This window comes from Actinoplanes sp. NPDC024001, from assembly GCF_040638955.1.
GTDB lineage: Bacteria > Actinomycetota > Actinomycetes > Mycobacteriales > Micromonosporaceae > Actinoplanes.
The window spans coordinates 1-55,995 of record NZ_JBEZZB010000056.1; the positions used below are offsets into that span (position 1 = coordinate 1).

Here is a 55,995-nt window from a genome sequence, read left to right on the forward strand (position 1 = left end):
GGGGCCCGCCCCCCGCGCGGCCCGGCGGCGGCCCACGCGGGAGCGGCCCTCGGGGCCGCGGGCGCCCCCGCGGGCCCGGGGGCGCCAGTGCCGGGGCGCTTCCGCGTCGGTCTGCAGCGACCAGCCCCACGCGGCGAGGGCCGCCTCGCCGGCGTCCGCCACGGACCAGCCGGCGAGCGCGTGCAGCCGTTCGCCGGGCAGGTCGCGGGCGGCCTGGCAGAGGGTGAGCGCGGACGCCTCGCCGGAGTAGCGGCCGATCGTCGGGGTGCGGCCGACGACGCCGACCACCGCGGCGTACCGGGGTGACCACAGTCCGGCGCCGGCGAATCCCTCGCCGGCCATCCGCTGCTCGTCGGAGGCGAGCCGGACCCAGCCGTAGCCGAGCGAGGCCGCGATCACCCCGTACGCGTCGTCGCCGAACGGGGTGGCGGCCGGGAACCCGAAGGCCCACCAGTGCTCGCCGACCAGGTCGGCGCCGTCCGGGCAGAGCAGGGGCGCGGGCAGCACCGCGTCCGGTACGGGCTCGGCGAGAACGAGCACGGCGACGTCACCGTCCTCCTCGGCGCGGACCGCGGCCACCCGGCGGCGTTCCGACCGGGGCACCGCGGCCTTCGGGAAGGCGACCCAGAGCGGGCTGCCGGCGGTGTGCCGCTCGCGCACCACCGAGTACGCGGTGAGCACCCGGGTACGGTCGATGACGATGCCGCTGCCGAGCGGCCGGTCGGCGCCCCGGCCGCGGGGACCGGGCGGGGCGGCGTGGACGGCAACCGTCCATGGGTCGCGGCGCGGCGCCGGCAGCTGGTATGGCCCGGTCATCTGTCCAACCCCCGACGTGATTACTCTCCGTCAACGGCGTCAGATTACGTTCGGACATTCATCATCACAATGTGTGATCATGGACAGATCCTGATGTGGCACATCGACACGCTCCGCTACTTTCCGGCAACCCTCCGTCATTCCACTCCCGGACAGAGAGTGGCACTTCTGTAGTTGCGGAACCCGCTGGTGGACAACAGAAATGCGGGAAGTTTTCGGATGGGAGCGTGACCGGTCTCGCTTTACAGCCTCCGAGGGCTGTGCCACGATACGGCTCGATCATTCCCCGAAAGCGCGTTCCCGCAGGTAGCGGGCTCCCTTCGGGCGCGGTCATCAATATCTGCCGGCGGTGGGGGCCGAGAAGTCGAAAGAGAGAGCGGGACGGTGACGGACAGTCAGACCGCGGTCGTCAACGACGTAGCAAGCCTGGTCCGTGCCGCTCAGGGCGGCAGCACCGGCGCCGTCGATCAACTGATCACCGGGCACCTCTCGTTGATCTACAACATCATCGGCCGGACCCTGGACGGTCACCCGGACGTGGACGACCTGGTGCAGGACACCATGCTCCAGGCCATCCGCGGTCTCGGTTCACTGCGGGAGCCTGACCGGTTTCGTTCATGGCTGATCGCGATCGCGTACCGCCGGGTCCAGATGCACCTGCGCTCCCGGAAGATGACCCTGTCCCGCCGCCACCCGGAGCCGGTCGACGTGCCGGACCCGGTCGGCGACTTCGCCGAGCGCACCACGGCCGAGCTGGTCGTCGCCGAGCAGCGCCGGGAACTGGCCGAGGCCGGCCGCTGGCTGAACGAGGGCGACCGCCGGCTGCTGGCGCTCTGGTGGCAGGAGGCAGCCGGCGACCTGACCCGGGCCGAGCTGGCCGGCGCGCTGGGCGTCAAGCCGAACCACGCCGCGGTCAAGGTGCAGCGGATGAAGGCGCAGCTCGACCTGAGCCGCAGCGTCGTCCGGGCGCTGCGGGCCAAGCCGATCTGCCCGGAGCTGTCGGAGACCGTGCGGTTCTGGGACGGCACCGTCGACTCGGTCTGGCGCAAGCGGCTGGCCCGGCACGTCCGGGACTGCCCGAAGTGCCGGGTCCACCAGCGTGGCCTGATCGCACCGGAACAACTGCTGCTCGGCGTGCTGGCACTGCCGGTGCCGGCCGCGCTGCTCGCCGCGATCCAGTCGGCCGTGCACGGCGGCGCGGCGGCGCCGGCCGCGGTCGCCGGCGGCGCCTCGCTGGTCGCCCACGTGCAGACGCTGGTGCAGCACAAGAGCCTGGCGGCGGCCACCGCGGTCACCGTCGCGGCCGGTGGCGGCTTCGCGTACGCGGTGTTGCACACCCCGGCCCAGCCGGAGACGCCGCGGGCGGTCGCCCCGCCGGCCGCCACGGTCACCGCCCCGCCGCCGGCCTCGGCCCGCCCGTCAGCGGCGGCGAGCCGGAGCGTGAGCGCCGCCCCGTCCGCGCCGAGCCGGGCCACGCCGACGTCGCGGGCGGTCGCCGGGCTCGGGGTGAGCAGCGCCGACATCTACGTGGCGCCGAACGGCTCGGACGACGGCGACGGGAGCCTGCGCCGGCCGTACGCGACCGTGGCGAAGGCGATCGCGGTGGTGAGACCGGGGCAGACGATCGCGCTGCGCGGTGGCACCTATCGGCCCACGAGTCCGATAACGATCACTACAAGCGGAACCGCGTCGGAGCGGGTGGTGCTCAGCGGCTACGGCGCCGAGCGGGCCGTCATCGACGCGTCGGCCATCCCGGCGGACCGGTGGGCGATCACCCAGGAGTCGTCCTACTGGACCGTGCGGGACCTGGAGATCACCGGGGCGCGTAACGCCGCGTACACCTGCCTGGCGTGCACGAACAACGTCTTCCAGCGACTGTCCGTACACGGCGCTGACGGTTCCGGGCTGATGCTGCGTGACCCCGGCACGGCCGGCAACCAGGTGCTGGACAGCGACTTCTACGACAACCAGGGGTCCGGGCTCGCGGTGCAGTTCGGCGACGGCGAGGGGAACCTGCTGCGCGGCAACCGGGCCTTCGGCAACGGCGGGGACGGCGTGAACCTCGGCGCGTTCGGCAGCCGGGTGGCGGTCGAGTACACCTGGTCGTACGACAACGGGGCGAACGGCTTCGCGGTCGGCGGCGGCACCCCACCCGCCGTCGCCGCCCACCGGATCCGCCACAACGCCTCCTGGGGCAACAACGGGCACGGCTTCGTCGACGAGGGCAACTCCGCCGCGATCGAGCTGGCGAACAACACTGCGTTCCGCAACGTCAACCTGGGCTTCTCGATGACCACCGCGGCGGCGGTGCTGCGCAACAACGTGGCGGTGGGCAACACCCAGGGCGAGGCCTCGGCGTCCGGCGGGGCCAAGGCGAACAACAACAGCTGGCAGCAGTCCGGCTGGTCGGACGATCGGTTCCGGTCCACCGACGCGGCGGTGGCCGAGGGGGCGCGTACCGCCACCGCCGGGCTGCCGCCGACGTCGTACCTGACCACCGGCAACGGGATGGGCGCCTCGATGGCCGGCTGAGCCCCGCTCAGCTCGCGCCGAGCGACTCCGGAACCCGGTACCCGGGGTACGGATCGACCTCCGGGTCGCCCTGCGGCCCGCCGGCCGCGGTGGCCCGCAGCAGCAGCGAGGTGCCGTCGGCGCAGTCGATCCGGACCCCGCACGGCACCTTGCCGCGCTCGTCGGTCGGCCCCAGGTCGGGCAGCGCCACCAGCTGCCACGACCGGAACGCGGCCGGCCGGGCGGCATCGAGCAGCCAGGCGATCAAGACCGCGATCCGGTCGACGCGCCGCGTCGGCGGCGGCAGCACCTCGGGCGTGGGCAGGGCGTTCTCCCTGGGCCACACCGCACCCCAGAGGTACGCCTCGGCGCCGCTCTCGTAGCGCACCCGGACCCCGGCCGGGGACGGGCCGCCGGGGACGAGGTCGTGGCCGTAGCGTTCGACCGCGGTGATCTCGGGGTGGCCGCTCGCGGCGACCAGCGCCTCGATGACGTCGAGGACCTGGGCGAGGTGCACGACTCCAGCCAACGCCGTCGCGCCGGGACCGGGTCACCCACATTGTGCGATTCGGCCGGATGGCATCAAGGGGTCATGCTTGAGGGTGCGCTCGTGACACCCGGCTCGGCCGGTTTGGCGCCGGCCGTCGACCGGGAACTGCGTGACGCATCCACCCCGGACCCGAGGAGCTGCAGTGGAAGTAACCGGCTTCTTCACCGCCATCATCATCGGCCTGATCATCGGAGCGCTGGGCCGGCTGGTCCTGCCCGGCAGACAGAACATCTCGATCTGGCTCACGCTGGGTATCGGCGTGCTCGCCGCGATCCTGGGCACGTTCCTCGCCGGCATCCTCGGCGTCGACGACACCCGCGGCGTCGACTGGATCGAGCTGGCCCTGCAGGTCGGCCTCGCGGCCGCCGGCGTGGCCCTGGTCGCCGGCATGCGCGCCCGCCGGCCCTGACAAGGACTCCGCGCCCGGGCCCGGCCACCCGGCCGGGCCCGGCACGGTAGGTTTCGGTCATGGCCCGCGTACGCGCCGCTCTCTATCTCGACTTCGACAACGTGTTCAGCGGACTGATCAAGCAGGACCCGGACGTGGCGATCCAGTTCGCCAAGGAGCCGGGTGCCTGGCTGTCGCGTCTGACCACGACGCTGACGGTCGACGGCGCACGCCGCTGGCTGATCGTCCGCTGCTACATGAACCCGGGCGGCTGGGTGCCGAACCCGGATCCGGCGGCCGGCCAGCAGCGGCTCTACTACTCGCAGTTCCGGCCGTTCTTCGTCAACGCCGGCTTCGAGGTGATCGACTGCCCGCGACTGACCCACACCAAGAACGCCGCCGACATCCGGATGGTGGTCGACGCGGTGGACGCCCTGGCCGACCCGGTCGGCTACGAGGAGTTCGTCATCGCGTCCGGCGACTCCGACATGACTCCCCTGCTGGTGCGCCTGCGCCGGGCCGACCGGCGGACCACGATCGTCTCGCCGTCGGACGCGGCGGAGGCGTTCATCGCGGTCGCCGACCGGCTGATCACCAGCCAGGAGCTGCTGGAACTGGTGCAGGGCGAACCGGTGGACAGCGACGAGGACCCCCCGGTCGCTGACGAGGGCGACGGCCCGGTCACCTACGAGCAGTTCCGCGACCTGGTCCGGTGGCGTTACGACGCCGCTCCCGGCCCGCTCAACCTGGCCTCGCTCGCGCACGACCTGCGCCGCCAGCTCGGCCCCAGCGTCGATCAGACCAGCTGGTTCGGCTTCGGCGGGTTCGTCCGGGCCCTGGAGAGCCTGGGGCTGGCGCACGCCAAGTTCTCCAACCACTTCGTCTGGGACGCCGGGCGCCACGACCCGCCGGAGGCGTCCGGCGCGGCCGGGCCCGCTCCGGAGCCGGTGGCCCGGCTCAGTGCCCTGCTCAGCCTGCCGCGCCTGCCGCGGGAGATGTGGCCGCCGGTCTACCAGGCGCTGGCCGACTACGCGGCCAGTCATCACTTCAACCTGACCGAGGCCACCCGCTGGGGCCGGGACCGGCTGGCCGAGCAGGGCGTGGACGTCAGCCGCGCGGCGATCGCGTTCGTCACCCGCGGCACGGCGTTCGGCGGCGCCCCGCTCTACCGCCAACCGCCCCCGGCGGCCGCCGAGATCGCCAGCGCCTTCGCCGACAACGTGCTGAGCCGCGCCGAGGCCGCCTCCATCCCGCTCACCGAGGAGGAGACCACCCAGGTCCGCTCCTGGCTCGGCGCCACCCCCCACCCCGGCTGACGCCCGGCGCTGCCTGAACGCCCGGCAGGCAGCCCTCGCGGGCAGCCGCCCCACCCGGCTGACGCCCAGCGCTGCCTGAACGCCCGGCAGGCAGCCCTCGCGGGCAGCCGTCCAACCCGGCTGACGCCTGGCGCTGTCTGAGGGCCTGGGGTGGAGCCGGCGGGAGCCGGGTCAGCGGAAGAGGCGGTCGGCGGCGGCGTCCCAGGCGGCCACCAGGTCGAACGTGTCGGGGTCGCGCAGCCACTGGATCTGCAGGCCGTCCATCAGCGCGACCACCTGGCTGGCGACGGTCCGGCCGTCGGCCGGGGGCGGCACGAGCGCGCCGAGCGTGGTCATGATGCGCCGCTGGCGGGCCTGGAAGTAGTCGTGGGCGGGGTGGTCCGGGGCCAGCGACTCGGCCTCCAGCACGGCGAAGAGCCGGACGATCTCCGGCTGCCCGGCGTTGCGGCGGACCAGCGCGGCACAGACCTGCGGGAGGGTGACCAGGCCCGGGCCCTCGGTCCAGAGCCGGTCGATCGGGACGCCGAGCTGGCTCGCCAGGGACCGGGCGTCGGCCTCGTCGCGGTGCTCCAGCACGGCGACGAGCAGGCTGTCCTTGGAGCCGACGTGGTGCAGCAGACCGGGCACGGTGAGCCCGCAGTCGTCCGCCACGTCCTGCATCGACAGCCCCCAGAAGCCGCGTTCGGCGATCAGGCGGGTGGTCACCTCGATGATCTGCCGGCGCCGCTCGGCCGCCGGCAGGCGGGCGCGATCCCGGCGCAACGGCTGTGCCCTCTTCACAGCGTCTTTCCTACCAGCAGCTCTTGCCTTGCCGGTCGGCCCGTGGCTATGTTGCAGAGCAGCTAATACCTAGTAGGTACTCAGTAAGACTTTCCCCAGCTTGATCACCCTTTCCCCGGTGTCCCACACCCCCGCGAGAGGACACTCCGTGACGACGACGTCACCTTCTGACGAGATAGCCCGCCCGAGGCTGCGCGGCACCAACCTGCGCCTGCTGATCGGGATGTTCCCCGCCAACATCGGCATCTACCTGCTCTGGGGCGCCATCCCCGGCATCCTCCTGCCGCTGCAGATCGAGGAGATCGACCCGGCGAACAAGGCCGGCAACCTGGCCGTGGTGGCGACCATCGGCGCGTTCGCGGCGATGCTGGCCCAGCCGATCGCCGGCACCATCTCCGACCGCACCCGCAGCCGCTTCGGCCGGCGCGCGCCGTGGATCGTCGGCGGCGCCCTGATCGGCGGGCTCGCCCTGGTCGGTCTCGCCTCGGCGAACACCCTGGTGCAGATCGCGATCGCCTGGACGATCACGCAGATCGCCTACAACTTCGCGCAGGGCCCGCTCGGCGCGATCATGCCGGACCGGGTGCCGGCCGCGCTGCGCGGCACGTTCGCCGCGGTCAGCGGCCTGGGCCTGATGCTCGGCGCGATGGGCGGGCAGATCGCCGCCACCGGGTTCGCCGAGAACGTCGGCGCCGGCTACCTGACCTTCGCCGGGATCGCGCTGATCGCGCTGACCCTGTTCGTGCTCTTCTGCCCGGACCGCGACAACCGGGACGAGCCGCGCCGCCCGTTCTCGTCCGCCGCCCTGCTGCGCAGCTTCTGGTTCAACCCGCGGCGGCACCCCGACCTGGGCTGGGCCTTCCTCGGCCGGCTACTGCTCTACCTCGGCTACTTCCTGGTCAGCGGCTACCAGCTGTACATCCTGCAGGAGTACATCGGGCTCGGCGACGACGCCGTCGCGTTCGTGCCGGCGCTCGGTGTCGCCTCGCTGGTCACCATCCTGATCGCCACGATGATCGGCGGCCCGCTCTCGGACCGCTTCGGCCGGCGGCGGATCTTCGTCGGCGCGGCCGCGGTCATCTGCGCGGTCGCCCTGGTCATCCCGTGGGTGCTGCCCACGAAGACCGGCATGCTGCTCTACGCGGTGATCTCCGGCTTCGGGTTCGGGCTCTTCCAGGCGGTCGACACCGCCCTGATCACCGAGGTGCTGCCGGCGGAGGAGGACTTCGCCAAGGACATCGGCGTGGTCAACATCGCGGCCACCCTGCCGCAGGTGGTGGCGCCCGGCGCGGCCGGCCTGGTCGTGGTCGCCCTCGGCTACGGCCCGCTCTTCCCGGTCGGCATCGTCCTCATGCTTCTCGGCGGCCTCGCCGTCGTACCCATCACATCGGTTCGCTGAAAGGAAATCATGTCCTCCGAGCTCACCACCGCCGAACAGGCAGCGCTCACCAGCGGCGGCGACTTCTGGCACACGACGCCGGTGGAGTCCGCCGGGATCCCCGGTGTCACCGTGACCGACGGCCCGCACGGCGTACGGATGCAGGCCGGCGAGGGCGACCTGCTCGCCGGCGTCCCGGCGACCTGCTTCCCGCCGGCCGTCGCCAGCGCCTCCACCTGGGACCCGGAGCTGCTGCGCCGGATGGGTGAGGCCCTCGGCGACGAGTGCCGCGCGCAGGACGTCGCCGTCCTGCTCGGCCCCGGCATCAACCTCAAGCGCAGCCCGCTCGGCGGCCGCAACTTCGAGTACTTCTCCGAGGACCCGATCCTGACCGGCGTGCTCGCCACCGAGTGGGTACGCGGCCTGCAGAGCCGGGGCGTCGGGGCGTCGCTGAAGCACTTCGCGGTCAACAGCCAGGAGACCGACCGGATGCGGGTCAGCGCCGACGTCGACGAGCGCACCCTGCGCGAGATGTACCTGCGCGCCTTCCAGCGAGTGGTCACCCGGGCGCAGCCGTGGACCGTGATGTGCGCCTACAACAAGATCAACGGCGTCTACGCGAGCGAGCACCACTGGCTGCTCACCGAGGTGCTGCGCGACGAGTGGGGTTTCGAGGGCCTGGTCGTCTCCGACTGGGGCGCGGTGGTGGACCGGGTCGCCTCGGTCGCGGCCGGCCTGGACCTGACCATGCCCGGTCCGGACGCCGAGGGCGACGCGGCGCTGGTGGACGCCGTCGCCACGGGACGCCTGGACGCCGCCCTCCTGGAGACGAGTGCGGATCGCGTACGGAAGCTGATCGAGAAGGCCGGGACGCGCCCGGCCGGCGGCTATGACGCCGAAGCGCACCACGCGCTCGCCCGGGAGATCGCCGGAAGGGCGATCGTGCTGCTCAAGAACGAGGGCGACCTGCTGCCGCTGCCGACCGACGGCGTCACCATCGGGGTCCTCGGCGAGTTCGCGCGGTCGCCGCGCTACCAGGGTGGCGGCAGCTCCCAGATCACGCCGACGAAGCTCGACGACGCGCTCACCGAGATCACCGCGGCGGCCGGCGGTCAGGTGCGGTTCGCGGCGGGGTACGGCGCCGACGGCAGCACGCCCGACGAGGGGCTGCTGGCCGAGGCGGTGGAGGTCGCGCAACGCTCCGACGTGGCGATCGTCTTCGTCGGCAGCGTGCACGAGACCGAGGGCGCCGACCGCGACTCGATCGACCTGCCGGCCGCGCAGGTGACGCTGATCGAGCGGGTCGCCGCGGTCAACCCGAGGACGGTCGTGGTGCTCTCCAACGGCGCGGTCATCGCCACCAAGCCGTGGGACGAGAAGGTGCCGGCCCTGCTGGAGGGCTGGCTGCTCGGCCAGGCCGGCGGCAGCGCCATCGCCGACGTGCTGTTCGGCCGGGTCAACCCGTCCGGGCGGCTCGCCGAGACGATCCCGGTCAAGCTCGCCCACCACCCGTCCTACCTGGACTTCCCCGGCGAGCACGGCCACGTCCGGTACGGCGAGGGCCTGCACGTCGGCTACCGGGGCTTCGACGCGCAGGAGCGGGAGGTGGCGTACCCGTTCGGGTTCGGGCTGTCGTACACCACGTTCTCCTACGGCGCGGCGCGCGCGTCGGTGACCGCGACCGGCATCGAGGTCCGCGTGCCGGTGACCAACACCGGCGGGCGCGACGGGCGCGAGGTGGTCCAGGCGTACGTCAGCCTGCCCGGCTCCCGGGTGCAGCGGGCGCCGCGCGAGCTGAAGGCGTTCGCCAACGTGGCGATCGGCGCCGGCGAGACGGCCGAGGTGCTGCTCACCATCGACCGCGACGACCTGGCCTACTGGGACACCCGGCTCGGCCGGTGGGTGGTCGAGGGCGGCGAGTACCTGGTCGCCGTCGGCTCGTCGTCGCGGGACCTGCGCGCGACGGTGACCGTGCACGTCGCCGGCGACCCGGCCCGGGTGCCGCTGACCGCCGAGTCCAGCGTCGGCGAGTGGTTCGCCGACCCGCGCGGCGCCGAGCTGCTCGGTCAGGCGTTCGCCGCCGCGACCGCCGACGCGGGCAGCGACAGCCCGATCTCGGCGATGGCCGCCGACCCGGCGATGCTGATGATGCTGGGCAGCCTGCCGCTGAGCCGGATGGCGAAGTTCCCGGGCAGCCCGCTGCGGGCGGAGCAGCTGGACAAGCTGGTCGACGCGGCCAACGAGTAGCAGCGCCGGAGCCGGGTCCGTCAGGTGCGGGCCCGGCTCAGCAGCGTCTGGATCCGGGTGACCAGCTCACGCGGGCTGAACGGCTTGGTCACGTAGTCGTCGGCGCCGGCGCTGAACCCGCCCTCGACGTCCTGCTCCTGGACCCGGGCGGTGAGCATGATGATCCGCATCTGCGCGGTGCCGGGCTCGGCGCGCAGCGTCCGGCAGACGTCGATCCCGGACATGCCCGGCATCGAGACGTCCAGCACGGCCAGGTCGGGATGCCGCGCCCGCGCGGTCTCGACGGCGGCCTGACCGTCCCCGACGGCGATGACCTCCAACCCGGCCTGTTCCAGCTTGAACGCCACCAGGTCACGGATGTCGGCGTCGTCGTCGGCTACCAGGACCGTCGCCACGGCAGCTCCCCCCGAATCCAATTCGCCACTTCTTCGGACGATAGCTCGTTAAAAACGGATATGTGGGTAGGTCTTCGGATGTGGCCGCTACCGAGCGGCAACCGTGACGCGCCTTTGTTGCAGCCCGGAGCCGGTGTGCTGAGAAGCAGACAACCACTGAGCTACCGAACGGCTGGGAGGATCCGATGACCGCACTGATCGACGACGTCCGCTGTGAAGCTCTCTTCGTCTCGCACCTGCAGCGCTCCCAGGAGCCCACCGCGGAAGTCATCCGGGCCGAGGTCCTCGCCACCGTCGACCGCCTCGGTGAGGCCGGCTGCGCCGAACTGGTCGCCCAGGAGTTCGGCGAGCACCCGGACTGCGCGATCGGCCGGATGCGGTGGGCCCGTACCGCGGTCCGGTTCGCCTTCGCGGCGTGACGGGGTGGCGCCGTACCCTCGCCGGACCGTAAGCTCACCGCCATGCGCGCGAGAATGACCATGTGGTGGCCCGCCTGACCGGCGGCCACACCCCCCGCGCGTAACCAACCACCGCGGCCGCCTCTGTCGAGGCGGCCGTTTCGCATGGCCCGACCTCGGCCGGCACCGCCGACGAACCGAGGAAGTGTGACCGCCATGCACCAGCCCTTCGCCCTGCTGCACCGCGACGGCGCCGACCATGTCGAAGTGCTCACCGGCGACGTCGTCACCGTCGCCACGCTCGCCGACATCCCGATCGGCCCGACGCTGGCGCTGATCCCGTACCGGCAGGTCGCCGAACGCGGCTTCGAGTGCGTCGACGACGGCGCCCCACTGGAATGCCTGCTGGTCAGAGACCGGCGCACCGAGCCGCTGAGCGCGTACCCGCCGGGTTCACCGACCGTGCGCGACGGCGGGTTCGACATCTCCGACGACGAGTACGCGGCGATCGTCGAGGAGGTGCTGCGCGACGAGATCGGCCACGGCGAGGGCGCCAACTTCGTCATCCACCGCGTCTACCAGGGGACCGTGGAGGGCGACCCGGTCGAGGCCGCCCGCGCCGCCTTCGGCCGGCTGCTCGCCCACGAACAGGGCACCTACTGGACGTTCCTGCTGCACACCGGCACCCGCACGCTGGTCGGCGCCACCCCGGAACGGCACGTCAGCGTCGCCGACGGGATCACCATGATGAACCCGATCAGCGGCACCTTCCGCAACGGCTCGGGTGACCTGCTCGACTTCCTGCGCGACCCGAAGGAGATCGAGGAGCTCTACATGGTCCTCGACGAGGAGCTCAAGATGATGGCCACGGTCGCCGAGCACGGCGGGCAGGTCGCCGGGCCGTACCTCAAGGAGATGTCGCACCTCACCCACACCGAATATCTGCTGGCCGGCCGCGGCTCCCTCGACGTCCGCGAGGTGCTGCGCGAGACCATGTTCGCGCCGACCGTCACCGGCAGCCCGATCGAGAACGCCTGCCGGGTCATCGCCCGCCACGAGCGCCGCGGCCGGCGCTACTACGCGGGCGTCGTGGCGCTGCTCGACCACGACGAGGCGGGCCGGCAGACCCTCGACGCGCCGATCCTCATCCGGACCGCGGAGATCACTCCCGACGGCACCCTGCGGGTGCCGGTCGGCGCCACCCTGGTCCGGCACTCCTCGCCGGCCGGCGAGGTCGCCGAGACCCACACCAAGGCCGCGGGCGTCCTCGCCGCGCTCGGCTTCCTCGACAAGAACCCCGCCCGGGTACGGGAAAGCGCACAGTCCCCCGAGGTCGAGGCGCTCCTCGCCGCCCGTAACGACGGCCTCGCCCGGTTCTGGCTGGACTCGCGGTCGCCGGGCGCCCTGGTCGTGCCAGAACTGGACGGCCGCACCGCGGTGATCGTCGACGCCGAGGACACCTTCACGGCGATGCTCGCGCACCAGCTGAAGGCGCTCGGCCTGGTGGTCACCGTGCAGCCGTGGACCGCTCCCGTGCCGGCCGCCGACCTGGTGGTGATCGGGCCGGGCCCGGGCGACCCGTCCGACCTCGCCGCGCCGAAGATGGCGGTGTTGCACGAGCTGGTCTCGTCGCTGCTGGCGTCCGGTCGGCCGGTCTTCGCGGTCTGCCTCGGCCAGCAGATCCTGGCGTCGCAGCTCGGGCTCGCGCTGACCCGCCGGGACGCGCCCTATCAGGGGCTGGCGCGCGACGTCGACCTGTTCGGGTCGGTGCGGCGGGTCGGCTTCTACTCCAGCTTCTCGGCGTCCTCGCCGGAGGCTGTGGTCACCACGCCGCACGGCGAGGTCTCGCTGGCGGTCGACCCGGCGGACGGGATGGTGCACGCGCTGCGGGGCAAGCGGTTCGCCGGGGTGCAGTTCCACCCCGAATCGGTGCTGAGCCGGGACGGCATCGAGGTGCTGCGGGAGCTTCTGCCGCCACTTCTGGTGGAAGTGGTTAGTCCCGCCGTAACCGGGTAGCGAAAACAGTGTCGGTGGTCCAAGGCGATCGAGAGCCTCTCCTTGGGCCACCGGCCCACCGGCGCACACATGGAGTTCGGGCGCCGTCGACTCACGACTCCTAGGATCGGGGCCATGGAGGTCACCTTCTATTTCGACCCGGCGTGCCCGTTCACCTGGCGCACGTCCCGCTGGCTCGTCTCGGTCGCGCCCGAGCGGGATCTCACCGTGCGGTGGAGCCCGTTCAGCCTGGCGATCCTCAACGGCGACGACGTGCCCGAGAGGTTCCGGGCGGCGCTGGACGCGTCGACCCGCGCGCTGCGGCTGGTCGCGGCCCTGCGGGCGGACGAGCAGCAGGCACTCGTCTCGGCGTTCTACACCGAGCTCGGCAACCGTACGCACGAGGCCGACGCCATGATCAGCGACCGGATCGTCGCGGAGGCCGCCGAGGCCGCGGGCGCCGAGAAGGCGGCCGAGATCCTCGACGATCCCTCCTGGGACGACGCGGTCCGCGAGTCGCACGAGACCGCCATGGCCCTGGCCGGCCCCGGCATCGGCTCCCCGGTGCTCCAGGTTGCCGGCGCCACCCGCGGCCTGCACGGCCCGATCATCGGCGAGGCTCCGGCACACGAGGACGCGCTGGCGATCTGGGACGCGACCGCGGCCCTGATCCGCGTCGACACGTTCTTCGAGGTCAAGCGCGGCCGCGGCTGACCCGCGCCGGCCGGATCAGGCGTCGATGGCCGTGCGCAGGCCGGCCAGCCACTCGCCGGCCTCGGCCGGCCCGGCGCCCCGCAGGATCCGGCGCATGAGAGCCGAGCCCACCACGACCCCGTCGGCGTAGGCGCAGGCCGCGGCCGCCTGGTCGGCGCCGGAGATGCCGAAGCCGAGCAGCACCGGCAGCTGCGTGACCCGCTTCAGCGAGGTGACCAGCTCCCGGCCGGACTCGTGCGGGGACGTCTGCTCGCCGGTCGGGGCCATGACGCTGACCGCGTACACGAACCCCCGGCTGCGCGCGGCGATCTCGGCGCGCCGCCGGGCGGGAGTCGAGGGTGAGGCCAGTAGCACCAGATCGATCCCGTGCCGCTCGGCGACCGCGCCCACCGGCGCGGCCTCGTCCACCGGCAGGTCGGGGGCGATCAGGCCGGTCATCCCGGCCTCACGCAACGCCGCGCAGAACGTCTCGGCGCCCCGGTGCAGGACCAGGTTGGTGTAGCCGAACGCGATCAACGGCACCCCGAGGTCCAGCCGGGAGATCTCCGCCAGGACGCCGGTGACGGTCGTGCCGCGGCGCAGCGCCTGGTCGGACGCCCGCTGGATGACCGGCCCGTCCAGCGTCGGGTCGGAGAACGGCAGACCCACCTCGATCGCGTCCGCACCGGCGTCCACCGCCGCGCGCAGCGTGTCGGTCCAGTTCGCGGTGACGCCGGCGGTCACATAGGGAACGAGCATCTTCATGACAGCTCCATCAGGGTCGCCATGTCCTTGTCCCCACGCCCGGAGAGGGTGAGGACCACCGTCGAACCCGCCGGGATGGTGCCGTCGGCGGCCGCGCGCAGCACCCACGCCACCGCGTGCGCCGACTCCAGCGCGCAGAGGATGCCCTCGGCGCGGGCCAGCCGGTGGGTCGCGGCCACCACCTCGGTGTCGTCCGCCGTCACGTACGTGGCCCGCCCCGTCTCCGCCAGGTACGCGTGTTCCGGCCCCACCCCGGGATAGTCGAGCCCCGCCGAGATCGAGTGGGCCTCCAGGATCTGCCCGTGCGCGTCCTGGAGCACTTTGGACCGGAAGCCGTGCAGCACCCCGGGGCTGCCGGCGCTGATCGCCGCCCCGCCGGCCGCCTCCACCCCGACCAGCCGGGCCGGGGTGTCGAGGAACCCGGCGAAGGTCCCCGCCGCGTTCGACCCACCGCCGACACAGGCGACCACGAAGTCCGGCACGCCCGCCTCGCACTGCGCCCGCGCCTCGTCCCCGATCACCCGCTGCAGCTCACGCACCATCCACGGGTACGGGTGCGGCCCCAGCGCGGACCCGAGGCAGTAGTACGAGTCGTCGACCACGGTCACCCAGTACCGGAACGCCTCGCTGGTCGCGTCCTTCAGGGTCCGGCTGCCCGCGCTCACCGGCACCACCTCGGCGCCGAGCATCTTCATCCGGAAGACGTTGAGCTCCTGCCGTTCGATGTCGCGCTCGCCCATGAACACCGTGACGTCGAGCCCGAGCAGCGCCCCCGCGGTGGCGGTGGCGACGCCGTGCTGGCCGGCCCCGGTCTCCGCGATGAGCCGCCGCTTGCCCATCCGCCGCGCCAGCAGCGCCTGCCCGAGCACATTGTTGATCTTGTGGGATCCGGTGTGGGTGAGGTCCTCCCGCTTGAGCAGCAGGGTGATGCCGAGTTCCGCGGAGAGCCGCACCGCCGGGGTCAGCGGGGTGGGCCGTCCGACGTAGACCGCCAGCAGATGCCGCAACTCGGCCCGGAACTCCGGGTCGTGCCAGGCCTCGGTGAAGGCCCGTTCCACCTCTTCGCAGGCCGGGACGAGCGCTTCCGGGACGAACCGCCCGCCGTACTCCCCGAATCGGCCGAGCCCCGCCGGACGGCGGACGTCGGCACGCACCAACTGATCCACAACGACTCCTAGAGTTCTAGAACAGTGCGACAGTTATAGCACACAGTTCTAGAACTGTTCCACTGTGCAGGTGATCGTGGTTTACATCCGTCGCCGCGGCGGGTATCCCGCTGCGCGTCATCGTTCTCATTCGGAGGGCACCTTGGCCGAGCCGCACGTCACCCTCGACCCGCAGTCACTCAACCCCGTGGAGCAGAAACTCCGCGGGCCTCTCGAGGATCAGCTCAGCAGCGCGCTACAGGCAGCAACGGTCAAGATCAGGCAGAGGTACGCCGGGGAGAGCGTCGAGCAGGTCGCCGACATGCTGCTCGACCAGGCCAAGGCGGGCCTGCACCCGGACATCGCCGAGGGCTTCCACCCCGACCACGAGCAACTGCGCCACGTGGCAGAGGTGATCGTGGACCGCGCTTCCTAGAGCGGGGTGTTGTGCCATTGCCGGGTCGACAGCACGAGCCGGTAACCGTCCGGGTCGGCAATGGTCACACCCCACTGGTCCCAGTACGGCCCCTGCGACACCCGCCGGCCGCCGGCCGCGACCAGCCGCTCCAGCAGCCCGTCCGGCACCGGCCCGTCCAGGTAGAGCACCAGCAGATCCTGCTCCGACGGCGTCGGCTCCGGCCCGGCGACCAGCTCCAGGTGCCAGCCCGCACCGGGCTTGCCGACCATCAGCAGGTCGTGCTCACCCGGCCCGTCGGCGGTGGCCCGGTACAGCACGTCCAGCCCCAGCCCGCCGGCGTAGAACCGCTCGGCCGCCCGCAGGTCCCGGCTCGGCCGGGCCAGCCGGATGTGCGTGGACGCCTCGACCCCGGTCATGACCCGTACTCTACGCGGCGTGATCATCACCGGATCGCGGCCGGCTGTTACCGTCGATCGGTGACCGTTGATCCCTTCGCCAAGGGTGGGCTGCACCAGGCGGAAGCGATCCTCAAAGCCCACGGCGTCGACGCCTACTTCCGGTCGATGGCGGCACGCACCGGCGACTCGCATGCGGTGATCGACGGCCGCAAGGTGATGCTCGCCGGGTCCAACGACTATCTCGGCCTCTCCACCCATCCCGCGGTCATCGAGGCGGCGGTGAACGCGGCCCGGCGCCTCGGCACCTCGGCGGGCGGTTCGCGCGCGCTCAGCGGCACGCTGGACCTGCACGGCGAACTCGAGGAGCGGATCGCGGCCTTCCTCGGGCAGGAAGCCGCGGTGGTGACCACCACCGGATTTCAGGCCAATCTGGCCCTGTCGGCGCTGCTCGGCCGCTCCGACATCGCCTTTCTCGACGCTCGTGTGCACGCCTCGCTGCTCGAGGCGGCCCGGCTCGGCTGGGGCCGGGTGCGCCGCTACCGGCATCTCGACACCGCGCACCTGCGGGAGTTGCTGGCGGCCGCGCCGGACGACGCGGGCCGGCTGGTCGTCACCGACGGGATGTTCTCGATGGACGGCGACGTGGCCGACCTGCGGGCGCTGCGCGACGCCGCCGACGACTTCGGGGCGAAACTGATCGTGGACGCCGCCCACGACATGGGGGTGCTGGGCAACCGGGGTGCGGGCCTGGCCGAGCACTGCGAGGTCGAGGACGGTCTCGACCTGATCACCGCCACCTTCTCGAAGGCGTTCGCGTCGATCGGCGGTGTTCTGGCCGGGCCGGCCGGCAACGTGCACTACCTGCGGAGCAACGCCCGGTCGATCCTCTTCTCGGCCGCGCTGCCACCCGCGTCGGCGGCTGCCGCCCTGGCCGCGCTGACCGTCGTCGAGACCGAGCCGGAGCGCCGCACCCGCACCCTCGACCTGGCCGAGGGCCTGCACAACGGCCTGCGCACGCTCGGCTTCGACACCCGGCCGTCGACCACGCCGATCGTTCCGGTGCGGTTTGCGGACCTCGCCGCCGGCGGCGCCTTCTGGGCCGCGCTGTTCCGGGCCGGGGTGTTCACCAACCTGGTCGCCGCGCCGGCGATCCCGGGTGGCGGCGCCATGCTGCGGCTGACCCTCACCGCCAATCACGACGAGACGCACCTGGCCACCGTGCTGGAGGCGTTCGACACGGCGGGCCGCCGGCTGGGCGTGCCGCGCGGCCCGGACCTGCCGCCGGTCAGGCTGACCCGCGGCGACGGTCGGCGTGCAGGTCGAAGATGAGGTCGAGGACCAGCGCCGTCCAGCCGGTCTGGTGCCAGGCGCCCAGGCCCGCGCCGTTGTCGCCGTGGAAGTACTCCGGGAAGACCACCAGGTCCTTCCAGTCCGGGTGGGTCTGGAAGAGCTTGGTCGCCCCGTAGATGGGGCGGCGGCCGGACTCGTCCGGCACGAACAGGGCGATCAGCCGCCGGGACAGGTCGTCGGCGATCTCGGTCAGGCCGGCCTTCTCCTGGGCGCCGGTGGGAAACTGCGCCTTGAGGTCCGCGCCGTAGAACTCGGCGAACTCGCGCAGTGCCTGGATCAGCAGGAAGTTGACCGGCATCCAGATCGGGCCGCGCCAGTTGGAGTTGCCGCCGAACAGGCCACTCGTGCTCTCCGCCGGTTCGTATCCCACGGTGAAGTCCGAACCGCCCAGCGAGACCGTGAACGGTTTCTCCAGGTGCGACCGCGAGAGCGTGCGCAGCCCGTACGGGGAAAGGAACTCCTCGGGATCGAGCAACCTGGCCAGAATGCGCAGCAGCTGGTCCTGGCCGACCATGGAGAGCAGGCGCTGCTGGCGCCGGTCGGCGCCGCCGAGGCGCCGCGCGCTGATCACGTCCCCGAACTCCCCCTGGCGGTGCAGCATCCAGCGGACCCGCGAGTTGATGCCGGGCAGCCGGTTGAGGGTTTCCGAGGTGAGCCGGGTGGTGGCCGCCAGCGGCAGCAGACCGACGATGGAGCGGGCCTTGAGCGGCACCTTGTGGCCGTCCGGCAGGCGCAGCACGTCGTAGAAGAAGCTGTCCTCGTCGTCCCACAGGCCCTGCCGGTAGGCGGCCTCGGCGATGTAGATGAAGTGCTCGAAGAACTTGGTGGCCATGTCCTCGTAGGCCGGGTCGTGCAGGGCCAGGATGATCGCCATGTCGAGCAGGTTCAGCGCGTACATGGCCATCCAGCCGGTGCCGTCGGACTGCTCCAGCACACCGGCGACGGGCAGCGCGGCCGACCGGTCGAACGGGCCGACGTTGTCCAGCCCGAGGAAGCCGCCCTCGAAGACGTTGTTGCCGCCGACGTCCTTGCGGTTGACCCACCAGGTGAAGTTCAGCAGCAGCTTGTGCATGACCCGGGAGAGGAAGTCGTAGTCCCGGGAGCCGTCGATCTCGAAGACCCGCAGCGCGGCCCAGGCGTGCACCGGCGGGTTCACGTCGCTGAACGACCACTCGTAGGCCGGGATCTGCCCGTTGGGGTGCATGTACCACTCGCGCAGCAGCAGGATCAGCTGCGACTTGGCGAACCCGGGGTCGACCCGGGCGATGCTGACGCAGTGGAAGGCCAGATCCCATGCGGCGTACCAGGGGTACTCCCAGGGGTCGGGCATGCTGATCACGTCGAAGCTGTTCATGTGCCACCAGCCGTTGTTGCGCCCGTAGCGCCGGCCCGGTGGCGGCGGCGAGTTACCGGGGTCACCGGCCAGCCACTGCTTGACGTCGAAGTGGTAGAACTGCTTGCCCCACATCAGCCCGGCGATCGCCTGCCGGGCCACCGCGGTCTCCTCGGGCGACGCGGCCGCCGGGATCACGCCGGCGAAGAACTCGTCGGCCTCGGCGGCGCGGTCGCGCATCACCGTGGCCCAGCCCTCGTCCAGGTCGGCGGGCGGCAGCGGCCGGTCACCCTGGGTGAGCCGCAACCGCAGCGTACGGGTCTCCCCCGCCGCCAGCGTCAGCTCGTAGTGCAGCGACCCCTTGGTCCCGATGCCGTGCGGGTTCACCGTCGGCATGCCGTGCACCAGGTGGTCGTTGATCCCGTCCTTCGGGTAGGAGCTGCGCCCCGGCAACCCCCACAGCCGCTGCGCGTTCGTCTCGTTGTCGCACATCAGCGCCGGCGGGGCGCCCTCACCCGTGAGCGACAGGTGCCCGAGCGTGCGGTGCACCGCGGCGAGCCGGCCGGGGGTGCCCTTCATCGCCGGCGCCTGCCGGTTCGGCAGCCCCCACGACCAGGTGTTGCGAAACCAGAGGGTGGGCAGCACGTGCAGGGTGGCCGGATCGGGTCCCCGGTTGGAGACGGTGACCGCGATGCACATGTCGGTCGGGGACGCCTTGGCGTAGTCGACGGTGACCGCCCAGAACCGGTCCCGGTCGAAGATGCCGGTGTCGACCAGCTCGTACTCGCCCTCGTTGCGGGAGCGCTGCCCGTTCACCCGGACCAGCTGGTCGTACGGGAACTCCTCCTGCGGATAGTGGTAGCGCCACCGCATCCACGAGTGAGTGGGCGTGGAGTCCTGGTACCACCAGTACTCCTTGGCGTCCTCGCCGTGGTTGCCGCCGTCGCCGCCGAGGCCGAACATCCGCTCCTTGAGGATCGGGTCCCTGCCGTTCCACAGGGCCAGCGCGAAGCAGAAGGTCTGCCGGTCGTCGCAGAGGCCGGCCATGCCGTCCTCGTTCCACCGGTACGCCCGGGACCGCGCGTGGTCGTGCGGGAAGTAGTCCCACGCCGTGCCGTGCTCGCTGTAGTCCTCACGAACCGTGCCCCAGGCCCGTTCCGCCAGGTACGGACCCCACGCGCGCCACGGCTGCTCACCGGAATCGGCCTGGGCCAGGCGTACGCGCTCTCTTTCCCCCACGACCCGATATCCCCCACAACCCGAAATTCGCCCCGGAGTCGATCACACTGAGACTGTCATGCCCCTGTGTCAAGTGAGGTCGATTCCGCTGTCCACGGTTCGCCCGATCGTCTTCGGCGCACAGCTGTGCGCCCGCCTCACTGAGGGCGCCACTCGTGAATGGCTCCTACCCGACGGTACCGGCGGCTATGCCATGGGAACGGTCTGCGGTCTGCGCACCCGCCGCTACCACGGACTTCTCGTGGTGGCGGGGGACACACCGGCGTCCCGGCACCTGGGACTCGCGGCGCTGGACGCGGTGCTGACCCTGCCCTCCGGAACCGTTGTGCGGCTCGGCGTCCATCAATGGGCGGACGGCGCGATCGCGCCGCAGGGGCACCGGCTGCTGGCGAGTTTCGCACTGATCGACGGGGTGCCGCGCTGGCGCTGGCGGATCGGCGGGACGGTGATCGAGCGGGAGATCGCGACGGTCTCCGGCCGGCCCGCCGTCGCGGTGGTGCACCGGCTGCTCGCCGGTGGACCCGTGAGGATCGCTCTGGAGGCGCTCTGCACGTGGCGTGACGCGCACGGCGAGCGTACGGCCGACGGCCCGCCCCCGGCGGTGACGATCACCGCCGACGGGTGCGAGGTGGAGGGCGCCTACCGGCTGGCCGGTCCCGGCTTCACCGCGGCCGGCGAGTGGTACCGCGGGGTGCGGTACCGCGCGGAGGCCGAACGCGGCCTGCCGCCGACCGAGGATCTCTGGTACGCGGGAAACTTCTCCACCGGCCTGGACCGGCCCGGCGACATGATCGAGGTGTCCGCGTGGGCCGGCGAGCCGCCACCGCCCGCCGCGCAGGTCGTCGAGGCCGCCCGGACCCGTAACCGGGCGGTGGTCGCCGCCGCGGCCCCCGCCGACGAGACCCAGGCCGCGCTGGCCCTGGCCGCCGACGCCTTCGTGGTGCGCACCGCGGCCGGCCCGGACGTGGTCGCCGGCTACCCGTGGTTCGGCGCCTGGGGCCGGGACACGATGATCAGCTACGAGGGGCTGTTCCTCGCCACCGGCCGCGCCGAACTGGGCCGCGAGCTGCTGCGCGGATACGCCGCCACGCTGTCGCGCGGGATGCTGGCGAACACCGCCGACACCGGCAGCGTCGAGTACAACACGGTCGACGGCACCCTCTGGTTCCTGCACGCGGTCGGCCGGCACGTGGCGGTGACCGGCGACCAGGACCTGGCCGCCGAGCTGCTCCCGGCGCTGCGCGACGTGATCAGCCACCACCTGGCCGGCACCCGCTACGGCATCGTCGCCGACGGGCGCGACGGGCTGCTCACCCACGGCACCCCGGGCGCGGCGCTGACCTGGATGGACGCCCGGGTCGACGGGGTGCCGGTGACCGCCCGGGCGGGCAAGCCGGTGGAGGTGAACGCGCTCTGGGTGAACGGGCTGGCCGTGGTGGCCGGGTTCGGTGACGAGGCGGCGCGGAAGGCCCACGCCGCCGCCCGGGAGGGATTCGCCCGCCGCTTCCCCGCGCCGGACGGGCTGCTCCACGACGTGGTCGACGGTCCGGGCGGCTCCGCTCTCCGGCCCAATCAGCTGCTGGCCTGGTCGCTGCCGTACGCCCCGCTGCGGCCGGAGCGGACGGCGCTGGAGCTGATCGCGGCGCGGCTGCTGACTCCGCTCGGCCTGCGCAGCCTGGCGCCGGACGCCCCCGGGTACCGCGGGGTGCACCGGGGCGGGCCGGCTGAACGGGACAGCGCGTACCACACCGGCACCGTCTGGCCCTGGCTCACCGGCCCGTACGTCGAGGCCTGGCACCGGCTCGGGGTGACCGCGACCGACGTGCTCGCCGACACCGAGGCGCACCTGGCCGAGCACGGCCTCGGCTCGATCTCCGAGACGGCGTACGGCGACGCCCCGCACGACGCCACCGGCTGCCCGTTCCAGGCCTGGTCGGTGGCGGAGAACCTGCGCGCCCGGCGGCTGTGACCTTCGTCCGGCAACCCACCGCGACACCATTTGCACCCGAACCGCAACCGGCGGACGCGACGCTTCTGAGGTGCGACTCTGGCTCGGCATCCTGGCGTTCTGCGTGGCCGCGCGCCTCTACCTCGAGACGACCGACAGCTCGGCTCTGGTGATAGCGCTGCCGTACCTGGTGGTCAGCGTCGCCACGCCGGCCGTCATCGCGCTCGGGACGATCCGGCACCGGCCGCCGCACCGGGCCGGATGGTTCACCCTGGCCGTGGCGCAGCTCTTCTACGCCGCCGCGGACGTCGTGACCGTCCTGGACGACTGGATCTCCGGCGAGTTCCTCGAACCCACGCCGGCGGACCTGCTCTACTTCACGTCGTACGTGCTGCTCGCCGCCGCCGTGCTGATCTTCATCCGCCGGCGCGCCCCCGGTTGGGACCTGCCGACCGGGGTGGACGCCCTCATCGTGGCGGTCAGCGCCGGCCTGCTGACCTGGATCTTCCTGATCGAGCCGCTCACCGCCGACTCCGAGCTGCCGCTGGCGGCCAAGCTGACCCAGTCGGCGTACCCGGTCCTGGACCTGATGCTGCTGGTGCTGGCCGTGCGCCTGGTGATGGGCTCGGGCACCCGCGGTCCCGTGCTGCACCTGCTGCTGACCAGCCTCACGCTGATGTTCGCGGTCGACACCGCCTACGCGGTGCAGGGCGTCATCGACGGCGGCGCGGTGAACGAGGCGTACCTGGACGCGGTCTGGATGCTCTCGCTCGCGCTGCTCGGCGCCGCCGCGCTGCACCCCGGGATACGGCACTTCGACCAGCGCTCCGGCTCGGCGGTCCCGGACGCCTCGCCGGGCCGGCTGGCGGTCCTCACCGTCGCCGTGCTGATGGCGCCGGGCGTGCAGATGATCCAGCACCTGCGCGGCGAGGACGTCAGCGTGCCGCTGGTCAGCGCCGCCTGCGCCGTCATGTTCCTGCTCGTGCTGGGCCGGATGTACGGCCTGGTCGCGGCCCAGCGCCGGGCCGCGGTGACCGACGGCCTGACCGGTCTGCACACCCGGCGCTACTTCACCGAGGCGCTGGCCGTGGAGTGCCGGCGGGCCGCCCGCTCCGGCCACGAGATCGGGCTGCTGATCATCGACGTGGACCACTTCAAGCGGGTCAACGACACGTACGGCCACCCGGCCGGCGACCGCGTGCTGCAGGAGGTGGCGAACCGGCTGAAGGCCGCCGCCCGGGCCGGCTCCGTGGTGGCCCGCTACGGCGGCGAGGAGTTCGTCGTGCTGGCCCCGCACACCGGCGGCGACGACCTGCTCGCCCTCGCCGAACGGCTGCGCCTGGCGGTCAGCGGGCTGCCGGTCGACGCGGGCGACCAGGCGCTGCTCGGCGTCACCGCGTCGGTCGGCGCCGCGACCGCGCCGGCCGGTGCGGTCGACCCGGACGCGCTGATGAACGCCGCGGACGAGGCCCTCTACGCGGCCAAGGCCGCGGGCCGGAACCGATCAGTGGCCGCCCCGGCCGATAGGGTCGAGGAGTGCCCGCTTCCCCATATGTGACCGAGCTCCGCGCCAAGGTCGGATCCGGCCTGATCATGTTCCCGACGGTGTCCGCGGTGGTCTTCAACGACCGCGGTGAGATCCTGCTGCACCAGCGCAGCGACAACCGCCGGTGGACGCTGATCGCCGGGATGATGGACCCCGGTGAGCAGCCCGCCGACGCGGTGATCCGCGAGGTCCGCGAGGAGACCGCCGTCGAGGTGCGGATCGAGCGGCTGGCCGGGATCGCCCTGCACGAGGTCACCTATCCCAACGGCGACCACTGCCAGATGGTCAACTCGTGGTTCCGCTGCCGGGCGACCGGCGGTGAGGCCCGGGTCAACGACAGCGAGTCGCTGGCGGTCGGCTGGTTCGCCCTGGACGCGCTGCCCGAGCTCAATCCCTACGCCCAGCACCGGATCGGCACGTCGCTGGCCGAGCAGGCGCCGGCCTGGTTCGCCGCGCCCGGCGACGAGATCATCCCAGGCTGGTGACCGCTCAGCCGGCCAGCCAGCCGGGGCGGATCAGACCGGCCTCGTAGGCCTGCACCACCAGCTGCGCCCGGTCCCGCGCACCCAGCTTGATCATCGTCCGGCTGACGTGCGTCTTCGCGGTGGCCGGGCTGATCACCAGGCGGGCCGCGATCTCGTCGTTGGACAGGCCCTCGGCGACCAGCACCATCACCTCGCGCTCCCGGTCGGTCAGCTGCTGCAGCTCGCGGGGCGGCACCGGCTCGCGCCCGCGGCCGGCGCCGCCGGCGAACTCACTGATCACCCGCCGGGTCACGCTCGGCGACAGCAGCGCCTCGCCGGCCGCGACCACGCGCACCGCCCGCAGCAGCTCGACCGGCTCGGTGTCCTTCACCAGGAACCCGGAGGCGCCCGTCCGCAGGGCCTCGAACACATACTCGTCCAGCTCGAACGTGGTCAGGATGACCACCCGGGTGGCGGCCAGCTCCGGGTCGGCGGCGATCCGCCGGGTCGCCTCCAGGCCGTCCACGCCGGGCATGCGGATGTCCATCAGCACCACGTCCGGCCGGGACCCGCGCACCAGGTCCACCGCCTGCAGACCGTCCGCCGCCTCGCCGACCACCTCGATGTCCGGCTCGGCGCCGAGCAGCGCCCGGAACCCGGCCCGCACCAGCGCCTGATCGTCCGCCAGCAGCACCCTGATCATCGCTCCCCCTCCGCGCCGGCTGTCGGCACCGGCCAGCACTCACAGTCGGGCGGGGGCGCCGGCAGCACCACCGAGACGAGGAAACCGCCGGTGGGTGGCCGGCCGGCCGCGAACTGGCCGCCCAGCGCCTCGGCCCGGGCCCGCATCCCGGCGATGCCGTTGCCCTGCTCGCCCGCCTCCGCCGCGGTCACCGGCCCCTCGTTGCGGACCGACAGGTGCAGCGCCTCCGGCAGGTAGCCGACCGTGACCTGGGCGGCCGCCGGGCCGGGGCCGCCCGCGTGCCGGCGCACGTTGGTCAGCGCCTCCTGCACGATCCGGTAGGCCGCCCGGTCCACCTCGGCGGGCAGCTCCCGCGGCTCGCCGTTGACCACCGTCCGCACCGGGATGCCGGCGCCCGCGGTCAGCTCGTCCAGCCGGTTCAGCCCGAGTGCCGGTTGCCGCGGCGCGGCCTCCCCCTCGGTGCGCAGCACGCCCAGCACCGCGCGCACCTCACGCAACGCCTCGGCGCTGGCGCTCTTGATCGCGGTGAGCGCCTCGCGGGCCTGCTCCGGCCGGTTGTCCATCAGATGCAGCCCCACACCCGCCTGCACGTTGATCAGCGACAGGTGGTGCCCGAGCACGTCGTGCAGCTCCTGGGCGATCCGCAGCCGCTCCTCCGAGGCCTGCCGCCGCTCCTGCTCCTGCCGGGCCCGCGCCTGCTCGGCCCGGGCCTTCTTGATCTCGGCCAGGTGCTCGTGGTGCACCTTCGACGCGGCGCCCAGCACGACCGCCCCGGCCAGGCCGATCGCGGCCAGGATCATCTCCCGCACGTTCGGGCGGGTGCCGGCGGCCATCCCGGGCACGCTCGTCGCGAGCACCACGAAGAGCAGCAGGTAGACCGCGTAGCCGACGGCGGCGCTGACCGTCGCGGTGCGCCAGCGGCCCAGCCGGGACAGGGTGAAGAGCGCGATCGCCGGCGCCGCCGCATAGGTGAAGTGCGGCGCCGCCCGGGTCGCGAAGACGAACGAGGCGACCGCCGCCACCACGAGCACCGTGAGCGGCGCCCGCCGGCGCCAGAACAGCGCGATCGGCCCGACCATCAGCAGGGCGTAGACGGGCCAGCCCATCGGCCAGAAGACCCGGCCCTCCTCGGCCAGGTTGTGCGTGCCGACCAGGTGGAAGAGGGAGGCGACCAGCACCACGGCGGGCGGCCAGCCCGCCGGCCGCTGTGGCCGCTGCGGCCGGCGGGGCCGCATCGCCAGATCCTCGACCGTGGGCCGTCTCATGTGCCGAACGTACGGCACGCGGACACCCCGTGGCATCGCCGCGCGGGGGTCATCCCGCGTACTCCCTGGGGAGTACGCCGGCACCGGAGAACCGCCCCCTCGCACTCCCCAGGGATGCTCCGCCGGGGCGACGCGGCGGAGCCCGCGGGCGGCCACCCTGGTGTGCAGGCAATCGACCGAGGAGACGACATGAACCCCACCCAGACCCGGCTCCGCACCTCCGACGCCGAGCGCGAGCAGGTCGCCGAGATCCTGCGCGCCGCCATGTCCGAGGGACGTCTCGACCTGACCGAGGGCGAGGAGCGGCTCACCACGGCCTACGCCGCCACGTTCCGCGACGAGCTTCATCCACTGACCGCCGACCTTCCCGACGGTGGCCGGCAGGCCCTGGCCCGCACGCCCCGGGCCCGCGCCGCGACACGCCGGTCGCTGCAGCGGCACGCCAGCTTCATCCTGGTGATCGCCGGCCTGCTGACCGGCCTGTGGATGCTCTCCGGCGCACAGTTCTTCTGGCCGGTCATCCCGCTGGCGTTCCTGGTCATCGGCTTGATCCGGCACGCGCGTCACGGCCACTACCGGATCGAGTACACAGTGGGCCGCCACGGCCACATCTGAGCCGAGTGACCGATTCGCCACACGACGGTCGTTGATCTTCCCCGTTCGCTCTGCCACAGTGGCCGAGTTTGTTCGGGGAGGGACAAGGCACATGATGGGTCCGTCGCACGCGCTGTCGGGGGCGGCCGCCTGGTTGGCCGGCAGCTGGGCACTGCACCAGTTCGCCAACGTCAGCCAGTCACCGCTCGAGGTGGCGGTCGGCACGGCGATCTGCGCGGGCGGTGCGCTCCTGCCCGACCTGGACATGTCCGGCAAGGTGACCCGCAACCAGGGTGGCGCCACGGTGGCCCGCACGTTCGGCGTGTTCTCGCTGTTCGTCGCCGAGGTGGTGGAGAAGTTCTCGCTCGGCGTCTACACGGCGACCAAGCTCAAGCGTGACCCCCGGCGCGACAACGGGCACCGCACCTTCACCCACACCCTGCCGTTCTGCGGTCTGATCGGCTGGGGCACCACCGCCCTGGCCGACAACTACGGCCAGTGGGCGGTGGTCGGCATCGTCTTCTTCATGGCCGGCCTGGCGCTGCGCGGTCTCTTCGACGAGTGGGCGGAGCGCGCCGGCTGGGTCATCGTCACCCTGGTCGCCGGGGTGATCGCCTGGTTCACCGCCGCCAACCTGCCCGGCGACCGCGGCTATCCCCTCCTGGGCATGGCGGTCGCCGTCGGCTGCTTCGTGCACATCCTCGGCGACATGATCACCAAGAACGGCGTGCCGATCCTCTGGCCGATTCCGATCAAGCGTCGCATGTGGCTGATGATCGGCATCCCGAACGCCATGGCGGTCAAGGTCGGCGGCAAGGTCGAGGTGGTGGTGCTGCGCACCGCCTTCACCCTGATCTCGCTGCTGTCGATCGCCGGCCTCTTCGTCCCCGGCGTGCTGGAGCGCTTCAACCTGGACGTCTGGGCCAGCAAGTAAAACCTTCCCGGTACGGGCTACCACGCCCCGGCAGCTACACCTCCCGCGACCAAGCGCGATCCGAGTGCCACCGCGGGCCGCAGCGCGACCGCCGGGCTGATCCGGTGGCCGGCGCCGTCAGAGGAATTTCGTCAGCTCCCGTAACCCCGCCAGGACCTCCTCGGCGGTCGGCGCGTTCGCCGGGTCGCTGAGGCTCTGCACCATCACACCGGACATCAGGGCGCTCTGCACCATGCCCAGCGTGCGGGCACTGCGGTCGGTGACCTCGCGCTCCGGCACGCTCTGCAGGATGCCCGCCATGCCGCGCCGGCCCTCGGCCATGCCGCCGGCCAGCTGGGTGCGCAGGCCGGGCTGCCGCTGCGCCTGCAGGAACAGCTCGACAGTGGCCAGCCAGAGGTCGGGGTGGGCGGCGAACTGCTCGATCAGGCTTTCCCACATGCGCTGGAAGCCGCGCACCGCGTCGTCGCCGGCCGCCGGGGCGAGCGCCCGGCCCAGGCTGTCGCCCCACTCGTCGAGGATTGCGAACAGGGCCTGGGTGAGCAGCGCCTCCCGGGATCCGTAGTGGTAGCCGATCGCCGCCGTGCTGACCCCGGCGGCGGTGGCGATGTCGCGCACGCTCGTGCGGTCGTAACCCTTCTCGCGCAGGCACTGTTTCGCCGCGCCGAGCAGGTCCTCCCGGTTTCCCATGGCGCCGACCCTATCAGCAGCCTTGCACGACTGTTTTGCACGATCGTTTTGCGCGATCGTGCAAATCTCTGTTACGGTCGTCGGCATCGATGGACACCGAACAGGGGGACGACATGAAGAGGCTCTTCACGGCAGCGACTGTGGGCATCGCGACGCTGGCGGCGGTCACGTTCGCGCCGGTCGCGGAGGCGACCACCGGCCCGCCGGTCGTGCGCACCGCCCAGGGCGCGGTGCGCGGCACCTCCGGCCCGCTGGGCGCCAGCTTCCAGGGGATTCCCTATGCGACGGCGGAGCGCTTCGCCGCGCCCCGCCCGGCCGCGTCCTGGACCGGAGTGCGCGACGCCACCGCTCCCGGCAAGGTGTGCGCGCAGCCCCTCGGCTATCCGATCGGCAGGCCGAGCACCGACGAGGACTGCCTGACCGTCAACGTCGCCACCCCGGCCCGCCACCGCGGCAGGCTTCCGGTGATCGTCTGGATCCACGGCGGCAGCATGATGTTCGGGATGGGCGACCTCTACGGTCCGGGCCGGCTGGCGGCGGGCGGCGCTGTGGTGGTGTCGATGAACTACCGCCTCGGCGTCACGAGCTTCCTGACCCACCCGGCGCTGCCGGAGTCCGGCTCGCTCGCCCTGGACGACCAGCGCGCCGCGCTGCGCTGGGTCCGCGACAACATCCGGGCGTTCGGCGGCGACCCCGGCCGGGTGACGATCATGGGACAGTCCGGCGGCGGCTTCAGCGTCTGCGGGCACCTCGCCTCACCCGCCTCCGCCGGGCTGTTCCAGCGGGCGATCGTGCAGTCCGCGCCCTGCGGCGAGACCGGCCACGCCTCCCGCACCCGGGCCGAGGCGCTGGCCGACAGCGCCCCGGTCATCGCCGCGGTCGGCTGCGCCGACCGTGCCGACGTCGCCGGCTGCCTGCGGGCCGTGCCGATCGAGAGACTGCTGGCGGCCTTCGGCACCGACCGTGAGCCGCGCCCGCTGAGCGGCACGCCCGCGCTGCCCCTGCCGGTCGGCGAGGCTCTGCGCACCGGCCGCTTCAGCCGGGTTCCGGTGCTGATCGGCGTCAACCACGACGAGGAGAACGGGCGCATCCTGGGGCAGGAGCTGGCCACCGGCACACCGATGGCACGTGAGGACTACGAGCCCGCCGTCCGCAAGGCGTACGGTTCCCGGGCCGCCGCCGTGCTCAAGCGTTATCCGCTGGGCGACTCGGCCGGTCAGACCTTCGCCGCGGTGCTCACCGACGAGTTGTGGGCGGCGCCCAGCCTCGACACCGCCCGCACGCTGTCCCGCTGGACCCCGACCCGGATGTACGAATTCGCCGAGCAGGACACCCCGTGGTATGCGGGATATCCGGCCCCGAGCTTCCCGGTGGCCGCCCAGCACATGGCCGAGCTGGCGTACCTGTTCGACGTGCCGCTCTTCGAGAAGCTGACGCCCGCCCAGTCCGCGCTGGCCGACCGGTTGATCGGCGCCTGGGTCCACTTCGCCGCCACCGGCGAGACCGGCTGGCCCCGCCTGCGTGACAGCCGCTCCGGCTGGTACGTCCAGTCACTGACGTCCGGCGCCTGGAAGCGCGCCGACTTCACCACTGATCACCACTACCGCTTCTGGAGCTGACGAAGTCACCGGCCGTCCCGCGCGGGACGGCCGGTGACCGCTGCTCATCGCGGTGCGGGCTGACCGACGAGCCGGCCCAGGTTCTCCGGGGCGAAGAACTCCACCGGCGAGGTCACCCCGGAGTTCAGCCGGGTGAAGGCGTCCATCGCCTCCTGGTTGCCGGCGATCGCGGAGACCAGCTGGACCATCTGCTCGTCCGGCGGCTGCAGCGTCGCGATCCCCAGGGTCATCTGGTAGAACGGCATCGCCCGGGTGTCCCGGCGCGACTGGTATCCGGCGAGCGCCTCGTCGTAGGGCGCGGTGCCGTCCAGCGCCTCGCCGAGCGCCCGCGCCAGGTTCTCCGCGTCGAGGAACGCGTCGGTGATGCCCTGCGCGGTGATGTAGTCCCGGTTGTACCCGGCGTCGCCGACCAGCGCCCAGCCCGGCCCGAACGGCACCCGGAAGTAGTTCGGCACCGACGTGCCGACCAGCCGCGACTCCCGCTTGGCGGCCCGGATCCGCTCGGCGAACGCCGGCGCGAGATCGTACATCGCCATCATCGTGCCCTCGATGTCCTCGCGGTGCTCGGCGAGCTCCGCGTACGGCCAGCCGCCGATCACCAGGGTCAGGTCATCGTTGGTCGGGCAGATCGCCCAGCTGCGGCCCGGCCGGCTGTACGCCTCGAACGTGTCGGTCGGCAGGTTGCTCCAGTACGAGTAGTAGCCGACCGTCATCGGCGGATGATCCTCGTAGTGGGCCGGCTGCACCGCCTTGGCCACCACCGAGTTGCGCCCGTCCGCGCCGACCACCACGCGGGCCCGCTCCTCCACCGCGGCGCCGCCCTGGTCACGCCCGCGGATCCCGGTCACCGCGCCGTCGGTGAACAGCACCTCCTCGACGGAGAACCCTTCCCGGACCTCCACCCCGGCGGCCACCGCGGCGTCCACCAGGATCTTGTCCAGCAGGATGCGGCGCGGCGCGTAGGCGTACGGCGACTCCGGGGTGCCCGGCGCCCCGGCCACGGTGAGCGGCCCGAAGTCCACCGAGTAACGCCCCACCGGCGGGCATCCGGTCGCCACGACCTCGTCGAGCAGACCCCACCGCTGCAGCGCGGACGCGCCCGGCGGGTGGATGACGTGGGTGGACACCGTGTCGCTCGGGAAGGTGGCCCGGTCCACCAGCAGCGTCCGATATCCGCGCCGGGCGAGCAGCATCGCCAGCGGCGCCCCGGCGCAACGCGCCCCGACCACGATGACGTCGAACCTAGGATCTGTCATGGTCTCCCTTTATTCGATCTTCCCGCCATAGTGGACGCTCGCGGTCGCCGCTGTCGATCGGCCACCCGGCCCGTCATGGCTGCGGGATTCTCCCTACCCGGCCGGCTGGCTCCGATGCGCGGATGGCGGTGGCAGCGGCAAGAAGCAGCAGCGTGCGGGCGCGCGGCAGGGCCGGCGGATGGTGGCTGGTGGCCGGCAGCCTTGGTTACGCCGCGGGATACGCCACCTGCATCCTCCTGGCCCTGGCCCGGGCAGCCGAGTTCGCCGGCCGTTGGCACGTGCCGGCCCGCGACGACGTGCACACCGCGAACGCCGACATCGCGGCCGGCTGGTCCGGGGCGGGCCTGGTGAGCTTCGTGATCGTCACCGGGCCGATGGTCACGGCGCTCGCCCTGCTCACGGGCTGGCTGCTGGACTGATCTGCCCCGCGTCGTACTCCGCGCGGGCCTGGTGCACCTGCTCGATGTGGGTTTCCGCCCAGTCCTTGATCGCCCGTTGCAGCGGCAGCAGCTCGTGTCCCAGCCCGGTCAGCTCGTAGTCGGTGCGGACCGGCACCGCCGGCGTGACCCGGCGGGTCACCAGCCCGTCGCGTTCCAGTTTGCGCAGCGTCTGGGTGAGCATCTTCTGGCTGGCCCCGGCAACCGTGCGGGACAGCTCGGCGTAACGCAGCGGCCCGTCGGCCAGGGCCGCGACGATCAGGGTCAGCCACTTGTCGCTGAGCGTGGCGAGCAGCTCGTGACCGGGGCAGACCGCCAGGTTCGCGTTGTACTCCCGGCTCTCCTCGGCTCGGCGCTGCGCCGCGGTCGTCGTCGCCATCGGTGTACCTCCCCGTGCGTTACGCACCTCGAAGTGCGTTCTTACCGGCCCCCGCCGCCGAAACTAGCGTCGCATCCATGAGAGCCGCTATCGTCCGCCGCTTCGGCGGCCCCGAAGTGATCGAATTCGCCGACCTGCCGGTGCCGGAGCCCGGCCCCGGCCAGGTCCGGATCAGGGTGGCCGCCGCCGCGGTCAACCGGATCGACCTGTCCACCCGCGACGGCAAGCTGGCCCACGCCGGCCTGCTGGCGCCCGCTGACAGCTATGCGCTCGGCTGGGACGTGGCCGGTGAGATCGACGCGCTGGGCCCGGACGCCACCCGCTTCCCCCTCGGCGCCCGGGTGATCGGCCTGCGCGACGTGCTCTCCGCCCCCGGGACCTACGCCGACTACGTGGTCCTCGACGAGGCCGCTGTCGCGCCCGCCCCGGCCACCGCGTCCGCGGCCGAGGCCGCGACGCTGCCGATGGCCGGCCTCACCGCCACCCGCTCGCTCACCCTCGCCGATCTCCGCCGGGGCGAAACCCTGCTGGTCACCGGCGCCGCGGGCAGCGTCGGCGGCGTTCTCCTCCAGCTGGCAGCACTGCACGGCATCCGTACGGTGGCGGTGGCCGCCCCCGAGGACCAGAAATTCGTCGAGTCGCTGGGCGCCACCTGGTTCGTGCCCCGAACCGCCCCGATCAGCGCCGCGGTCCGCGCCATGGTCCCCGGCGGCGTGGACGCCGTGGTGGACGCCGCCGTCATCGGAGTCCCCGCCCACGAGGCGCTCCGCGGCGGCGGCACCTTCATCGCACTGGTGGCCCCCTTCGCCCCGCCACCCCTGCGCGGCACCCGGGTGATCGTCCAGGAGGTCTACGCCGACGGTCCTCGCCTGACCGAACTCTCCGCCCTCACCGACGCCGGCCTGCTGACCTTGCGGGTAGCCGCCACCCTGCCACTGACCGCAGCCGCCGAAGCCCACACCCGCCTGGCCGCAGGCGGCATCCGAGGCCGCCTGGTCCTGACCCCCTGACCCCACCCCGCGTACGGGGCGGGAGCACGGCCGGTGGCGGTCAGTCGATGGAGTAGGCCAGGTTGGGCCGCAGCCAGCGCTCCACCTCCGCGACCGGGACACCGCGGCGCACCGCGTAGTCCTCGATCTGGTCCTTGCCGAGCCGGCCGACGGTGAAGTATTTCGACTCCGGGTGGGCGAAGATCAGGCCGCTGACCGCGGCGGCCGGGGTCATCGCGTACGACTCGGTGAGGCCGACGCCGATCGACGAGGTGCCGAGCAGCTCGAAGAGGTCCTTCTTCTCGCTGTGGTCGGGGCAGGCCGGGTAGCCCAGCGCCGGGCGGATGCCGCGGAAGCGTTCGGCGTGCAGGTCGGCCAGGTCGGGCTGGGCGTCCGGCTCGAACCACTCGCGGCGGGCCTTCAGGTGCAGGTATTCGGCGAACGCCTCGGCCAGCCGGTCGGCCAGCGCCTTGACCATGATGGCCCGGTAGTCGTCGTGCTCGGCCTCGTACTTCTTCGCCAGCTTCTCCGCGCCGTGGATCGCGACCGCGAAGCCGCCCAGGTGATCGCCGGCCGGGGCGATGTAGTCGGCCAGGCAGCGGTTGGCCCGGCCGGCCGGCTTCTCGGTCTGCTGGCGCAGCATCGGGAAGCTGGCCCCGTTGCCGAGCTTGATGTCGTCGCCCTCCGCGTGCGCCGGCCAGAAACCGTAGAGGCCGCGCGCCTGGAACGAACCCTCGGCGATGATCTGGTCGAGCAGCGTGTTCGCGTCGTCGAACAGCTCGCGGGCGACCGGCTGCTCCAGGATCGCCGGGTACTTGCCCTTCAGCTCCCACGCCAGGAACAGGAACTGCCAGTCGATCATGCGGCGCAGCTCGGCGATCGTCGGCGCGACCTCGCGTACCCCGGTGAAGGCCGGCGTCGGCAGATCGCCGAAGTCGACCGCCTCGCGGTTGGCCCTCGCCTGGGCGAGGGTCAGCAGCGGCTGCGAGTGCCGCTTCTCGTGCTGCTCGCGCAACCGCTGCTGCTCGGCCCGGTTGGCGTCGTCGAGCTTGGCCGCCCGCTCCGGGTCGAGCAGGTCGGAGACGACACCGACCACGCGGGAAGCGTCCAGCACGTGCACGGTCGAGGAGTCGTACGCCGGGGCGATCCGCACCGCCGTGTGCTGCTTGGAGGTGGTCGCCCCACCGATCAGCAGCGGCATCTTCATGCCCCGCCGCTGCATCTCGGCGCCGACCGCGACCATCTCGTCCAGCGACGGGGTGATCAGGCCGGACAGGCCGATCACGTCGGCGCCCTCGGCGATCGCGGTGTCCAGGATCTTCGCGGCCGGGACCATCACGCCGAGGTCGATCACCTCGTAGTTGTTGCAGCCCAGCACCACGCCGACGATGTTCTTGCCGATGTCGTGGACGTCGCCCTTGACCGTGGCGAGCACGACCTTGCCCTGGCCGCGGGCGCCCTCCGACTTCTCCTTCTCCATGTAGGGCAGGAGGTAGGCGACCGACCGCTTCATCACCCGGGCGCTCTTGACCACCTGGGGCAGGAACATCTTGCCGGAGCCGAACAGGTCGCCGACCACGCCCATGCCGTCCATCAGCGGGCCCTCGATCACGTCGAGCGGCCGGGGCAGTTTCTGCCGGGCCTCCTCGGTGTCCGCCTCGATGAAGTCGACGATGCCGTGCACCAGGGCGTAGCTGAGCCGTTCCTCGACCGGCGCCTCCCGCCAGGACAGGTCCACCTCGCGCTTGGCGCCGGAGCCGGTGACCGTGGAGGCGAAGGTGACGAGCCGGTCGGTGGCGTCCGGCCGCCGGTCGAAGATCACGTCCTCGACGAGCTCCAGCAGGTCGGCCGGGATGTCCTGGTAGACGGCGAGCTGGCCGGCGTTGACGATGCCCATGTCCAGGCCCGCCTTGACCGCGTGGAACAGGAACGCCGAGTGCATGGCCTCCCGGACCACGTCGTTGCCCCGGAAGGCGAACGACAGGTTGGAGATGCCGCCGCTGGTCCGCGCGCCCGGGCAGCGCTGCTTGATCAGCGGGAGGGCGTCGATGAAGTTCTTCGCGTACCCGTTGTGCTCGCTGATGCCGGTGGCCACCGCGAGTACGTTCGGGTCGAAGATGATGTCGGTCGGATCGAAGCCGTCCTCGACCAGCAGGTCGTAGGCACGCGCGCAGATCTCGACCTTGCGCTCGGTCGTGTCGGCCTGGCCCTGCTCGTCGAAGGCCATCACCACCACACCGGCACCGAAGTCACGGATCCGGCGGGCGTGCTCGAGGAAGGGGCCCTCCCCCTCCTTGAGGCTGATCGAGTTGACCACGCCCTTGCCCTGCACGCACTTGAGGCCGGCCTCGAGAACGGAGAACTTCGAGCTGTCGATCATGATCGGGATCCGGGCCACCTCGGGCTCGGTCGCGATCAGGTTGAGGAAGGTGGTCATCGCCCGCTCGCTGTCGAGCAGGTCGGCGTCCATGTTCACGTCGAGCAGGTTGGCGCCGCCACGCACCTGCTCCAGGGCCACGTCGACGGCCGCCTGGTAGTCGTCGGCCTCGATGAGCCGGCGGAACTTGGCCGAGCCGGTGACGTTGGTCCGCTCGCCGATCATGACGAACCCGGTGTCCGGGCCGATCTCGAACGGCTCCAGACCGCTGAACCGGGTGGTCGGGGCGGGCTGCGGGATCTGCCGCGGCCGTGCGCCCCGCACCGCCTCGGCGACCGCCGCGATGTGCGGCGGCGTGGTGCCGCAGCAGCCGCCGACGATGTTGACCAGGCCGTCCGCTGCGAAGCCGGCCAGCAGCTCGCCGGTCTCGGCGGGTTGCTGATCGTAGCCGCCGAACGCGTTCGGCAGACCGGCGTTCGGGTGGGAGGCGACGAAGACGTTCGCCAGGCGGGCCAACTCGGCGACGTGCGGGCGCATCTCGGCCGCGCCGAGCGAGCAGTTGACCCCGACGACCAGCGGCTGGGCTCGCTCGATCGAGCGCCAGAAGGCCTCGACGGTCTGGCCGGAGAGTGTGCGCCCGGAGATGTCGAGGAACAGCGAGATCCAGAGCGGCAGGTCGGGGGCCACCTCACGGGCCGCCGCGACGGCCGCCTTCGCGTTCAGCGAGTCGAAGATCGTCTCGATCAGCAGCAGGTCGACGCCGCCCTCGGCAAGGGCCGAGATCTGCTCCTCGTACGCTGCCTTGACCTGGTCGAACGTCACCGCACGGTACGCCGGGTCGTCGACCTTGGGCGAGATCGACAGGGTGACGTTGAGCGGGCCCACCGAGCCGGCCACGAACCGCTGCCGCCCGTCGCGGGCCGTCGCTTCCTCGACGGCCTGCCGGGCCAGCCGGGCGCCCCGCACGTTCATCTCCCGGACCAGGTGCTCCAGGCCGTAGTCGGACTGGGCGATGCTGGTCGCGGTGAACGTGTTGGTGGTGGTGATGTCGGCGCCGGCCGCCAGATACTGCCGGTGGACGTCGAGGATCACGTCGGGCCGGGTCAGAATCAGCAGATCGGGGTCACCCGTGACGTCCTGCGGGTGATCCGCCGGGATCAGCTCGCCGCGGTAATCGGCCGGGGTCAGCTTGGCGCCCTGCAGCATGGTGCCCCACGCGCCGTCCAGCACCAGGACCCGCTCGGCGAGCAGGTCGCGCAGCTTGTTGACCGTTTGAGTCATGGGTGCACCTCCGAGATGAGTCGGAGGCGCCCTTGTTTCGGGTGGTTCACCGGTCGAGCGTGACGGGTGGCCCCGCTGCAGCGCCTCTCGGCCGGAGAACCCACGATACCCACTCTTTCACTTGGCGTCGGCGTAGGCACCAACCACTGAGACGTCGAGCGGGAAACGCACGGTCGTCGCGCCGAACAGCAGCCGCCCGGCGGTGGCCGCGCTCTCGTGCACCGCCGCGACCACCGCGTCGGCCTGCTCGGCGGGACAGTGCACCACCACCTCGTCGTGCACGAAGAGCACCAGCTCGGCGGCGGTGCCCTCCAGCGCGGTGCGCAGCGTGGCCAGCAGCACCAGGGCCCACTCGGCGGCCGTCGCCTGGATCACGAAGTTGCGGGTGAAGCGCCCCCGCGCCCGCCCCGGCGGTGGGGCCACCTCGTCAGGCGGGTCGAGGCCGGCGTCACGCCCGGAGCCGGACGGCGGCGGGCAGGTGCGCCCCAGCCAGGACCGGACCAGACCGCCGGCCTCGCCGGTGCGGGCGGCGGCCTCCACATACTCGAAGGCTGTCGGATACTGGCGGCGCAACACCGCCAGGGCGGGGATGGCGTTGCCGCCGGTCTGCCCGTACATCGCGCCGAGCAGGGCGATCTTGGCCTTGGCGCGGTCGCCGTCGAACGAGTCGGTGGCGAGCGCCGCATAGAGGTCGCCGGCCGCGGCGGCACGGGCCAGCCGCTCGTCACCGGAGACCGCGGCCAGCACGCGTGGCTCCAGCTGGCCGGCGTCGGCGACCACGAAACACCAGCCCGGATCGGCGATCACCGCCCGGCGCACCACCTTGGGAACCTGGAGGGCACCGCCACCACGGGTGGCCCAGCGGCCGGAGACGACGCCACCCGCGACGTATTCCGGGCGGAAGCGGCCGTCGCGGACCCAGTCGGCGCACCAGGACCAGCCGTGCGCCGTCCAGATCCGGTAGAGCTCCTTGAACTCCAGCAGCGGGGCGACCGCCGGATGCTCGACCTTGCGCAGCACCCAGGCCCGGGTGTTGGGCACGTCGACGCCGGCCCGGGCGAAGGCGCGCACCACCTCGGTCGGCGAGTCGGGGTGCAGGCCGTACGTGCCGAAGGCGGCGTTGATCTCGGCGGTCAGCTCGGCGAGACGCCGGGGCGGCCCGACGGGCTGGGGTGGGCCGAGCAGCTCGCGCAGCAACTCGTCGTGGACGTCGGCACGCCATGGCAGGCCGGCGTGGCCCATCTCGGCGGCGATCAGCGCCCCGGCCGACTCGGCGGCCACGAGCAGCCGGAAACGGCCGGGATGGGTGGTCTCGGCGATGCGGCGGTGCTGTTCCTCGTACACCTCGAGGAGATCGTGGATCTGGAGAGCCTGCGCCGTCAGGGTCTCGAAGAGCGCGCCCTGGGCGAAGCCCGGCGGCTCGGCGCCGGGCCGCAACGGGTCCGGCGGCGCGGGCAGGCCGCGCGCCCGGGCCCAGGCCGCGGCCGGATTGCGGGGCTCGCCCCAGCGACCGGCGTGGCCGAGCAGCAGCGCCTCGGTGAGCTCGAGGTCGTGACACCGGGCGACCCGCACGCCGGCCCGCAGCAGCGCCGGATAGAGGTCGGCGGTCGAGGCCCAGATCCAGCGTGGGTGATCGGCGGCCTCGCGCTCGGCAACCGCCCTGGCGAGATCGCTGACGTGCCGCGGCGGCACGCCGGCGGAGAGCTCCGCCAGAACGCCACCGCGGCCGTCGGGATCGGGTGAGACGGCTACCAGCACGCCGCCATTGTCACCCCCGGGTATGACATCTATTGCTCGCTGGAGCGAGCCCAGAGGTTGATGCCGGAATCGGTCGCATATTTGTCGATCTCGGCCAGCTCGTCGCCGGTGAACGCGGCGTTGTCCAGGGCGGCGACGTTCGCCTCCAGCTGGGCGACGCTGCTCGCGCCGAGCACCGTGGAGGTCATCCGCGGGTCGCGCAGCGTCCAGGCGATCGCCATCTGCGCCAGGCTCTGCCCGCGCCGCTCGGCGATCGCGTTGAGCGCCCGCACCTTGTCCAGGTTCTCGTCGCTGAGCAGCTCGGTGCTCAGCGACTTGTCCTCGCTGGCCCGCGAGCCCTCCGGGACACCGCCGAGGTAGCGGTCGGTGAGCATGCCCTGGGCGAGCGGCGAGAACGCGATGCAGCCCGCGCCCACCTCCTGCAGCGTGTCCAGCAGGCCGTCCTCGATCCAGCGGTTCAGCATCGAGTACGACGGCTGGTGGATCAGCAGCGGCGTGCCGAGGTCGCGCAGGATCGCGGCCGCCTCCGCGGTCTTCGCCGGCGAGTACGACGAGATGCCGACGTAGAGCGCCTTGCCGGCCCGCACCGCGGCGTCCAGCGCGCCCATCGTCTCCTCCAGAGGCGTCTCCGGGTCGAAGCGGTGCGAGTAGAAGATGTCGACGTAGTCCAGGCCCATCCGCTTGAGCGACTGGTCCAGCGAGGCGGTCAGGTACTTGCGGGAGCCCCAGTCGCCGTAGGGCCCGGGCCACATGTCGTAGCCCGCCTTCGTGGAGATGACCATCTCGTCGCGGTGCGAGCGGAAGTCCCGGGACAGGTGCCCGCCGAAGTTGCGCTCGGCCGACCCGTACGGCGGGCCGTAGTTGTTGGCCAGGTCGAAGTGGGTGATGCCCAGGTCGAAGGCCCGGCGCAGGATGGCCCGCTGGGTCTCCAGCGGCTTGTCGTCGCCGAAGTTGTGCCACAGGCCGAGCGAGACGGCGGGCAGTTTCAGCCCGCTGCGGCCGGTACGCCGGTATTCCATGTCAGTTCAGCTCCGCGAGGTCGTCGGCGGTGAGTTGCAGTGAGACCGCCCGCGCCGAGTCCTGGATCGTCTCCGGGCGGCTGGCGCCGGGGATCGGGATCGAGACCGGCGACTTGGCGAGGTGCCAGGCGAGGCAGACGCGCTGGGGGCTCACCCCGTACCGTTCGGCGACGGCGGCGAATGCCGCCGCGTGACCGCCCAGCTCGGCCGCCCGGCTGATGCCACCGAGCGGCGACCAGGGCAGGAAGGCGATGCCGAGCTCGGTGCAGAGTTCGAGTTCCGGCTCGGAGGAGCGGAAGGCCGGGGAGAACTGGTTCTGCACCGCGACCAGCCGGCCACCGAGGATCTCCTGGGCCTGGCGGATCTGGTCCGGGTTCGCGTTGGAGATGCCGACCATCCGCACCTTGCCGGCGTCGAGCAGGTCGCGGACCGCGCCGATCGAGTCCGCGTACGGCACCCGCGGGTCCGGCCGGTGGTGCTGGTAGAGGTCGATGGCCTCCACCCCGAGGCGCTTGAGCGAGGCCTCGCAGGCCTGCTTGAGGTAGTCCGGCGAGCTGTCCAGGGTCCAGCTGCCGTCCCCCGGCCGCAGGTGCCCGCCCTTGGTCGCGACCAGCACGCCGGAGGTGTCCCCGCCGTAACTGCTCAGGGCGCGGGCGATCAGCGACTCGTTGTGCCCGACCTCGTCCGCGCCGATGTGGTACGCGTCGGCCGTGTCGATCAGGGTGATTCCGGCGTCGAGGGCGGCGTGGATCGTCCGGATCGAGCGGTCCTCGTCCGGCCGGCCCTCGATCGACATCGGCATGCCGCCGAGGCCGATCGCGCTGACTTGTACGTCACCGATTCGTCGGGTTTGCATGAGCTCCAGCTTCGTCCGCCGGAGACGCCGCGTCCAACAGAAGAAACCGCTCGGATTCAGCAGCTAGAGTGCTCAATCGTGGAACTGCGGCATCTCGAGTATTTCGTGGCGGTCGCCGAGGAGCAGCACTTCACCCGGGCCGCGAAGCGGATGCGGGTGGCCCAGTCCGGCCTGTCCGCCTCGATCCGCTCGCTGGAGCGGGAGCTCGACGCCGAGCTGTTCGTCCGGCACACCCGCCGGGTCGAGCTCACCGACGCCGGGCAGGCGCTGCTCGCCGAGGCGCACCGGACGCTGGCCAGCGCGGCCGCGGCCCGCAACGCGGTGGCGGCCGTGCGCGGGCTGCTGCGCGGCAGCCTGGCGGTCGGCTCGGAGCAGTGCCTCGGGGTGATCGACCTGCCGCCGCTGATCGCCGCGTTCCGCCGCGCCCATCCCGGTGTCGAGGTGCGGCTGCGCTACGCCGGCTCCGGGCACCTGGTCGAGCAGGTGCGCACCGGGCAGCTGCACGCCGGGTTCGTCGCGCTCTCCGGTCCGGCACCCGACGGGGTACGACTGCTCTCGCTCGGCACCGAGTCGATGACGCTGCTCTGCCACCCGGCGCACGAGCTGGCCGAGCGGGACGAGGTGACCGTCGAGGACCTGACCGGCGAGGACTTCGTCGACTTCAGCCCGGACTGGGGCGCCCGCGGGGTCAACGACCTGACCTTCGCCCGGGCCGGCGCCGAGCGGCGGGTCGCGGTCGAGGTCAACGACGTGCACACCCTGCTCGACTTCGTGCACCAGGGTCTCGGCGTGGCGCTGGTGCCGGCCCCGGTGACCCGCAAGCCACACGCCAAGGGGCTGCACGCGGCCCCGCTCGCCGGGCCGGGACCGGCCTGGCAGGTGGCGGTGGCGCTGCCGTCCGGGACCCCGGCCGGGCCGGCCACCGGCGCCCTGCTGCAGCTGGCCCTGCCGGACGGTCCGCGGTGAGCCCCCGTGACTCACCCCGGCTGACTACTTGACGGCGCCGGCCGTCAGACCCGCCTGGATCTGCCGCTGGAAGATCGCGTAGACCACGATCATCGGCAGGATCGAGAGCGTGAGCGCGGCGAACAGCTGTCCCCACTGGGCCTGGTAACCGGCGGACACGCTGATGTTCGCGATGCCCTGGGTGAGCACGTACTTCGACTCGCTCTGCATGATCACGACCGGCAGCAGGTACTGGTTCCACTGGCCGACGATGTTGAAGATCGTGATGCTGACCAGGCCGGACTTCGCCATCGGCATCATCACCTGGAAGAACCGGCGCAGGTGCCCGGCACCGTCCACGGTCGCCGCCTCCTCGATCTCGTGCGGCAGCGTCCGGAAGAACGCGACCAGGAAGAAGACCGTGAACGACAGCGAGTAGGCGATGTAGATCAGGATCAGGCCGAAGTACGAGTCCAGCAGGTTCAGCGACTGCGCGATGCCGAACAGCGGGGCGAGCGCCATGAACGTGGGGAAGGCCAGTCCGGAGACGAACAGGTAGTAGATGAACCGGTTGCCGACGAACTTGTAGCGGGCCAGCACGTAGGCGGCCATCGACCCGAGCAGCATGGTGCCGGCCGTGCTCACCAGCACCACGAAGACGCTGTTGAGGAAGTACTCGCCGATGTGCGCCTCGCGCCAGGCATCGGCGTAGCTGGTCAGCGAGTAGCTGTCCGGCAGGCTGAACGGCTCGCCGAGGAAGATCTCCTCGTTGGTCTTGAACGAGGCCAGCACCACCCAGATCAGCGGGCCGACCGTGGCCAGCGCCCACAGGAAGAGCGCCAGGTGCGCGACGCCACCGAGCGGGTTGACCTTGCGGCCGTCGCGGGTGGAGCGCTGGGGCTTCGCGGCCACCCCGGCGGCCACCGTCTCGGCGCCGGGGATGCTCTTGAGTTTCATCATCGTCTCTCGCCTCTCGCGGATCAGGCTTCGACGCTGTCGCGACGGGTGACCCGCAGGGTCAGCCACGCGAAGCTCAGGGCCAGGAAGAACAGCACCACACCGATCGCCGAGGCGTAGCCGGCCTGGGAGTACTTGAAGGCGTTGAGATAGATCTGCATGCTCAGCACCTGGGTCGAGTTGTTCGGGCCGCCCTGGTTCACGGTCATGATGTTGACCAGTGCGAAGGCGTCGAACGCGGCGATGCCGAGGTAGATCCAGGCGACCTGGATGTTGCCCCAGAGCAGCGGCATGGTGATCCGGAAGAACAGGGTGATCCGGTTGGCTCCGTCCAGCGCGGCCGCCTCGTAGATCTCCTGCGAGATCGAGCCCATGCCGGCCGAGAAGAGCACCACGTAGAAGCCGACCGCCTGCCAGACCAGCACGATCAGGATGCAGGTCAGAGCCCAGTTCTCGTCGGCCAGGAACAGCCACGGCTCCCAGGAGTCCGGGAGCAGGCCGTTGATCATGCCGCTCTTGTCCGGGCCGTACACCCGCTGGAAGATCACCGCGACCAGGGCCAGCGCCAGCAGCTGCGGGAAGAAGAAGACGACCCGGTAGACCTTGGAGCCCCAGACGCCGCGGGTCATGCCGCCCTTCGACCCGCCGCCGACGTTCAGCAGGAACGCGAAGAGCAGCGCGATCGCGATGATGGCGAGCGGCATCACGAGCAGCAGGTAGGCGTTGTGCCGCAGCGCGGTCCAGACGACCGGGTCGTTCCAGAGCTTCACGAAGTTGTCGAAGCCGATGTCCTTGAACGTGCCGTAACCGGTCCAGTCGGTCAGCGACAACCGGAACATCTGCAGGTACGCGCCCACCACGAAGATGGCGTAGAGCGCCACCGGCACGGCAAGGAAACCGATGATGAAGGGATACTTGCCATGCCGCATGGCGCTTTACCGTCCTACCTACTACGTGACGTGCTTGCTCAGGCCCGGGTGTTCTTGGCGATCGAGGAGTCCTTGGCGACCTCCTGGGCCACCTTCTCCATCGTGTCGCAGAACTTCTGCGCGTCGCCGCCGTTGAACATCAGGGCATTGACGGCCTCCAGCGAGGCGTCGTTCATCTTCTTGTACCAGGTGTCCCACAGGTAACCCATGAAGACGTCCTTGCCGGCCTTGGTCAGCATGTCGTTGCCACTGGTCAGACCGGGCGAGATGGTCTGGCCGTCGGCCGCGCCGGCGACCACGGTGAGCGACTTGGTCAGCTTGGTGAACTCCAGCGCCGCCGCCTTGGAGAGCATGACCCGCAGGTACTCCTTGCCGCCCTGGACGTTCTTGCCCTTGGTCGACGCGAAGTAGATCTCGCCCGCCGCCGCGTTGATCGCGGTCGCGGGGAGCTGGTCCGAGGTGGTGACGCTCGGGTACGGCATGACCGCGTACTCGAAGTTCGGCGTGATGCTGGCGGCCTGCTCGTTCTCCAGCCAGGAGCCGCACGGGTAGATCGCGACCTTGTCCTGGTTCTGCTGGAGCTGGACCTCGGTGTGCCGCAGGCCGAGGAAGCTCTTGTTCATGTACTTCGCGCCGATCTGGCCCCAGGCCTCGGCCGCCTGCTTGATGGCGGGGGCCTGCCACGCGCCCGGCTTGAGGTTGTCCAGGTCCTTCAGCACCTGCTCGGTGCCGATCTTGGCCGCGCTGGTCATGATGGCGCGCACCATGTAGTACGCGGCGTTGGAGCCCGCGTACGCGAACGGCGTGATGCCGGCGGCCTTGATCTTGTCGCACAGGGCGGTGAAGTCGGCCCAGGTGGTCGGGACCGTCCAGCCGTTCTTGTCGAACAGCTTCTTGTTGTAGTAGAGGCCGAAGACGGTGAAGGAGTAGTTCACCGCGAACGGCTTGCGGCCGCCCTCGACGTCGTACGTGCCCTGCTCGATCGCGCCCGGGACCAGGGTCTCGGCGACGGTCTTGCCCTCGATGTCGAACGACGGGGCCGCGAACAGGTCGGTCAGGTCGGCGGCCTGGCCGGCCTTGACGATGGCGCCGAAGTCCATCATGTCCGCGCCGGAGTTGTTGATCATGTCGGGCGCGTTGCCGGCGTTGAGCCGCGGCTTGATCGTGGTGGCGATCTGCTCGGTCGCGTTGTACGTGACCTTCGACTCCGGCCACTTCTTGGTGTACATCGGGGTGTCGACATCGGTGGCGTACTTGGTGCCGAGGCCGCCGTCGAAGATGACGATCTCGATACCCGCCTTGGGGTCGATGCCGAGCGGGTTGTCCGCCGACTTCGTCCCGGTGGCCTGCTCGTTCTTCTCGTCCCCGCCGCCGCCGACGCAGGCGCTGAGCATGCCCACGGCGGGAGTGGCGGCGACACCGACCGCGGCAGCGCGGCGCAGCAGGGTACGACGGTCGAGCTCGGAGTTCGTTATGTCAGACATCGATGTCCTTTCAGAGGATTCCGGGAGAATACTCAGCCCTTGACGGCGCCGGCAGTCAGCCCCGTGGCAATGTTGCGCTGAATCAGCAAGAAGAAGATCACCACAGGCAGGGACGTGATGATCGCACCAGCCATGAGAGGCCCCCAGGCGGTACCGCGCTCGGTCTGGTTGTAGAGCAGCCAGGCCATCAGGTTCTGCTTCTCCGGGCTGTTCAGCGTGTTGATGATGATGAACTCGTTCCACGCCTGGATGAACCCGTAGATCGAGGTGGCGACCAGGCCGGGGCCGGTCAGCGGCAGGATGATCCGCCAGAACACCTGGAACCGGGAACAGCCGTCGATCATCGCGGCCTCGTCCAGCTCGCGCGGGATGCCGGAGATGAAGCCGCGCAGCGTCCACACCGTGTACGGCAGCAGCAGCACCAGGTAGACCAGCGCCACACCGATCAGCGAGTCGGTCAGCTGAGCGCGCTGCATCATCAGGAACAGCGGGATGAGCAGGGCCAGGAACGGCACCAGCTGCACCGCCAGCACGACCAGGATGATCGCCTTGCGCCCGTAGAACGAGAACCGGGCGATCGCCAGCGCCGCGAGGAAGCCGACGACCAGCGCCGCGGCCACCGCCATGGCCGTGATGATCAAGCCGTTGATCATCGCCGGGATGAACAGCTCCTCGCCGAGCGCGGACTTGAAGTTGTCCAGCGTCGGGTTCTGCGGCAGGAACGTCGGCGTGAAGCTGCGTACCTCGTTGTCCGGCTTGAACGCGGTGTTCAGCACCCAGTACACCGGGAAGAGCATGAGCAGTCCGAAGACGATGCCCGTGGTGTTCGCGAAGAACGTGCCGGTCCGGCTGCGTCCGACGGTGACGACACCCTCGTCGTGGCGAGCCATCAGTCCACCTCTCCGATCTTGAACATCTGGCGGATGTAGAACACCATCACGCCGAACATCAACAGCACGGTGATCACCGCGATCGCCGAGCCGTAGCTGTAGCGGGACTGCCCGAACGCCTGCGTGTACGAGAAGGTTGACAGGGTCTGATAGACCGGCTCGGGGTGACCGTCCCGCAATGCCCAGTTCTGGGTGAAGAGACCGAAGTTCCAGATCACCGAGAGCGTCGTGACGATGGTCAGCAGCGGCTTCAGGATCGGCAGCGTGATGTTGCGCAGCGCCTGCCAGGAGGAGGCGCCATCCACCGTCGCCGCCTCCAGCAGCTCCTTCGGCACCTGGGTGAGGCCGGCGCTCAGCGAGATCGCCAGGAACGGGATGCCGGCCCAGACCACCAGCGTGGTGATGACCGCCCAGCCCTCCCACGGGTTGACGAACCAGCTGTGGTTCGCGAAGTCCACCCCGGGAATCTTGTCGATCAGGTAGTTCAGGACACCGAAGTCGGAGTCGGTCAGCCAGCGGAACGCCTGCGCAGCAACCAGCTGCGGCAGCGCCCAGACGAACATCATCGCGACCATCATGAAGATGCGGACCCGGGGGTGCACCCGGCGCATCAGCAGGGCGATGCTCAGGCCGAGCAGCACCGAGATGGTGACCGAGACGACCGTGAAGGCCGCGGTCCGCGCCACGACCCCCCAGAAGACGCCGTCACCCAGCGCCTTCGTGTACTGCTCGAAACCGACCCACGGCGGCGTCAAGCCGGTGATCAGCTCACGCAGCCGCATGTTCTGGAACGACAGCACGATCATGCGGTACAGCGGATATGCCAGCAGAGCGGCCAGGATCAGCAGCGTGGGCAGCGAGAGCAGCCACGGGACCCGGGCATCGCTGCGGTTACGACGACGGGCCCGGGTCGTGGGCTTCGGCTGGGGCGGGGAGTCGACGGCGTACATCAGTGATCCCTCCAGGCGTGCCGCCCACTCCCGGGCCGGGAGCGGGCGGCACAGCGAAATCAGGCCTCGTTGAGCGTGCTGTTCATCTGCTCGTCGGCCCACTTGGCGCCGTCGGCCACCGACTTCTTGCCGGTCAGGATGTCGGTCAGCATGGTCTGGAGAACGTTGCCCTTCTCCACGTCAGCCCACTTCTCGGCGTTCGGCGGGAACCAGCTGGCCTTCGCGGCGAGCGCGGCCGGCGCGATCGCCGGGTTCTCGGCGGCCTTGTCCAGCAGCGCGGTGGAGTTCGGCAGCGCGTTGGCCTTGATCAGGCCCTCCATCGACTTGCTGTCGGTGAACGCCTTGATCCACTGAGCGGCGAGCTCCTTGTTCTGGCTCTTCTGGGTGACACCCAGGTTGGAGCCACCGAGGAAGGAGGGGACCTCCGGCATCGGGGCGGCCTTCAGCTTGCCCTTGACCTTGGTCGGCACCAGCTCCGAGTTCGGGTCGTTCGGGTCCTTGCGGACCTCCTCGGCCACACCCTGCTCCCAGGCGTTGCCGTAGAACATGCCGGCCGAGCCCTGCGAGAAGATGCCCGCCTGCTCGTTCTCGTTCTTGGTGACGTCAGCCTTCGAGTACTTCTTCACCATGTCGACCCAGGCCTGCAGGCCCTCCTGCGACTGCGGCGAGGAGAGCTGGCCGACCCACTTGTCGCCGTCCTTCTTGGCGATCTCGCCGCCCTTGGACTTGACCCAGGACATCGCCGCGTACCAGTACTGGCCCGGCATGTACACGGCGCTGAACTTCTTGTCCGCGGCGTTGCCGGTCTGCAGCTTGTCGGCGGCCGAGAGGAAGTCCGCGTAGGTCTTCGGGGCCTCGGTGAGGCCGGCCTTCTGGAAGAGGTCGGTGCGGTAGATCAGCACCCGGGCACCGGCGTAGTAGGGCACGCAGTAGGTCTTGCCGTCCAGCTCGCAGGCGCCCGAGAGGCCCGACAGCCAGGTGTCGGAGTTCTCGAAGTCACCCTTGTTGAGCTCGGCGAAGCCGCCGTTGAAGACGTACTTGGAGAACTCGGTGTTGCCCAGCTCGACCACGTCCGGGACGTCCGAGCCGGCCAGCGTCGCGTCCAGCTTGGTGAGGTGGTTGGCCCACTGCTGGTACTCGACCTTGACCTGAGCGCCGGTGGCCTCGGTGAACCGCTTGGTGGCGTCCTCGACCACGCCCTTCCAGGCGGTCTCGGCGTCGACCATGAGCCAGACCTTGAGGGTCTTGCCGGTGCCGTCGACCTTGGCGTTGGCCGAGGTGGCGCCTTCGTCGCTGCTGTTGCCGCCGCATGCGGCAACGCCGAACAGCGACGCAGCGAGCGCCGCGGCGACCGCGATCTTGCGCTTCACTTTTCCTCCCGAGGGGGTTTTCAATCTTGAGAAAGGGTTCAGCTGTCTTTCGCGGCCTTGTGCCCGTGCACCGCCTGGGCGGTGCGCTGGAACGCGGCGTGCGATCGTTCGTGGGTGCGTTGCGCGACGGCGACGTAGAGCAGGTCGAGGACGACCAGTTGCGGGTGGCGGGCGCTGAGCGCGTCCGGCCGGAAGGTCGTCGCCTGGGTGGCGGTGAGCAGGACGATGTCGGCGAGCTCGGCCAGCGGGGAACGGGGGAAGCTGGTCAGCGCGATGGTGGTGGCGCCCCGGCTGCTCGCCTCAGCGAGCAGCTCGATCGTCTCGCCGGTCTCGCCACTGTGCGAGATGCCGAGCGCGACGTCGCCGGGCCTCGACAGCGCGGCGCTGGCCAGACCGTTGTGCACGTCGGTCCAGGCCCACACCGGGATGCCGATGCGGTGCAGACTGAACTGCATCTCCTCGCCGACCAGCGCGCTTCCGCTGGCGCCGAAGATGTTCACCCGCGGCGCGGCGGCGATCGCCACCGCGGCCCGCGCCACCTCGCCCAGATCGAGCAGCGAGGCGGTGTCGTGCATGGCCCGGGTGTCAGCCGCCATGATCTGCCCGAGGACCCGTTCGAGCGGGTCGTTCGGTTGGATCTCCCGGCCGATGTCCACGGTCCAGCCGGCCGAGCGCGCCCGGCCGGTCTCCGCCGCGATGCCGAGGCGGAGGTCCGCGTACCCGTCGAAGCCCATCGCCCGGCAGAAGCGGGTCACCGTGGCCGGCGACGTGCCGCTGCGCTCGGCGAGCTCGACGATCGTGGCTCGCGACGCGGCCGCGGGATCCGCGAGCACCTGCTCGGCGACCCGCTGCAGCGCACCGGTGAACTCCGGCAGCAGCGTGCGCAGTCGCAGCAGGACCCCGTCCTCGTTCGCGAGCGGCGAGCTCCCGTTGAGGGCGGCGCGGTCGCGAACCAGCGAGTCGGCGACCGCGGTCATCGCGGTGCCGTCCATCTCCGGCTCAGCCATCGGACACCCTTTCAGGAAGGACTGTTTACTGTCGCGGTAAAAGTTCTTACTAACCGCCCCTCGCTGTCAAGACTGTGAAGGAAGTTTTCAAAACGTGACCTGGCCTGCGGCAATGAACTGATGTTTCGCCGGTGCCGTATGACAGCCATCGATCCGGAAATAACCCTTACGACGTGGCCGCCATCACATGCCCGCGTTAAGCCCGTTTTGTCCTCGTCCGAACGTTCGATGCCGGCTTCTCTTTCGGCCGATGCGCGATGGCCCGTTCGGTCAGTCCCGGTGACGCGGCGAAACCTCGCCGTTACTCAAGAAACAAGATCAAAAAAATTCTCGGTACGGCCGTGTGGCCCCGAGAAGCAGCTACCCATGCCCGTGGCATCCCGCCGGCCAGGCACAACACCGGGCCCCCGGGCCCGCGCCGGGCTGATGCGCCACCCCCCGCACCCAGCCCCGCCCACAAGCCAGCACCCGCAGACAGCCACCCCACACGGCTGACGCCCAGAGCGCGCCGGGCCGCCGCGAGACAGCGCTACCGGGCAGCCGCGCCACCCGGCTGACGCCCAGAGCACCCCACACCGCCGAAAGGCAGCACTCGCAGACAGCCGCGCCACACGGCTGACGCCCAGAGCACGCCACACCGCCGAAGGGCAGCACTCGCGGGCAGCCGCGCCACACGGCCGACGCGCGGAGCACGCCGAGCAGCCCGGAGGCAGCACTGGCGGGCAGCCGCGCCACCCGGCTGACGCCCAGAGCACGCCACACCGCCGAAAGGCAGCACTCGCAGGCAGCCACCCCACCCGGCTGACGCGCAGAGCACGCCACACCGCCGAAGGGCCGCACTGGCGGGCAGCCGCGCTACACGGCTGACGCGCGGAGCGCGCCGGGCCGGTGGGGGGCGGCGCTGGCGGGCAGCCTCGTCGCCTGGCTGGTGGCCAGTGCGTGCCAAGCGGGGCGGCGGGCGGGTGACCCTGAGGGGGCGGGGCTACTTGGCGGTGTCGTGGATGGCCTGGGTGAAGGCCTCTGAGCGGTGTTCGAAGTTGCGGAACTGGCCATAGCTGGGCGCGGCCGGCGACAGCAGCACCACCCCGCCGGCGGGGGTCAGCTCGCGCGACAGGCGGACCGCGTCGGACAGGTCCTGCGCCGGCACGGTGCGCACCTTCGGCAAGCCGGCCAGCTCGGCCAGGATCCGCGGCCCGCTGTCCGGCATGCCGATCACGGTGAGTTCTCGCGTCTCCAGGAACTCACGTAACGGTGCGTAGTCAAGCCCGCGATCCGTCCCACCGACGAGCACGGTGAGTGGCCGCCCCTCGTACGCCTCGATCGCGTGCATCGCCGAGTACGGGCTCGTCGACAGCGTGTCGTCCACGAACGTCAGCCCGGACGGGTCCTCGATCTCGGTGAGCCGGTGCGGCAGCCCGCGGAACGCCCGCACCGCCTCCTCCAGCACCCCGCGCTGCCCCACCACGTCCACGCCCATGCCGTCGAGCACGGCGAGCGCCACGCACAGGTTCCGCTCGTTGTGCCGCCCCTTCAGCCCGAGCGCCGCCCGTTCGAACAGCGGCTCGTCGCTGCAGAACACCGTCGCGTCCTCGACCCGGAAGCGGGAGTCGTCCGCGGCCGCCGGCACCGGCGGGAACCCGCTGCGGTCGATCACCCCGCGGATCTCGTCGCGCAGCCGCTCGTCCGCACCGTTCACCACGATCAGCTCGGGCCCGTGCTGGAGCAGGTTCAGCTTGTCCCGGTAGTACTCCCGCTCACCACCGTGCGCGTCCAGATGCTCGGGGAAGAGCGAGGTGACCACCGCCACCCGCGGCGAGTCGGTCAGGTCGGCGCACTGGTAGCTGCTCAGCTCCAGCACGTACAACTCGGCCGGGGGCAGGTCGAGCAGCGGAATGCCGATGTTCCCCCCGTACGCATTGGGTTGTCCGACTGCGGCCAGAAGGTGGCTGATCAGGCTGGACGTGGTGCTCTTGCCCTTGCTGCCGGTGACGCCGACGGTCTGGCCGGCGTGCTCGGCCATCCACAGCGCGCTGCCGCCGGTCACGGTGATCCCCCGGGCGCGCAGCTCAGCGAGGTACGGGTGGGTCTGCGGCACCCCGGGCGACCGGACCACCACGTCCGCCGTGAGCAGCGCCGCCTGCGCGTGCTCGCCGCCCGCCAGCGGGGCCAGTTCCGCGAGTTCGCCGGTCCAGTCGACCGACAGGTAGTTGGCGCTGTCGTCGACGGCGATCAACCGGGACGGCTGGTGCCGGGCGATCGCGGTCACCGCCGCCCGCCCCTCGCGGCCGGTCCCCCAGACCGCCACCGAGCGGCCACGCAGATCTGCCAGGCGCACGTCGTCTCCCTCGCACTTCGAATGCAGCACAACCGGACTAATATTGCCCGTCGGCCAGATGACAGGAGTTCCCGGGTGCAGTTCGACGTCATGCGCTTCCCCTCGTACGCGTTCGATCCGTCGACGGGGGTGGCGACGTTCGACTACCTGCTGGACGGGCCGGAGCCGCTGCGCTTCACCGAGACGATCACGTTCCCGGTGCCGGAGCGGCCGGACGTCCCGGAGGCGTTCCTCCGGGTGCTCGACCTGCTGCACGTGGTCGCCGGGGTGAGCTACTACAAGGTGGGCGCCCCGCCGCGGGTGGTCGCGCCGAAGCCGGTTCCGGTCGAGGTGGCGCAGTTCTTCACCGCCGTCTACACGCACGGCCTGGCGGAGTACGCGTACCGCAACCAGCTCGCCCACGTGCTGGAGCTGACCGTGGAGTCCCCCGGCACCGCGCCCGCCGCGGCCCCGGTCGAGGTGCACGGCCGGCCGCTGTCCGCCGTCGGCGGCGGCAAGGACTCGATCGTCACGCTGGAGATCCTGCGGGCCGCCGGCCTGGACCCGGTGCCGTTCTCGGTCAACCCGAACCCGGTGATCGAGAACGTGAACGCCGCGTCCGGCCTGCCCGCCCTGGCCGCCCGTCGCAAGCTGGACCCCCGGCTGTTCGAGCTCAACAGGGCCGGTGCGCTGAACGGGCACATCCCGGTGACCGCGATCAACTCGCTGATCGCGATCGCCACCGCGACCTGGCACGGTCTGGGCCCGGTGGTGATGTCGAACGAGCGGTCCGCCTCCGACCCCAACCTGGTGTGGAACGGCTTCGAGGTGAACCACCAGTGGTCCAAGGGCGTGGTCGCCGAGGGTCTGCTGCGGACCGCGGTGACGGCCTACACCGGACTGACCGACCCGTATTTCTCGCTGCTGCGGCCGCTCTCCGAGCTGCACATCGCCCAGCTCTTCGCCGATCACACAGCGTACGATGACGTCGTCACGAGCTGTAACAAGGCGTTCAAGCTGCACGACCCGACCGCCCGCTGGTGCGGTGACTGTCCGAAGTGCCGCTTCGTCTTCCTGGCGATGGCGCCGCACATGTCGCGGGAGCGGCTGGCGCACATCTTCGGTCACGACCTGTTCACCGACGAGGCGCAGATCCCCGGTTTCCTGGAGCTGCTCGGTGTCGACGCGCACAAGCCGTTCGAGTGTGTCGGCGAGGCCGAGGAGTGCCTGGTGGCGCTCGCCATGCTGACCGACGACGCCCCGGTGCTGACGGCGCTGCGCGCGGCCGTTCCGGACTCGGCGTGGGCTGACGCCTCGCACAGCGACGTCTTCACCCCGGGCGGCCCGCACCACATCCCGCCCGCGTACCGGAAGATCCTGGACGAGGCAGTGGCGAAGTGACCGACGGGATCTACGTCGGCAACGCCGATCCGGACGCGCTCGCCGATCACGGCTGGCTGCTGGGCCACTTCAAGCCGGAAGGCGACCCGCGGCACAGCACCGACGTGGAGATCAAGTGGGGCCGGCACCCGCGCGGCGACCGGCGGGCGCGGTGGGTCCGCGGTGAGCACCGCACCGCGCTGCTGGTGCTGATCAGCGGCTGCTTCCACATGGAGTTCCCGGAGCGCACCGTGGTCCTGGACAAGCAGGGCGATTACGTGGTCTGGGGCCGCGGCGTCGACCACTCCTGGTTCGCCGCCGAGGAGTCGGTGGTGCTGACCGTGCGGTGGCCCTCCATCCCCGGGTACGCGGTCCGCTAATCCGGAGTGTCGCCGAGTGCGACGAGCACCTCGCGCAAAGCGTCGATGGCCGCGCGGGTCGTCTCCGGCGGCACGTCGCGCAGCCGGCCGGCCTGGGCGGTGGCCGCCGCCCGCACCGCCTCCTCGGCCTTGGCCCGGCCGGTGCCGGAGAGCCGCACCCAGGAGCTGCGCGCGTCGGACGGGTCCGGGTCGCGCTCGACCAGTCCGGCTGCGGAGAGCCTGCGCAGCACGTTGCTGGTGCCGCCGGAGGTGAGCGCAAGCCGCTGGGCGAGCTCCGAGGGCCGTAACCGGTACGGCTTACCCGCGGACCGCAGCACCGCCAGCACGTCGTAGTCCGCCTTGGTCAGGCCGAGCCGCGCCAGCCGGGCCTCCACCGGTGCGTTGAGCAGCGCCGCGAGCCGGGCAGCCCGTTTGCTGAGCTCCAGCTCCGCGCCCACCACTCCGGGCAACTCGACGCTCCACGCGCCGGCGATCTCGTCCACGACGTCCCTGGCCACCGTGCCATCGTACTTGCGCCCAAAAAGCTTTCGAGTTAGCTTTTCCAAAAGCTTTTTAGGAGGAGAAATGGATCTGCTGATCAGGGGTGGCCGCCTGCTCTCCGGGGAGCGCGCCGACGTGCTCGTCGAGGACGGCCGCATCGCGGCGATCGGCGCCTTCCCGGCCGCCGGGGCACGCGAGGTGATCGACGCGACCGGACTGGTGGTGGCACCCGGCTTCGTCGACGGGCACTGCCACGTCTGGCAGGCGCCGCTGCGCGGGATCGGCGCGGACATGACGCTGCCCGACTACCTGGCCACGGTGCTCGGGCCGGTGCTCGGCGCCTACGGGCCGCGGGAGGCGCACACGGCCACGCTGCTCGGCGCCGCCGAGGCGCTGGACGCGGGCGTCACCACCGTCCTCGACTTCTGCAACGTGACCACCACCCCCGAGCACACGGACGCGGTGCTGGACGCGTACGCGACCGCCGGCATCCGGGCCGTCGTGGCGCACAACGACCCGGACGACGTGCCGGAGGCCCGGCGGATGGCCGGTCTCAGCGGGCGCGTCACCGGGGCCCTGGCGATCCTCGGTACCGGGCCCGGGCCCTGGGCCGACGCCGTACGCCAGATCGAACTGGCGCGCCGTCTCGGCCTGCTGGCCACGATGCACGCCGGCGGCGGCCCCGGCTCGCCGCTACCGCGGATGCATCACGACGGCCTGCTCGGTCCCCACCTGCACCTGGTCCACGTCAACCAGATGACCGACAGCGAGGCGCGAATGCTGGCGGACACCGGCACCGGCGTCACGGTCACCCCGGTCGTCGAGGCCACGATGGGCCACGGCGCCTCGCCGTTCAGCCGGTTCGCGGCAGCCGGCGGCCGGGCCGGGCTCGGCACCGACGTGGCGGTCAACGCCCCGCCGGGCCTCTTCGAGCCGATGCGCGACACGCTTCGCACCCACCGCGCCGCGACCGGCGGCATGGTCCCCGCGGGCCGCGTCCTGGCCGCCGCCACCGCCGACAGCGCCCAGGCCATCGGCCTCGGCCACGAGGTCGGCTCGGTCACCCCCGGCCGGCGAGCCGATCTCCTGCTGCTGGACGGTCTGGCTCACCTCTCCGGCGAGGCCGAGCTGACCGGGGCGATCGTCACCGCGCTGACGCCCGCTCACGTCCACACGGTGCTGGTCGACGGCCGGGCTGTGAAGCGCGACGGCAAGCTCTTGCACCTGGACCTTCCCGGGCTCCGGCGGGCCGGCACCGACCTCGCCCGCGCGGCCCGCCGGAGCCCGGCAGTCGCACTCCGGCCGTGAAGGATCCGGCCACCCGCGCTATTCGGGGACGTCGTGGTGGATCCGCTCGGGGGCCACGCCCAGCTCCTGCAGCGCCACGCTGGTCGCGGCCAGCATCAGCGGCGGGCCGGCCAGGTAGACCTCGTGGCCGGACCACTCGCCGTACGCCGCGACCGCGTCCGTGACCAGCCCCGACGGGTACCGCCCCGGGTCGCCCTCGGCGATCACCGGCACGACCGTGGCGCGCGGCGCCGCGCGGGCGATCTCCGCCAGGTCGGGCATGTCGTAGAGCTCCTCCAGGACGCGCACGCCCCAGAACAGCACGGCCGGGCGCGGGTCCGCGTTGGCCGCCAGCTCGGCGAGCATGGCCTTCATCGGGGCCACCCCGGTGTCGCCGGCGATCATCAGAACGCCGCGGCCGGGGTCGTCCGGCAGGCCCATCTCACCCTCGGCGCGGCTGATCCGGATCGGGTCGCCGACGCGGGTGTCGTGGACCAGCGTGCCGCTGACCCCGGTCTCGGTCTTGGCGCGCACGTGCAGTTCGACGAGGTCGTCGCGGTGCGGAACCCGGGCCAGCGAGTACGGCCGCCACACCCCCGGCACCGCGGGCACCTCGACCCGCGCGTACTGCCCCGCCCGGTACGGCATCGGCAGGTACGGCCGCAGCCGTAGCACGGCCAGGTCGGGCCGGCGCAGCTCGTGCTCGACCACCTCGGCGTCCCAGACCGTCGCCTGATAGCCGGTCAGCGTCCCGCCGTGCACCATCCACTCGTAGGCGTGCTGCCAGCTCCACCGCCACGCCTGGTCGAAGTCCTGCCGCCACGCGCCGGGCGCCATCCCGGCCCGCATCGCCTCGGCCAGGGCCGGCCCGACCAGGTGCAGCTGTTTCCACTGCACCCCGCACTCGGCGAGCACCGAGCCGAGCGCGGTGCAGCCGGCCACCACGGTGGGCGGCGAGTCGAAGTGGTGGGTCAGCCAGGTGAGCGCCCGCGCGAACTGGCCGCGCTGGGTCTCCGGTGAGCCGGGCAGCACGGCGAGCAGGTCCGGCTGCGCCCGGTAGAGCGCGTGCCAGAGCCGCTCGGCCACCTCCTCGGTGCCGCCGGCGAAGGTCAGGCTGGTGCTGAGCAGGCGCTGCGTGTCGCGCAGCGCGGCGTCGTCGGCCGGGTCCATGCCGTCCTGTCGCAGGGGGGTGGATGCCAGGGGGCGGGTCGGGAGGTGCGTGGGCGGCTGGCCGGGGAACTCGGTGCCCGGCGCCCCGATGGGGCGCGCGCCGGGCACCGGCGGGATGGTGGGCACGGTCTCGGTGCCACCCACCGGATTGACCCCACCGACCGGTACGCCCCAAGCGCCGCGCCGTGTCTTCCGGGCGGCCAGCCCGGCTCTGCCCAGGGTGGC

General features: G+C 71.6%; 49 protein-coding genes. 22 read left to right on the top strand and 27 right to left on the bottom strand.

Annotated features, from left to right (window positions below):
- On the bottom strand, positions 1 to 816 hold an 816-nt coding region (locus AB0F81_RS22395; RefSeq protein WP_360200206.1), incomplete at its 3' end, for a serine protease.
- Positions 817 to 1,200: 384 nt separating this feature from the next.
- Between AB0F81_RS22395 and AB0F81_RS22400 the strand changes: the two genes are divergently transcribed.
- On the top strand, positions 1,201 to 3,348 hold the full coding sequence (locus AB0F81_RS22400; RefSeq protein WP_360200208.1) for a sigma-70 family RNA polymerase sigma factor: 2,148 nt from the start codon (positions 1,201 to 1,203) through the stop codon (positions 3,346 to 3,348).
- Positions 3,349 to 3,355: 7 nt separating this feature from the next.
- On the opposite strand, the gene AB0F81_RS22405 is transcribed toward AB0F81_RS22400, so the two are convergent.
- A complete protein-coding gene (locus tag AB0F81_RS22405) occupies positions 3,356 to 3,844 on the bottom strand; it encodes a hypothetical protein (protein ID WP_360200210.1) in 489 nt (162 codons plus the stop codon).
- A gap of 175 nt (positions 3,845 to 4,019) precedes the next feature.
- Here AB0F81_RS22405 and AB0F81_RS22410 point away from each other — a divergent pair, with 175 nt between their 5' ends.
- Entirely contained in the window at positions 4,020 to 4,286 is a 267-nt protein-coding gene (locus tag AB0F81_RS22410) for a GlsB/YeaQ/YmgE family stress response membrane protein (RefSeq protein WP_360200212.1), read from the top strand.
- A 59-nt stretch (positions 4,287 to 4,345) separates the two neighbouring features.
- Complete coding sequence (locus AB0F81_RS22415) at positions 4,346 to 5,581, top strand: NYN domain-containing protein (RefSeq protein ID WP_360200214.1); 1,236 nt, start codon at positions 4,346 to 4,348, stop codon at positions 5,579 to 5,581.
- A 171-nt stretch (positions 5,582 to 5,752) separates the two neighbouring features.
- Here AB0F81_RS22415 and AB0F81_RS22420 read toward each other — a convergent pair whose 3' ends face one another.
- Positions 5,753 to 6,361: a TetR/AcrR family transcriptional regulator gene (locus tag AB0F81_RS22420; RefSeq protein ID WP_360200216.1), complete on the bottom strand. Its 609-nt coding sequence runs from the start codon at positions 6,359 to 6,361 to the stop codon at positions 5,753 to 5,755.
- A 148-nt stretch (positions 6,362 to 6,509) separates the two neighbouring features.
- Between AB0F81_RS22420 and AB0F81_RS22425 the strand changes: the two genes are divergently transcribed.
- Both AB0F81_RS22425 and AB0F81_RS22430 read left to right on the top strand, forming a co-directional pair.
- Positions 6,510 to 7,760: an MFS transporter gene (locus AB0F81_RS22425; protein ID WP_360200218.1), complete on the top strand. Its 1,251-nt coding sequence runs from the start codon at positions 6,510 to 6,512 to the stop codon at positions 7,758 to 7,760.
- Between the two features lie 9 nt (positions 7,761 to 7,769).
- Entirely contained in the window at positions 7,770 to 9,986 is a 2,217-nt protein-coding gene (locus AB0F81_RS22430; protein WP_360200220.1) for a glycoside hydrolase family 3 C-terminal domain-containing protein, read from the top strand.
- A gap of 20 nt (positions 9,987 to 10,006) precedes the next feature.
- Here the strand turns inward: AB0F81_RS22430 and AB0F81_RS22435 are convergent, their stop codons facing one another.
- Positions 10,007 to 10,381 carry a response regulator gene (locus tag AB0F81_RS22435; protein ID WP_360200222.1) on the bottom strand — a complete coding sequence of 125 codons (375 nt, stop codon included), beginning with the start codon at positions 10,379 to 10,381 and terminating at the stop codon, positions 10,007 to 10,009.
- A 185-nt stretch (positions 10,382 to 10,566) separates the two neighbouring features.
- Here AB0F81_RS22435 and AB0F81_RS22440 point away from each other — a divergent pair, with 185 nt between their 5' ends.
- The 3 genes from AB0F81_RS22440 (at position 10,567) to AB0F81_RS22450 (ending at position 13,488) form a co-directional block, all read left to right on the top strand.
- A complete protein-coding gene (locus AB0F81_RS22440) occupies positions 10,567 to 10,800 on the top strand; it encodes a hypothetical protein (protein ID WP_360200224.1) in 234 nt (77 codons plus the stop codon).
- A gap of 195 nt (positions 10,801 to 10,995) precedes the next feature.
- Positions 10,996 to 12,795, top strand: coding sequence for an anthranilate synthase family protein (locus AB0F81_RS22445; protein WP_360200226.1), 1,800 nt, complete (start codon positions 10,996 to 10,998; stop codon positions 12,793 to 12,795).
- 114 nt (positions 12,796 to 12,909) lie between these two features.
- Positions 12,910 to 13,488 (top strand): DsbA family protein, encoded by a 579-nt coding sequence (locus AB0F81_RS22450; RefSeq protein ID WP_360200228.1) that lies wholly within the window; start codon positions 12,910 to 12,912, stop codon positions 13,486 to 13,488.
- Positions 13,489 to 13,503: 15 nt separating this feature from the next.
- On the opposite strand, the gene trpA is transcribed toward AB0F81_RS22450, so the two are convergent.
- Both trpA and trpB read right to left on the bottom strand, forming a co-directional pair.
- Positions 13,504 to 14,232, bottom strand: a complete 729-nt coding sequence (gene trpA / locus AB0F81_RS22455) for a tryptophan synthase subunit alpha (protein WP_360200230.1) — start codon at positions 14,230 to 14,232, stop codon at positions 13,504 to 13,506.
- Positions 14,229 to 15,398 (bottom strand): tryptophan synthase subunit beta, encoded by a 1,170-nt coding sequence (gene trpB / locus AB0F81_RS22460; protein WP_360200232.1) that lies wholly within the window; start codon positions 15,396 to 15,398, stop codon positions 14,229 to 14,231. Before trpB ends, trpA begins: the two co-directional genes overlap by 4 nt.
- A gap of 142 nt (positions 15,399 to 15,540) precedes the next feature.
- Here trpB and AB0F81_RS22465 point away from each other — a divergent pair, with 142 nt between their 5' ends.
- Positions 15,541 to 15,813 (top strand): hypothetical protein, encoded by a 273-nt coding sequence (locus AB0F81_RS22465; protein WP_360200234.1) that lies wholly within the window; start codon positions 15,541 to 15,543, stop codon positions 15,811 to 15,813.
- Here AB0F81_RS22465 and AB0F81_RS22470 read toward each other — a convergent pair.
- On the bottom strand, positions 15,810 to 16,211 hold the full coding sequence (locus tag AB0F81_RS22470) for a VOC family protein (RefSeq protein ID WP_360200236.1): 402 nt from the start codon (positions 16,209 to 16,211) through the stop codon (positions 15,810 to 15,812). The two genes, AB0F81_RS22465 and AB0F81_RS22470, sit on opposite strands and share 4 nt — an antisense overlap.
- A gap of 60 nt (positions 16,212 to 16,271) precedes the next feature.
- On the opposite strand from AB0F81_RS22470, the gene AB0F81_RS22475 reads away from it, so the two are divergent.
- Positions 16,272 to 17,522 carry a pyridoxal phosphate-dependent aminotransferase family protein gene (locus tag AB0F81_RS22475; RefSeq protein WP_360200238.1) on the top strand — a complete coding sequence of 417 codons (1,251 nt, stop codon included), beginning with the start codon at positions 16,272 to 16,274 and terminating at the stop codon, positions 17,520 to 17,522.
- Here the strand turns inward: AB0F81_RS22475 and AB0F81_RS22480 are convergent.
- Positions 17,479 to 20,115: a glucosidase gene (locus AB0F81_RS22480; RefSeq protein WP_360200240.1), complete on the bottom strand. Its 2,637-nt coding sequence runs from the start codon at positions 20,113 to 20,115 to the stop codon at positions 17,479 to 17,481. The genes AB0F81_RS22475 and AB0F81_RS22480 overlap by 44 nt on opposite strands.
- A gap of 58 nt (positions 20,116 to 20,173) precedes the next feature.
- On the opposite strand from AB0F81_RS22480, the gene AB0F81_RS22485 reads away from it, so the two are divergent.
- The 3 genes from AB0F81_RS22485 to AB0F81_RS22495 all read left to right on the top strand — a co-directional run bounded on the left by AB0F81_RS22485 (position 20,174) and on the right by AB0F81_RS22495 (position 24,094).
- Positions 20,174 to 22,084 carry an amylo-alpha-1,6-glucosidase gene (locus tag AB0F81_RS22485; RefSeq protein WP_360200242.1) on the top strand — a complete coding sequence of 637 codons (1,911 nt, stop codon included), beginning with the start codon at positions 20,174 to 20,176 and terminating at the stop codon, positions 22,082 to 22,084.
- A gap of 70 nt (positions 22,085 to 22,154) precedes the next feature.
- Complete coding sequence (locus tag AB0F81_RS22490) at positions 22,155 to 23,621, top strand: GGDEF domain-containing protein (protein ID WP_360200244.1); 1,467 nt, start codon at positions 22,155 to 22,157, stop codon at positions 23,619 to 23,621.
- Positions 23,600 to 24,094 (top strand): NUDIX domain-containing protein, encoded by a 495-nt coding sequence (locus AB0F81_RS22495; RefSeq protein ID WP_360200246.1) that lies wholly within the window; start codon positions 23,600 to 23,602, stop codon positions 24,092 to 24,094. Before AB0F81_RS22490 ends, AB0F81_RS22495 begins: the two co-directional genes overlap by 22 nt.
- A gap of 4 nt (positions 24,095 to 24,098) precedes the next feature.
- Here AB0F81_RS22495 and AB0F81_RS22500 read toward each other — a convergent pair whose 3' ends face one another.
- Together AB0F81_RS22500 and AB0F81_RS22505 are read right to left on the bottom strand one after the other, a co-directional pair.
- Positions 24,099 to 24,776 carry a response regulator transcription factor gene (locus AB0F81_RS22500; protein WP_360200248.1) on the bottom strand — a complete coding sequence of 226 codons (678 nt, stop codon included), beginning with the start codon at positions 24,774 to 24,776 and terminating at the stop codon, positions 24,099 to 24,101.
- Complete coding sequence (locus tag AB0F81_RS22505; protein ID WP_360200250.1) at positions 24,773 to 26,041, bottom strand: sensor histidine kinase; 1,269 nt, start codon at positions 26,039 to 26,041, stop codon at positions 24,773 to 24,775. Before AB0F81_RS22505 ends, AB0F81_RS22500 begins: the two co-directional genes overlap by 4 nt.
- Before the next feature lie 189 nt (positions 26,042 to 26,230).
- Between AB0F81_RS22505 and AB0F81_RS22510 the strand changes: the two genes are divergently transcribed.
- Both AB0F81_RS22510 and AB0F81_RS22515 read left to right on the top strand, forming a co-directional pair.
- The gene (locus tag AB0F81_RS22510) at positions 26,231 to 26,656 is read left to right on the top strand and encodes a DUF1707 domain-containing protein (RefSeq protein WP_360200252.1); all 426 of its coding nucleotides are present in this window, start codon (positions 26,231 to 26,233) and stop codon (positions 26,654 to 26,656) included.
- A gap of 91 nt (positions 26,657 to 26,747) precedes the next feature.
- On the top strand, positions 26,748 to 27,569 hold the full coding sequence (locus AB0F81_RS22515) for a metal-dependent hydrolase (RefSeq protein WP_360200254.1): 822 nt from the start codon (positions 26,748 to 26,750) through the stop codon (positions 27,567 to 27,569).
- Positions 27,570 to 27,686: 117 nt separating this feature from the next.
- On the opposite strand, the gene AB0F81_RS22520 is transcribed toward AB0F81_RS22515, so the two are convergent.
- On the bottom strand, positions 27,687 to 28,256 hold the full coding sequence (locus AB0F81_RS22520) for a TetR/AcrR family transcriptional regulator (protein ID WP_360200256.1): 570 nt from the start codon (positions 28,254 to 28,256) through the stop codon (positions 27,687 to 27,689).
- Positions 28,257 to 28,369: 113 nt separating this feature from the next.
- Here AB0F81_RS22520 and AB0F81_RS22525 point away from each other — a divergent pair, with 113 nt between their 5' ends.
- Positions 28,370 to 29,875, top strand: coding sequence for a carboxylesterase family protein (locus tag AB0F81_RS22525; protein WP_360200258.1), 1,506 nt, complete (start codon positions 28,370 to 28,372; stop codon positions 29,873 to 29,875).
- 44 nt (positions 29,876 to 29,919) lie between these two features.
- Here AB0F81_RS22525 and AB0F81_RS22530 read toward each other — a convergent pair whose 3' ends face one another.
- Positions 29,920 to 31,131: an NAD(P)/FAD-dependent oxidoreductase gene (locus AB0F81_RS22530; RefSeq protein ID WP_360200260.1), complete on the bottom strand. Its 1,212-nt coding sequence runs from the start codon at positions 31,129 to 31,131 to the stop codon at positions 29,920 to 29,922.
- A gap of 188 nt (positions 31,132 to 31,319) precedes the next feature.
- Here AB0F81_RS22530 and AB0F81_RS22535 point away from each other — a divergent pair, with 188 nt between their 5' ends.
- Entirely contained in the window at positions 31,320 to 31,550 is a 231-nt protein-coding gene (locus AB0F81_RS22535) for a hypothetical protein (protein ID WP_360200262.1), read from the top strand.
- On the opposite strand, the gene AB0F81_RS22540 is transcribed toward AB0F81_RS22535, so the two are convergent.
- Positions 31,528 to 31,947, bottom strand: coding sequence for a helix-turn-helix domain-containing protein (locus AB0F81_RS22540; RefSeq protein WP_360200264.1), 420 nt, complete (start codon positions 31,945 to 31,947; stop codon positions 31,528 to 31,530). The two genes, AB0F81_RS22535 and AB0F81_RS22540, sit on opposite strands and share 23 nt — an antisense overlap.
- Before the next feature lie 77 nt (positions 31,948 to 32,024).
- Between AB0F81_RS22540 and AB0F81_RS22545 the strand changes: the two genes are divergently transcribed.
- Positions 32,025 to 32,957, top strand: coding sequence for an NADP-dependent oxidoreductase (locus tag AB0F81_RS22545; protein ID WP_360200266.1), 933 nt, complete (start codon positions 32,025 to 32,027; stop codon positions 32,955 to 32,957).
- A gap of 40 nt (positions 32,958 to 32,997) precedes the next feature.
- Here the strand turns inward: AB0F81_RS22545 and metH are convergent, their stop codons facing one another.
- From metH to AB0F81_RS22565, 4 genes are all read right to left on the bottom strand, one after another.
- Positions 32,998 to 36,594 (bottom strand): methionine synthase, encoded by a 3,597-nt coding sequence (gene metH / locus AB0F81_RS22550; RefSeq protein ID WP_360200268.1) that lies wholly within the window; start codon positions 36,592 to 36,594, stop codon positions 32,998 to 33,000.
- A 117-nt stretch (positions 36,595 to 36,711) separates the two neighbouring features.
- Positions 36,712 to 38,307 carry a bifunctional 3'-5' exonuclease/DNA polymerase gene (locus AB0F81_RS22555; protein WP_360200302.1) on the bottom strand — a complete coding sequence of 532 codons (1,596 nt, stop codon included), beginning with the start codon at positions 38,305 to 38,307 and terminating at the stop codon, positions 36,712 to 36,714.
- A gap of 74 nt (positions 38,308 to 38,381) precedes the next feature.
- On the bottom strand, positions 38,382 to 39,371 hold the full coding sequence (mgrA, locus tag AB0F81_RS22560) for an L-glyceraldehyde 3-phosphate reductase (protein WP_360200270.1): 990 nt from the start codon (positions 39,369 to 39,371) through the stop codon (positions 38,382 to 38,384).
- 1 nt (position 39,372) lies between these two features.
- Positions 39,373 to 40,227, bottom strand: a complete 855-nt coding sequence (locus AB0F81_RS22565) for an aldo/keto reductase (protein WP_360200272.1) — start codon at positions 40,225 to 40,227, stop codon at positions 39,373 to 39,375.
- A 78-nt stretch (positions 40,228 to 40,305) separates the two neighbouring features.
- Between AB0F81_RS22565 and AB0F81_RS22570 the strand changes: the two genes are divergently transcribed.
- Positions 40,306 to 41,193 (top strand): LysR family transcriptional regulator, encoded by an 888-nt coding sequence (locus AB0F81_RS22570; protein WP_360200274.1) that lies wholly within the window; start codon positions 40,306 to 40,308, stop codon positions 41,191 to 41,193.
- A 24-nt stretch (positions 41,194 to 41,217) separates the two neighbouring features.
- Here AB0F81_RS22570 and AB0F81_RS22575 read toward each other — a convergent pair whose 3' ends face one another.
- The 8 genes from AB0F81_RS22575 to murD form a co-directional block, all read right to left on the bottom strand.
- Positions 41,218 to 42,132, bottom strand: a complete 915-nt coding sequence (locus AB0F81_RS22575) for a carbohydrate ABC transporter permease (RefSeq protein ID WP_360200276.1) — start codon at positions 42,130 to 42,132, stop codon at positions 41,218 to 41,220.
- A gap of 20 nt (positions 42,133 to 42,152) precedes the next feature.
- Positions 42,153 to 43,058 carry a sugar ABC transporter permease gene (locus AB0F81_RS22580; RefSeq protein WP_360200278.1) on the bottom strand — a complete coding sequence of 302 codons (906 nt, stop codon included), beginning with the start codon at positions 43,056 to 43,058 and terminating at the stop codon, positions 42,153 to 42,155.
- A gap of 38 nt (positions 43,059 to 43,096) precedes the next feature.
- The gene (ngcE, locus tag AB0F81_RS22585) at positions 43,097 to 44,542 is read right to left on the bottom strand and encodes an N-acetylglucosamine/diacetylchitobiose ABC transporter substrate-binding protein (RefSeq protein WP_360200280.1); all 1,446 of its coding nucleotides are present in this window, start codon (positions 44,540 to 44,542) and stop codon (positions 43,097 to 43,099) included.
- Between the two features lie 32 nt (positions 44,543 to 44,574).
- Positions 44,575 to 45,432 (bottom strand): carbohydrate ABC transporter permease, encoded by an 858-nt coding sequence (locus AB0F81_RS22590; protein ID WP_360200282.1) that lies wholly within the window; start codon positions 45,430 to 45,432, stop codon positions 44,575 to 44,577.
- Positions 45,432 to 46,382 carry a sugar ABC transporter permease gene (locus AB0F81_RS22595; RefSeq protein ID WP_360200284.1) on the bottom strand — a complete coding sequence of 317 codons (951 nt, stop codon included), beginning with the start codon at positions 46,380 to 46,382 and terminating at the stop codon, positions 45,432 to 45,434. Before AB0F81_RS22595 ends, AB0F81_RS22590 begins: the two co-directional genes overlap by 1 nt.
- Before the next feature lie 59 nt (positions 46,383 to 46,441).
- The gene (locus AB0F81_RS22600; protein WP_360200286.1) at positions 46,442 to 47,752 is read right to left on the bottom strand and encodes an extracellular solute-binding protein; all 1,311 of its coding nucleotides are present in this window, start codon (positions 47,750 to 47,752) and stop codon (positions 46,442 to 46,444) included.
- Positions 47,753 to 47,790: 38 nt separating this feature from the next.
- Positions 47,791 to 48,759 carry a MurR/RpiR family transcriptional regulator gene (locus AB0F81_RS22605; protein ID WP_360200288.1) on the bottom strand — a complete coding sequence of 323 codons (969 nt, stop codon included), beginning with the start codon at positions 48,757 to 48,759 and terminating at the stop codon, positions 47,791 to 47,793.
- 982 nt (positions 48,760 to 49,741) lie between these two features.
- The gene (gene murD / locus AB0F81_RS22610) at positions 49,742 to 51,094 is read right to left on the bottom strand and encodes a UDP-N-acetylmuramoyl-L-alanine--D-glutamate ligase (protein WP_360200290.1); all 1,353 of its coding nucleotides are present in this window, start codon (positions 51,092 to 51,094) and stop codon (positions 49,742 to 49,744) included.
- A gap of 21 nt (positions 51,095 to 51,115) precedes the next feature.
- Here murD and AB0F81_RS22615 point away from each other — a divergent pair, with 21 nt between their 5' ends.
- Together AB0F81_RS22615 and AB0F81_RS22620 are read left to right on the top strand one after the other, a co-directional pair.
- The gene (locus tag AB0F81_RS22615; protein WP_360200292.1) at positions 51,116 to 52,474 is read left to right on the top strand and encodes a hypothetical protein; all 1,359 of its coding nucleotides are present in this window, start codon (positions 51,116 to 51,118) and stop codon (positions 52,472 to 52,474) included.
- Entirely contained in the window at positions 52,471 to 52,833 is a 363-nt protein-coding gene (locus AB0F81_RS22620) for a signal peptidase I (protein ID WP_360200294.1), read from the top strand. The genes AB0F81_RS22615 and AB0F81_RS22620 overlap by 4 nt, the downstream gene beginning before the upstream one ends.
- On the opposite strand, the gene AB0F81_RS22625 is transcribed toward AB0F81_RS22620, so the two are convergent.
- The gene (locus AB0F81_RS22625; protein WP_360200296.1) at positions 52,830 to 53,330 is read right to left on the bottom strand and encodes a MarR family transcriptional regulator; all 501 of its coding nucleotides are present in this window, start codon (positions 53,328 to 53,330) and stop codon (positions 52,830 to 52,832) included. The genes AB0F81_RS22620 and AB0F81_RS22625 overlap by 4 nt on opposite strands.
- 67 nt (positions 53,331 to 53,397) lie before the next feature.
- Here AB0F81_RS22625 and AB0F81_RS22630 point away from each other — a divergent pair, with 67 nt between their 5' ends.
- Positions 53,398 to 54,621: an amidohydrolase family protein gene (locus AB0F81_RS22630; protein ID WP_360200298.1), complete on the top strand. Its 1,224-nt coding sequence runs from the start codon at positions 53,398 to 53,400 to the stop codon at positions 54,619 to 54,621.
- Positions 54,622 to 54,639: 18 nt separating this feature from the next.
- Here the strand turns inward: AB0F81_RS22630 and AB0F81_RS22635 are convergent.
- A partial coding sequence (locus AB0F81_RS22635; protein ID WP_360200300.1) for an FAD-binding oxidoreductase occupies positions 54,640 to 55,995 on the bottom strand: 1,356 nt, incomplete at its 5' end.

What these genes read in the sequence shown, in the direction of transcription:
- AB0F81_RS22415 (WP_360200214.1), top strand. Translation starts at nt 4,346, where the DNA reads ATGGCCCGCGTACGCGCCGCTCTCTATCTCGACTTCGACAACGTGTTC.
- AB0F81_RS22430 (WP_360200220.1), top strand. Translation starts at nt 7,770, where the DNA reads ATGTCCTCCGAGCTCACCACCGCCGAACAGGCAGCGCTCACCAGCGGC.
- AB0F81_RS22440 (WP_360200224.1), top strand. Translation starts at nt 10,567, where the DNA reads ATGACCGCACTGATCGACGACGTCCGCTGTGAAGCTCTCTTCGTCTCG.
- AB0F81_RS22445 (WP_360200226.1), top strand. Translation starts at nt 10,996, where the DNA reads ATGCACCAGCCCTTCGCCCTGCTGCACCGCGACGGCGCCGACCATGTC.
- AB0F81_RS22450 (WP_360200228.1), top strand. Translation starts at nt 12,910, where the DNA reads ATGGAGGTCACCTTCTATTTCGACCCGGCGTGCCCGTTCACCTGGCGC.
- trpA (WP_360200230.1), bottom strand. Translation starts at nt 14,232, where the DNA reads ATGAAGATGCTCGTTCCCTATGTGACCGCCGGCGTCACCGCGAACTGG.
- AB0F81_RS22470 (WP_360200236.1), bottom strand. Translation starts at nt 16,211, where the DNA reads ATGACCGGGGTCGAGGCGTCCACGCACATCCGGCTGGCCCGGCCGAGC.
- AB0F81_RS22485 (WP_360200242.1), top strand. Translation starts at nt 20,174, where the DNA reads ATGCCCCTGTGTCAAGTGAGGTCGATTCCGCTGTCCACGGTTCGCCCG.
- AB0F81_RS22500 (WP_360200248.1), bottom strand. Translation starts at nt 24,776, where the DNA reads ATGATCAGGGTGCTGCTGGCGGACGATCAGGCGCTGGTGCGGGCCGGG.
- AB0F81_RS22505 (WP_360200250.1), bottom strand. Translation starts at nt 26,041, where the DNA reads ATGAGACGGCCCACGGTCGAGGATCTGGCGATGCGGCCCCGCCGGCCG.
- AB0F81_RS22510 (WP_360200252.1), top strand. Translation starts at nt 26,231, where the DNA reads ATGAACCCCACCCAGACCCGGCTCCGCACCTCCGACGCCGAGCGCGAG.
- AB0F81_RS22515 (WP_360200254.1), top strand. Translation starts at nt 26,748, where the DNA reads ATGATGGGTCCGTCGCACGCGCTGTCGGGGGCGGCCGCCTGGTTGGCC.
- AB0F81_RS22520 (WP_360200256.1), bottom strand. Translation starts at nt 28,256, where the DNA reads ATGGGAAACCGGGAGGACCTGCTCGGCGCGGCGAAACAGTGCCTGCGC.
- AB0F81_RS22525 (WP_360200258.1), top strand. Translation starts at nt 28,370, where the DNA reads ATGAAGAGGCTCTTCACGGCAGCGACTGTGGGCATCGCGACGCTGGCG.
- AB0F81_RS22530 (WP_360200260.1), bottom strand. Translation starts at nt 31,131, where the DNA reads ATGACAGATCCTAGGTTCGACGTCATCGTGGTCGGGGCGCGTTGCGCC.
- AB0F81_RS22540 (WP_360200264.1), bottom strand. Translation starts at nt 31,947, where the DNA reads ATGGCGACGACGACCGCGGCGCAGCGCCGAGCCGAGGAGAGCCGGGAG.
- AB0F81_RS22545 (WP_360200266.1), top strand. Translation starts at nt 32,025, where the DNA reads ATGAGAGCCGCTATCGTCCGCCGCTTCGGCGGCCCCGAAGTGATCGAA.
- metH (WP_360200268.1), bottom strand. Translation starts at nt 36,594, where the DNA reads ATGACTCAAACGGTCAACAAGCTGCGCGACCTGCTCGCCGAGCGGGTC.
- mgrA (WP_360200270.1), bottom strand. Translation starts at nt 39,371, where the DNA reads ATGGAATACCGGCGTACCGGCCGCAGCGGGCTGAAACTGCCCGCCGTC.
- AB0F81_RS22565 (WP_360200272.1), bottom strand. Translation starts at nt 40,227, where the DNA reads ATGCAAACCCGACGAATCGGTGACGTACAAGTCAGCGCGATCGGCCTC.
- AB0F81_RS22575 (WP_360200276.1), bottom strand. Translation starts at nt 42,132, where the DNA reads ATGATGAAACTCAAGAGCATCCCCGGCGCCGAGACGGTGGCCGCCGGG.
- AB0F81_RS22580 (WP_360200278.1), bottom strand. Translation starts at nt 43,058, where the DNA reads ATGCGGCATGGCAAGTATCCCTTCATCATCGGTTTCCTTGCCGTGCCG.
- ngcE (WP_360200280.1), bottom strand. Translation starts at nt 44,542, where the DNA reads ATGTCTGACATAACGAACTCCGAGCTCGACCGTCGTACCCTGCTGCGC.
- AB0F81_RS22590 (WP_360200282.1), bottom strand. Translation starts at nt 45,432, where the DNA reads ATGGCTCGCCACGACGAGGGTGTCGTCACCGTCGGACGCAGCCGGACC.
- AB0F81_RS22595 (WP_360200284.1), bottom strand. Translation starts at nt 46,382, where the DNA reads ATGTACGCCGTCGACTCCCCGCCCCAGCCGAAGCCCACGACCCGGGCC.
- AB0F81_RS22605 (WP_360200288.1), bottom strand. Translation starts at nt 48,759, where the DNA reads ATGGCTGAGCCGGAGATGGACGGCACCGCGATGACCGCGGTCGCCGAC.
- AB0F81_RS22615 (WP_360200292.1), top strand. Translation starts at nt 51,116, where the DNA reads ATGCAGCACAACCGGACTAATATTGCCCGTCGGCCAGATGACAGGAGT.
- AB0F81_RS22630 (WP_360200298.1), top strand. Translation starts at nt 53,398, where the DNA reads ATGGATCTGCTGATCAGGGGTGGCCGCCTGCTCTCCGGGGAGCGCGCC.